At 64.8% G+C, this 55,856-nt stretch carries 54 protein-coding genes, 1 tRNA gene and 1 riboswitch (1 of these 56 only partly in view); of the genes, 38 read left to right on the forward strand and 17 right to left on the reverse strand.

Going from position 1 to position 55,856, the window contains the following annotated elements:
- The first annotated feature begins 94 nt into the window (after window positions 1–94).
- The 18 genes from BGI01S_RS02095 to BGI01S_RS02170 all read left to right on the forward strand — a co-directional run bounded on the left by BGI01S_RS02095 (window position 95) and on the right by BGI01S_RS02170 (window position 15,303).
- Window positions 95–1,432: a tyrosine-type recombinase/integrase gene (locus BGI01S_RS02095; protein ID WP_042322551.1), complete on the forward strand. Its 1,338-nt coding sequence runs from the start codon at window positions 95–97 to the stop codon at window positions 1,430–1,432.
- A 108-nt stretch (window positions 1,433–1,540) separates the two neighbouring features.
- Entirely contained in the window at window positions 1,541–1,831 is a 291-nt protein-coding gene (locus BGI01S_RS02100; protein WP_042321671.1) for a hypothetical protein, read from the forward strand.
- A gap of 64 nt (window positions 1,832–1,895) precedes the next feature.
- Window positions 1,896–2,513 (forward strand): hypothetical protein, encoded by a 618-nt coding sequence (locus BGI01S_RS02105; protein WP_042321674.1) that lies wholly within the window; start codon window positions 1,896–1,898, stop codon window positions 2,511–2,513.
- Between the two features lie 135 nt (window positions 2,514–2,648).
- Window positions 2,649–2,825, forward strand: a complete 177-nt coding sequence (locus tag BGI01S_RS29190) for a helix-turn-helix domain-containing protein (RefSeq protein ID WP_232624392.1) — start codon at window positions 2,649–2,651, stop codon at window positions 2,823–2,825.
- Window positions 2,825–3,319 carry a hypothetical protein gene (locus BGI01S_RS02110; protein ID WP_042321676.1) on the forward strand — a complete coding sequence of 165 codons (495 nt, stop codon included), beginning with the start codon at window positions 2,825–2,827 and terminating at the stop codon, window positions 3,317–3,319. Before BGI01S_RS29190 ends, BGI01S_RS02110 begins: the two co-directional genes overlap by 1 nt.
- Before the next feature lie 8 nt (window positions 3,320–3,327).
- On the forward strand, window positions 3,328–3,513 hold the full coding sequence (locus tag BGI01S_RS31340) for a helix-turn-helix domain-containing protein (RefSeq protein WP_408638618.1): 186 nt from the start codon (window positions 3,328–3,330) through the stop codon (window positions 3,511–3,513).
- Window positions 3,513–3,686, forward strand: coding sequence for a hypothetical protein (locus BGI01S_RS30030; protein ID WP_157004103.1), 174 nt, complete (start codon window positions 3,513–3,515; stop codon window positions 3,684–3,686). The genes BGI01S_RS31340 and BGI01S_RS30030 overlap by 1 nt, the downstream gene beginning before the upstream one ends.
- On the forward strand, window positions 3,683–4,489 hold the full coding sequence (locus BGI01S_RS30910) for a hypothetical protein (protein WP_232624335.1): 807 nt from the start codon (window positions 3,683–3,685) through the stop codon (window positions 4,487–4,489). Before BGI01S_RS30030 ends, BGI01S_RS30910 begins: the two co-directional genes overlap by 4 nt.
- A complete protein-coding gene (dnaB, locus tag BGI01S_RS02125) occupies window positions 4,486–5,853 on the forward strand; it encodes a replicative DNA helicase (protein WP_042321686.1) in 1,368 nt (455 codons plus the stop codon). Before BGI01S_RS30910 ends, dnaB begins: the two co-directional genes overlap by 4 nt.
- 156 nt (window positions 5,854–6,009) lie before the next feature.
- Window positions 6,010–6,225 (forward strand): hypothetical protein, encoded by a 216-nt coding sequence (locus BGI01S_RS02130; protein ID WP_042321689.1) that lies wholly within the window; start codon window positions 6,010–6,012, stop codon window positions 6,223–6,225.
- Window positions 6,218–6,637, forward strand: a complete 420-nt coding sequence (locus BGI01S_RS02135) for a phage antirepressor KilAC domain-containing protein (protein WP_042321692.1) — start codon at window positions 6,218–6,220, stop codon at window positions 6,635–6,637. Before BGI01S_RS02130 ends, BGI01S_RS02135 begins: the two co-directional genes overlap by 8 nt.
- A gap of 106 nt (window positions 6,638–6,743) precedes the next feature.
- On the forward strand, window positions 6,744–7,577 hold the full coding sequence (locus BGI01S_RS02140) for a hypothetical protein (RefSeq protein WP_042321694.1): 834 nt from the start codon (window positions 6,744–6,746) through the stop codon (window positions 7,575–7,577).
- A 544-nt stretch (window positions 7,578–8,121) separates the two neighbouring features.
- Window positions 8,122–8,754, forward strand: a complete 633-nt coding sequence (locus BGI01S_RS02145) for a hypothetical protein (RefSeq protein WP_042321695.1) — start codon at window positions 8,122–8,124, stop codon at window positions 8,752–8,754.
- Window positions 8,741–9,565 (forward strand): hypothetical protein, encoded by an 825-nt coding sequence (locus tag BGI01S_RS02150; RefSeq protein ID WP_042321697.1) that lies wholly within the window; start codon window positions 8,741–8,743, stop codon window positions 9,563–9,565. Before BGI01S_RS02145 ends, BGI01S_RS02150 begins: the two co-directional genes overlap by 14 nt.
- Window positions 9,566–9,839: 274 nt before the next feature.
- Complete coding sequence (locus BGI01S_RS02155; protein ID WP_042321700.1) at window positions 9,840–10,604, forward strand: helix-turn-helix domain-containing protein; 765 nt, start codon at window positions 9,840–9,842, stop codon at window positions 10,602–10,604.
- Window positions 10,601–13,126: a glycoside hydrolase family 19 protein gene (locus BGI01S_RS28870; RefSeq protein ID WP_052400402.1), complete on the forward strand. Its 2,526-nt coding sequence runs from the start codon at window positions 10,601–10,603 to the stop codon at window positions 13,124–13,126. Before BGI01S_RS02155 ends, BGI01S_RS28870 begins: the two co-directional genes overlap by 4 nt.
- A 633-nt stretch (window positions 13,127–13,759) precedes the next feature.
- Complete coding sequence (locus tag BGI01S_RS02165; RefSeq protein ID WP_042321703.1) at window positions 13,760–14,815, forward strand: helix-turn-helix domain-containing protein; 1,056 nt, start codon at window positions 13,760–13,762, stop codon at window positions 14,813–14,815.
- Window positions 14,815–15,303 carry a PIN domain-containing protein gene (locus BGI01S_RS02170; RefSeq protein ID WP_042321705.1) on the forward strand — a complete coding sequence of 163 codons (489 nt, stop codon included), beginning with the start codon at window positions 14,815–14,817 and terminating at the stop codon, window positions 15,301–15,303. The genes BGI01S_RS02165 and BGI01S_RS02170 overlap by 1 nt, the downstream gene beginning before the upstream one ends.
- Window positions 15,304–15,603: 300 nt before the next feature.
- On the opposite strand, the gene BGI01S_RS02175 is transcribed toward BGI01S_RS02170, so the two are convergent.
- The 5 genes from BGI01S_RS02175 to pepN form a co-directional block, all read right to left on the reverse strand.
- A tRNA-Thr gene (locus tag BGI01S_RS02175) sits at window positions 15,604–15,679 on the reverse strand.
- 54 nt (window positions 15,680–15,733) lie between these two features.
- On the reverse strand, window positions 15,734–16,750 hold the full coding sequence (locus tag BGI01S_RS02180) for a class 1 fructose-bisphosphatase (protein WP_042321707.1): 1,017 nt from the start codon (window positions 16,748–16,750) through the stop codon (window positions 15,734–15,736).
- Window positions 16,751–16,871: 121 nt separating this feature from the next.
- A complete protein-coding gene (locus BGI01S_RS02185) occupies window positions 16,872–17,327 on the reverse strand; it encodes a HigA family addiction module antitoxin (protein ID WP_042321709.1) in 456 nt (151 codons plus the stop codon).
- A gap of 16 nt (window positions 17,328–17,343) precedes the next feature.
- Entirely contained in the window at window positions 17,344–17,625 is a 282-nt protein-coding gene (locus tag BGI01S_RS02190) for a type II toxin-antitoxin system RelE/ParE family toxin (RefSeq protein WP_042321712.1), read from the reverse strand.
- A gap of 200 nt (window positions 17,626–17,825) precedes the next feature.
- A complete protein-coding gene (gene pepN / locus BGI01S_RS02195) occupies window positions 17,826–20,522 on the reverse strand; it encodes an aminopeptidase N (protein WP_042321714.1) in 2,697 nt (898 codons plus the stop codon).
- 229 nt (window positions 20,523–20,751) lie between these two features.
- On the opposite strand from pepN, the gene BGI01S_RS02200 reads away from it, so the two are divergent.
- Window positions 20,752–21,450, forward strand: coding sequence for a DUF4136 domain-containing protein (locus BGI01S_RS02200; RefSeq protein ID WP_042321717.1), 699 nt, complete (start codon window positions 20,752–20,754; stop codon window positions 21,448–21,450).
- Window positions 21,451–21,563: 113 nt separating this feature from the next.
- Here the strand turns inward: BGI01S_RS02200 and BGI01S_RS02205 are convergent, their stop codons facing one another.
- Entirely contained in the window at window positions 21,564–22,136 is a 573-nt protein-coding gene (locus tag BGI01S_RS02205; RefSeq protein WP_042321719.1) for a TMEM165/GDT1 family protein, read from the reverse strand.
- Window positions 22,137–22,148: 12 nt separating this feature from the next.
- Window positions 22,149–22,364, reverse strand: a riboswitch (yybP-ykoY riboswitch).
- A gap of 606 nt (window positions 22,365–22,970) precedes the next feature.
- On the opposite strand from BGI01S_RS02205, the gene BGI01S_RS02210 reads away from it, so the two are divergent.
- The 17 genes from BGI01S_RS02210 to BGI01S_RS02290 all read left to right on the forward strand — a co-directional run bounded on the left by BGI01S_RS02210 (window position 22,971) and on the right by BGI01S_RS02290 (window position 40,107).
- Window positions 22,971–23,786, forward strand: a complete 816-nt coding sequence (locus BGI01S_RS02210; RefSeq protein ID WP_042321722.1) for a beta-ketoacyl synthase chain length factor — start codon at window positions 22,971–22,973, stop codon at window positions 23,784–23,786.
- A complete protein-coding gene (locus BGI01S_RS02215; protein ID WP_042321725.1) occupies window positions 23,770–24,564 on the forward strand; it encodes a lysophospholipid acyltransferase family protein in 795 nt (264 codons plus the stop codon). The genes BGI01S_RS02210 and BGI01S_RS02215 overlap by 17 nt, the downstream gene beginning before the upstream one ends.
- Window positions 24,539–24,838: a phosphopantetheine-binding protein gene (locus BGI01S_RS02220; RefSeq protein WP_042321728.1), complete on the forward strand. Its 300-nt coding sequence runs from the start codon at window positions 24,539–24,541 to the stop codon at window positions 24,836–24,838. The genes BGI01S_RS02215 and BGI01S_RS02220 overlap by 26 nt, the downstream gene beginning before the upstream one ends.
- Window positions 24,839–24,841: 3 nt before the next feature.
- Window positions 24,842–25,093, forward strand: a complete 252-nt coding sequence (locus BGI01S_RS02225) for an acyl carrier protein (RefSeq protein WP_042321734.1) — start codon at window positions 24,842–24,844, stop codon at window positions 25,091–25,093.
- Window positions 25,093–25,755, forward strand: coding sequence for a COG4648 family protein (locus BGI01S_RS02230; RefSeq protein WP_042321737.1), 663 nt, complete (start codon window positions 25,093–25,095; stop codon window positions 25,753–25,755). The genes BGI01S_RS02225 and BGI01S_RS02230 overlap by 1 nt, the downstream gene beginning before the upstream one ends.
- Entirely contained in the window at window positions 25,752–27,506 is a 1,755-nt protein-coding gene (locus tag BGI01S_RS02235) for an AMP-binding protein (RefSeq protein WP_042321740.1), read from the forward strand. The genes BGI01S_RS02230 and BGI01S_RS02235 overlap by 4 nt, the downstream gene beginning before the upstream one ends.
- The gene (locus BGI01S_RS02240) at window positions 27,506–29,248 is read left to right on the forward strand and encodes a glycosyltransferase family 2 protein (protein WP_042321742.1); all 1,743 of its coding nucleotides are present in this window, start codon (window positions 27,506–27,508) and stop codon (window positions 29,246–29,248) included. The genes BGI01S_RS02235 and BGI01S_RS02240 overlap by 1 nt, the downstream gene beginning before the upstream one ends.
- Entirely contained in the window at window positions 29,235–30,860 is a 1,626-nt protein-coding gene (locus BGI01S_RS02245) for an HAL/PAL/TAL family ammonia-lyase (RefSeq protein ID WP_042321745.1), read from the forward strand. The genes BGI01S_RS02240 and BGI01S_RS02245 overlap by 14 nt, the downstream gene beginning before the upstream one ends.
- Window positions 30,857–31,288: an acyl-CoA thioesterase gene (locus BGI01S_RS02250; RefSeq protein ID WP_042321748.1), complete on the forward strand. Its 432-nt coding sequence runs from the start codon at window positions 30,857–30,859 to the stop codon at window positions 31,286–31,288. Before BGI01S_RS02245 ends, BGI01S_RS02250 begins: the two co-directional genes overlap by 4 nt.
- The gene (locus BGI01S_RS02255) at window positions 31,276–32,028 is read left to right on the forward strand and encodes an outer membrane lipoprotein carrier protein LolA (protein ID WP_042321750.1); all 753 of its coding nucleotides are present in this window, start codon (window positions 31,276–31,278) and stop codon (window positions 32,026–32,028) included. The genes BGI01S_RS02250 and BGI01S_RS02255 overlap by 13 nt, the downstream gene beginning before the upstream one ends.
- Window positions 32,028–34,760 carry an MMPL family transporter gene (locus BGI01S_RS02260; RefSeq protein ID WP_232624337.1) on the forward strand — a complete coding sequence of 911 codons (2,733 nt, stop codon included), beginning with the start codon at window positions 32,028–32,030 and terminating at the stop codon, window positions 34,758–34,760. Before BGI01S_RS02255 ends, BGI01S_RS02260 begins: the two co-directional genes overlap by 1 nt.
- The gene (locus BGI01S_RS02265) at window positions 34,757–35,941 is read left to right on the forward strand and encodes a beta-ketoacyl-[acyl-carrier-protein] synthase family protein (protein ID WP_042321752.1); all 1,185 of its coding nucleotides are present in this window, start codon (window positions 34,757–34,759) and stop codon (window positions 35,939–35,941) included. The genes BGI01S_RS02260 and BGI01S_RS02265 overlap by 4 nt, the downstream gene beginning before the upstream one ends.
- Before the next feature lie 5 nt (window positions 35,942–35,946).
- Window positions 35,947–36,435: a hotdog family protein gene (locus BGI01S_RS02270; protein WP_042322560.1), complete on the forward strand. Its 489-nt coding sequence runs from the start codon at window positions 35,947–35,949 to the stop codon at window positions 36,433–36,435.
- Window positions 36,432–37,157, forward strand: a complete 726-nt coding sequence (locus BGI01S_RS02275) for a 3-ketoacyl-ACP reductase FabG2 (RefSeq protein WP_042321755.1) — start codon at window positions 36,432–36,434, stop codon at window positions 37,155–37,157. Before BGI01S_RS02270 ends, BGI01S_RS02275 begins: the two co-directional genes overlap by 4 nt.
- A complete protein-coding gene (locus BGI01S_RS02280; RefSeq protein ID WP_042321758.1) occupies window positions 37,157–38,383 on the forward strand; it encodes a beta-ketoacyl-ACP synthase in 1,227 nt (408 codons plus the stop codon). Before BGI01S_RS02275 ends, BGI01S_RS02280 begins: the two co-directional genes overlap by 1 nt.
- Window positions 38,380–39,621 (forward strand): beta-ketoacyl-[acyl-carrier-protein] synthase family protein, encoded by a 1,242-nt coding sequence (locus BGI01S_RS02285; RefSeq protein WP_042321762.1) that lies wholly within the window; start codon window positions 38,380–38,382, stop codon window positions 39,619–39,621. Before BGI01S_RS02280 ends, BGI01S_RS02285 begins: the two co-directional genes overlap by 4 nt.
- Window positions 39,622–39,684: 63 nt before the next feature.
- Window positions 39,685–40,107, forward strand: coding sequence for a hypothetical protein (locus tag BGI01S_RS02290; RefSeq protein ID WP_042321765.1), 423 nt, complete (start codon window positions 39,685–39,687; stop codon window positions 40,105–40,107).
- A gap of 119 nt (window positions 40,108–40,226) precedes the next feature.
- Here the strand turns inward: BGI01S_RS02290 and BGI01S_RS02295 are convergent, their stop codons facing one another.
- The gene (locus tag BGI01S_RS02295; RefSeq protein WP_042321767.1) at window positions 40,227–40,955 is read right to left on the reverse strand and encodes a class I SAM-dependent methyltransferase; all 729 of its coding nucleotides are present in this window, start codon (window positions 40,953–40,955) and stop codon (window positions 40,227–40,229) included.
- Window positions 40,956–41,062: 107 nt separating this feature from the next.
- Between BGI01S_RS02295 and BGI01S_RS02300 the strand changes: the two genes are divergently transcribed.
- The gene (locus BGI01S_RS02300) at window positions 41,063–42,307 is read left to right on the forward strand and encodes an NAD(P)/FAD-dependent oxidoreductase (protein ID WP_042322563.1); all 1,245 of its coding nucleotides are present in this window, start codon (window positions 41,063–41,065) and stop codon (window positions 42,305–42,307) included.
- Between the two features lie 116 nt (window positions 42,308–42,423).
- On the opposite strand, the gene guaD is transcribed toward BGI01S_RS02300, so the two are convergent.
- From guaD to BGI01S_RS02350, 10 genes are all read right to left on the reverse strand, one after another.
- The gene (guaD, locus tag BGI01S_RS02305; RefSeq protein ID WP_042321770.1) at window positions 42,424–43,821 is read right to left on the reverse strand and encodes a guanine deaminase; all 1,398 of its coding nucleotides are present in this window, start codon (window positions 43,819–43,821) and stop codon (window positions 42,424–42,426) included.
- 88 nt (window positions 43,822–43,909) lie between these two features.
- Window positions 43,910–44,992, reverse strand: coding sequence for an adenosine deaminase (locus BGI01S_RS02310; protein WP_042321771.1), 1,083 nt, complete (start codon window positions 44,990–44,992; stop codon window positions 43,910–43,912).
- A gap of 45 nt (window positions 44,993–45,037) precedes the next feature.
- Complete coding sequence (gene xdhC, locus BGI01S_RS02315; RefSeq protein WP_042321773.1) at window positions 45,038–46,054, reverse strand: xanthine dehydrogenase accessory protein XdhC; 1,017 nt, start codon at window positions 46,052–46,054, stop codon at window positions 45,038–45,040.
- Window positions 46,055–46,176: 122 nt separating this feature from the next.
- On the reverse strand, window positions 46,177–48,597 hold the full coding sequence (gene xdhB / locus BGI01S_RS02320; RefSeq protein ID WP_042321776.1) for a xanthine dehydrogenase molybdopterin binding subunit: 2,421 nt from the start codon (window positions 48,595–48,597) through the stop codon (window positions 46,177–46,179).
- Window positions 48,597–50,153 carry a xanthine dehydrogenase small subunit gene (gene xdhA / locus BGI01S_RS02325; RefSeq protein ID WP_042321778.1) on the reverse strand — a complete coding sequence of 519 codons (1,557 nt, stop codon included), beginning with the start codon at window positions 50,151–50,153 and terminating at the stop codon, window positions 48,597–48,599. Before xdhA ends, xdhB begins: the two co-directional genes overlap by 1 nt.
- A gap of 320 nt (window positions 50,154–50,473) precedes the next feature.
- A complete protein-coding gene (locus BGI01S_RS02330) occupies window positions 50,474–50,983 on the reverse strand; it encodes a disulfide bond formation protein B (protein ID WP_042321782.1) in 510 nt (169 codons plus the stop codon).
- Between the two features lie 143 nt (window positions 50,984–51,126).
- On the reverse strand, window positions 51,127–52,506 hold the full coding sequence (locus BGI01S_RS02335; RefSeq protein WP_042321784.1) for an amidase: 1,380 nt from the start codon (window positions 52,504–52,506) through the stop codon (window positions 51,127–51,129).
- Window positions 52,507–52,648: 142 nt separating this feature from the next.
- Window positions 52,649–53,329, reverse strand: coding sequence for a GntR family transcriptional regulator (locus BGI01S_RS02340; RefSeq protein ID WP_042321785.1), 681 nt, complete (start codon window positions 53,327–53,329; stop codon window positions 52,649–52,651).
- Between the two features lie 106 nt (window positions 53,330–53,435).
- A complete protein-coding gene (locus BGI01S_RS02345; RefSeq protein WP_042321787.1) occupies window positions 53,436–54,788 on the reverse strand; it encodes an MFS transporter in 1,353 nt (450 codons plus the stop codon).
- Between the two features lie 7 nt (window positions 54,789–54,795).
- The gene (locus BGI01S_RS02350) at window positions 54,796–55,482 is read right to left on the reverse strand and encodes a DUF2848 domain-containing protein (RefSeq protein WP_042321790.1); all 687 of its coding nucleotides are present in this window, start codon (window positions 55,480–55,482) and stop codon (window positions 54,796–54,798) included.
- A gap of 212 nt (window positions 55,483–55,694) precedes the next feature.
- Between BGI01S_RS02350 and BGI01S_RS02355 the strand changes: the two genes are divergently transcribed.
- On the forward strand, window positions 55,695–55,856 hold the 5' portion of the coding sequence (locus BGI01S_RS02355; protein ID WP_042321792.1) for a cation:proton antiporter. Its footprint extends 1,596 nt past the window's final position; 162 of the gene's 1,758 nt are visible here — the first part of the coding sequence; it begins with the start codon at window positions 55,695–55,697; its stop codon lies off the right edge, out of view.

Raw genomic sequence — 55,856 nt, forward strand, 5'->3', positions numbered from 1 at the left:
TGAAAAACTTGACGGAAATTGATTGTTTGCCCTACGATGCGGTTACATGGCGGTTACATGTAACCGGCGTAACTTGGTCTTGAGGGCGAGGAAGGTGGCGAAAATCAATTTCACGGCGGGGCGCATCAACGGACATAGCTGCCCCAATGGCAAGGCTCAGGCGTTTCTATGGGACTCTGGCGCGTCCGGCTTGGGCCTGCGTGCGACGGCGGCGGGTGCGCGCACCTTCATCTGGCAAGGCAAGGTGGGCGGCGGCACCGTGCGCATGTCGATTGGCGACCCGCGAGATTGGGGTATCGATGACGCGCGCGACGAAGCGCGCCGCCTGAAGCGCCTCGTTGACGCTGGCAAGGACCCGCGTGAGGAAGCCGCCGAGCAGCGCGCCGCACACGAGGCCCGCAAGGTGGAAGCGCGCCGCCAGTCCGCACTCGTCAGCGATGCGTGGTCGGCGTACTTAGTCTATCTCGCCACGTCCATTAGTCCGAAGACCGGCAAACCGCGTTCGCCAAGATATATCGCCGACCACAAGGCGCTGGCCGCGCCGGGCGGCGAGGAATTGAAGCGAGGGAAGGGAACTACGGTGCGCGGGCCGCTAGCGCCTCTCATGGCCGTGAAGCTTCCCGACCTGAGCGCCAAGAAAATTGCCACATGGCTGAGCGAGGAAGCAAGCGCGCGTCCGGCGAACGCCGCGCACGCCTTTCGTCTTCTGCGAGCTTTCGTTCATTGGTGCGCCCATCGCGACGAATTCGAGGGGGCTGTTCAGGATGGCGTGTGCGACTCGAAAATCGTCAAGGACGTAGTCCCGAAGAGTCATGTGAAGCAAGGTGATTGCCTTCAGCGCGAACAGCTCGGCGCGTGGTTTTCGGCTGTGTGCCAGCTTGACAATCCAGTGGCGAGTGCGTATTTGCAGGCCACGCTGCTGACGGGCGCGCGCCGTGAAGAAATGGCTCAACTGAAATGGTCAGACTTGGATTTTCGTTGGGGTTCCATGCACGTGCGCGACAAAATTGAGACTGTGACCGGACGAGTCATTCCACTCGGCGCGTATCTAGCGAGCGTGCTAAATGCGCTCCCGAGAAGGAATGAGTTCGTGTTTTCAAGCCATACGGCTGAGAGTGGCCGTATCGAGGAGCCGCGATACCCCCACAGCCTTGCACTCAGTGCAGCCGGGCTGGGTCCACTGACGATTCACGGCCTTCGCCGGTCGTTCGCAAGTCTGACCGAATGGGTTGAGGTGCCCGCTGGTGTTAGCGCTCAAATTATGGGGCATGCCCCGTCTGCGGTCGCAGAGCGACATTACATTCGCCGCTCGATTGACCAACTTCGGCATTGGAACACCCGCATCGAAGCATGGTTCTTAGCGGAGGCCGGGATTCAGTTCGACCCGGAGCAGACCAATCCGGGCTTGCGTGTGGTCAACGGAGCAACGTAAGAAACGGTTTCTCCCGCCGCCCGACGGCATCGGGCAAAAGCGGCGGCGCGTCGTGTGTCAGCACCCGCGCCGCCTAACCAAACCAAGACCTAAATTGGAGGTCCCAGCATGGCTGTTTTCAATTTTAACGAACTCCCGACCGACCCGGCTGGTCGTCGCGCTGCGCTCTTTTCCGCCGTCATCTCGCGTCTCGAAACCATCGACGATGTCGCAAGCAAGGTCACAAGCATCGCGTTGGCTGGCGCGTTACACGCGAAAGGCGATGAGGCCCGCCACGACGACGGCGACTGCATTTCGCGCGACCTGTTCGAGGTGATCCGAGGCTACTCGGAGAATGCCGAGCCGCACGCAGAGGCTCTCGCTGCGGTCATCGCCTTGCGCGACGGGTTTGCCGCATAGTGTCCGCGCCGAGCGAGCGCGGGGCTTCATCGCGCCGCCCGGCGATACCTGAAATGGGATAGCTGTGAAAGAAATTCAAATCAAACTGGGTTTGTTCGACACGGACATTGGCGTGTACGACCTATGGAAACAATTGAATGCTGCGTACGCCGCAAAGTCGCCGGAAAGGTCCGCCCAAGAGACCTCGCATCAATGGATGATGCAGTATATCGCGCACGCAAACACGGAGCGCGTCCGCGAAGAACGTGCCCGCGCCAGTTTCCTGGGCGATTTATCTCAGATAATTGGGCGGCAGGCCGAGCTTTGTGCGCGTCTGTCGCTCGACCATTTGGCGGGCTACGCCCGGCTGCGTGGCATCAGGGTCCTTCAAGAACGGGCAATTGCGAATCGCCCGTCGTATTACGACCAAGCGCTGGGGGAATTGCTTGATGCGCAGTCGAGTGGCAAAAATAAGAAGCCGCCACCGCAACGGCAGCGTCATTGGCAACTCGAAGTGCTGCGCGCAATTCGAGAGCTTGATAAAGACCCGCGCAAGTTACCTCCTAATAAAGACAACCGCCCCTCTGGGATCAAGAAGGAAGTGCGGGGGCGGCTGGTTGGTGTCATTACGGGCATGACTGACAGCATATTCGAGAAGGCATGGGATGCCCTTCGCGGGAGTCGGGAAATTGGGTACGAGTGACCCTCCCCCAACTTGGGGGAGGGGGTATGGTTGCGAGGGGGTACGGTTCGCGTAATCAAATAGCGTCACCTTAAATCTAAAACGGTGACACTAATGAAAGCACTCCAACTTGTCGCAGTCGCAAGCGACCGCCCGATGCTTACGACTGCTGAGCTTGCTGAACTTCTGAGGCTGAGCCCGAAAACTCTGTACAAGCGCTTCTGCCAGAACGGGCATGTCTTCGGTGTGAAACCAATCAAGCTTTCGCCCGGACGCGGTGGCCGCTTGCTATGGCCTGCGGACTCCCTCGCTCAGATTGCGGGGAATCAATAATGGCCGCAAAGAAAACCCCGAACGCCGCCGCACGCCCGGCGTGGACCGCCGAATTGGTCGCGCAACGCGCAGCAGACCTGATCCACAAGAAAAACGCGCGCCGCCGTGCCCGCGATGAATACGGTATTTCTTGCGAGCGCTTCAAAACGCGCCGTGGTATCGATTACCTTGAGACGAGCGATCCGAATTTTCGCCGCTCGACGCGCAAGGCATACGACGCCCTTCAGGTGGCCCGCAACGCCGAGCGGAATGCTATGCGTCGCCTCGAAACCGCCGTGCGCAACTGCCCGGCGTCCGCATTCGCTGAGCCCGCAAAGGCTCCCGAAGCCACGCAGCCGAAGGGATCGCTAGCTGGCAATCTTGCCATCGCAGAGGCCTACGCCCGCATGCTCAACATCTCGCCGAACGAGCGCCTAGCACTCGTGCGCAAGGTCGCGGCGCACCACGGCATTGACGTTGCCGAGTTGCTTGGCGACATTCAGGGAGCCGCGTGATGGTGAGCATGAGCGTTGCGGCACAGCGCGTCCGCCATCCTGCGGCGCGGGTCAGGGAGTTGGCCGCATCCGGGTACACGATCCTTTCTTCGCGTGTGACGGCCATCGATTCTGATGGCTTTGCGCATAGCGGCGTCGCACTTTACTCGCTTGCCGAGCGCCGCCAGCCTAGCCTTTTTGACGGGGGGAGCTAATGGCCTCGAAGAAAAGCCCGGATATCACCGCACGCCCCGCGTTGACCGATGAACTGCGTGCGCGGCAGATGCGGATGGCGCTTCGCATTGCCACCCTCAATGGCAACGCGAAGCTGACTCAAGTGCACCTCCTCTGCGAGTCGCTCATGCGTTCTACCCGGAGCGCGTCGTGATTGTCGCCCCCGACTTCGCGGATCACTGGAAGACGCGCATGTTGGTAGACCTTCTCGGCGGCGACGAGGTAGCTCCGGTCTATCTCATTCGTCTTTGGGCACACTGCCAGCAGCGCCGCACTTCCGTTTTCGAGTCGCTTCCAACCGCAGCGCTGCGTGCCATCTGCCGCTACAGCGGCGACGCACAGGCGTTCGATCACGCGCTGTCGGAAGCTGGTTTCATCTCGCGTGCCGACGGCAAACTGGTCGTGGTCGGCTGGGACGAATACAACGCGGCGCTTTTGGCGAACTGGCAAAACGGCAAGAGAGGCGGTCGCCCGAAAAAAGCAAGAACGGAACCCACCGATAACCAACCGGAAACCCATGGGTTGCCCACGGGAAACCCGCCGAAAACCCATCACGAACCGATAAGAGAGGATGAGATAAGAGAAGAGCAGAATCCCCCCCATACCCCCGCAAGCGGGGGCGAAATCGGGCATTCAAAAAAACGCACGGCGATAGCATTTAAAACGTTTTTGGAGCAATGCCGCGAGGCAGGCGAAAGGCCGATCCCTGAAAACGATTCGGTCTTCGATTACGCCGACAAGACCGGCATACCGCTGGACCACCTGCGCCTCCACTGGCTGGAATTCAAAGACCGATACGGCGCGCCTGATGCCAAGCGATACAAGGACTGGCGCACCGTGTACCGCAAGTCGGTGCGTGGCAACTGGTTTCGGCTCTGGTTTCTGCGGGGCGATGGCGCTTGCGGGCTAACCACTCAGGGCGAGCAGGCGCGTAGGCAACATCAGGAGGCAGCATGACGGCAAGCGACATTCAGCGTGCGGTGCCGCATTCGCTCGAAGCCGAGCAGTCGGTGCTGGGCAGCTTGTTGATCGACAACGATTCAATCGACCGCGTTGGCGACTTGCGTGCCGAGCACTTCTATCGTGCCGACCATCGGATGATTTTTGAGCAGATCACGACGATGATTGCCGACGGCGGCGCGGACGTGTTGACCGCATTCGAACGCCTGCAATCCACGGGCAAAGCGCAGCAGGTTGGCGGGCTTGCATACCTGAACGCGCTGGCGCAGAACACGCCCGGTTCGGGGAACATCGCCCGCTATGCCGCTATCGTTCGCGACCGTGCGCAAAAGCGCGGCCTGCTGGCGGTTGCACACGAGATACAGGATTCAGTGGGCACCACGCCGGACAGCGCCGTAGACCTAATCGACAAGGCCGCCGCAAAGCTGGAAATCCTCGGAGAGGCGGTCGTCAAATCGGAGCCGGTCAAGGTCGGTCAACTGCTCGTTGAATACCTGGAACGCATGCAGGCGCAGGAGGCGGGGCTGGTCAAAGTGCATCCGACCGGGCTCACGGACCTCGACCTCAAGCTCGGCGGCGGACTCAATCCCGGCGACCTCGTTGTAGTCGCCGCGCGTCCGGCAATGGGCAAGACAGCATTCTCGCTCGCTCTGGCGGCCCATGGGGCATCACAAGGGGAGGTTCTCTTTCTGTCGCTGGAAATGCCGAACGTGCAGCTTCAGCAGCGTCTCGTTGCGGCTCAGGGGCGGCTATCGATGAACACGCTGCGCAACGTCAGCGGCATGTCCAACGAAGACTGGGCGCGCGTCACTTCGGCAACGGAGCGAATTAACGAGATGGGGCTTTTCATCGACTTTCAGGCCGACGCATCGCTCCTCGACATTCGAGGCAAGGCGCGTGCGCAAAAGCGCAAACATGGCCTGTCGCTGCTGGTCGTCGATTATCTCGGCCTGATGAGTCTCGGCGATGAGGAGCGCCACGACTTGAAGATTGGCACCATCACGCGTGGCCTGAAGATTCTCGCGAAGGAACTCGACTGTCCGGTCGTCCTGCTTTCGCAACTGAACCGGGGCGTCGAGCAGCGCCCGAACAAGCGCCCGATGATGAGCGACCTGAAAGATTCCGGGAGCATCGAAGCCGACGCGGACACGATTTTGTTTTTGTACCGCGACGAGGTCTATAACCCCGACTCGATGGACCGTGGCAAGTGCGAGGTCATCATTGCCAAGCAGCGCCAAGGCGAAACCGGAACGGTTGGCGTTGCATTCATCGGCGAGCAGCAACGCTTTGAGGACTTGGCGCACGGTGCGACATTCGGGGCAAAACCGGAGCCGAAGCGTCGAGCACGCGGATTCGACTGAGCGGCGGCGCGGCAATGCTCAAAATCGGGCCGCTGACGGCTTTGCGGCACACTGGCAATATCCGAGGGTAAACCGAGGCGCGCGAGGTCGCTAGAAGGCGTTTGAAAGCGCTTTGGTCAATTTTCGTATTAGCACTACTAATAGATTAGGAAAACAATGGAACGAAACAACCGCAAACCGCCGCCGGAAATGGCAGATAGCCTGCGTCGCCTGAAAGACGCGCGGGCCGTCCTGCGCGCCGTCGAGCTGCGCGCGAGGGTACGCCGCGAATCGGCGACTGACAGACCCGGCGACGTGCTCGACCGTCTCCGGGCAAATCAAGACGTGCGCACCGCCGCGATGGCGCTCATTCGCGGGGAGTCACATGGGTAATCGCGCCACAGGTCGGCTCGCGAAACGAATCGCCAAATGGACCCGCATCGCTGAGCGGCACGGCCTGAAAATGCCGGAGCCCGAGCTCGTGCAGCGCATCGTCGATGAGCACGCGACGCGGGAGGCGGAGATTCGCAGGACACGCGACCAAATCGCCGGTTGTCGGTCCGTTACCAACGTCGCACGGATGCTTGGAATGCGGCGCTCAGCCCTGTTCGAATGGCTTCAAGGCGCGGGCTGGCTGCGTCGCAGGCATGGCGGCGGATGGCATGCGACGAGTCACGCGCTGTCCGAGGGGTGGGCCGTTCAGCGCGGCACGGGGGCCGTGTCGTGGCCGCAAATCACGACGGCGGGCTTTCAGGAACTCGCCCGCCACCTCGGCGTGAACCCGGTGGCCAACCCTACAACGTGAGCTGCTAGTGGTTCAAAATTCGTGACGGGCAACAGACGGCAATCTCTTAAGCAGCCCATCTGTTGTACGATCTTGACGCATCAAACCAAGAACCTATGAGAACAATATGGCGAAAAACAAACAAGCAGATCGGCCCTTACTGCCAAAGGTATTGGCTGTGTTCGCGGCGCTGTTTGCGATACTGGGACTAGGCGGTGGTTTCTATTTGCTTTGGCACAATCAAACCGCCAATGCTTCCCTAGCTTTCACTGTCGGGCTTTTACTATTGCTGTTCAGCCAATTCGAACGGTTCGAACTAGTGAAAGGCTTTGGCATCGAGGCGAAGATCCACCAGTTAGACGACAAGATTGAGGAGGCTGACAAGATCAATGCCGCCTTGAAGAGCATCACTGGCACGCTGTCGCAATTGGCCTTTGAACTCATGTCTCGTATCGGGAGACTTAACGGGCCGATAGAGCGGAAAGAAAGCCTCGAAATCGAAGAGGCTCTGATCAAGCAGATGCGGAACGCCGAAATCTCCGACGACGAGATCGATCGCGTCGTGCGGCCGGTACGGGCGATAGTCAGTTTCGATATCCTGCGCCCCGCTGTAGATGAAGTGGCAGACCGACTCTCCGGGTGGGAAAAATCGATCGGGGAGCGTTCGAGCAGGATTGGTCAGCCAATCAACATGTCTGATCCGGAGTTTCAGGCGACAACGGCCGATCGTAGCAACCTCGGAAGAATGGAACAAACGTTGAAATCCGTTCGCGGGTTACCACACGGCCGCGAACGGAGCGAAGAACTTCGGCAACTGGTCGCCGATATGCAGCGGGTTCCCGCCATGTCAGATTTCGTGCCGACAACGAGTTTCTACGAGGCGCTCGAAGACTACAATTTCTATGCAAAAGAAGGTAGTCACCGGGACGTCAAGCGATGGCTCGCTGGCGAAACACTTTGAACGTGAGCGGCCGCGAAAGGATATTCGGCAACATTTCACCCATTGTCGCGGTGGGGCAACCACAATCCTTGGGCGGAGCCGCCGAAATTCGGAACCCCCATTTGTTCGCGCACAACGCACGTATCTAGCGTGCGTCAATTACGAAGGCGCTTCGTCCTGCCTCCCGCTTGCCGCGTCAATTAGCATCACGGTATCGCGAAGGCTTGCACGCCCGACGGCACGCGACCACGCGGCGGCGCTATCTCGGGGTTGCGCCGACTGCGTACACCCATTCGCAGAACGCCCAGCAGTACAGCGAGGCACGTGTGAATTTCTGCGGCCCGCCAAGGGTGTCCACAGTGCTGACACTCTTTCGCCATCCTCAAGCCCACCGAGTTCTTTTACGCCTATGCGCGCCTGGGCGTGCGCGGGCGCGCGCGAATAGCAAGTTGCGTTTCGGCGGACAACAATCGCGAACTGTCCAAAAACTGTCGCTTAGGAAAGCACGGCCAAGAGGCACGCCGGGCTGGGCTCACCATGTTGGCTCAACTAACGCGGAGTTCGCATGCAAGAATTGATCGATATTTTGAATGGTGGCGATAGCGCCGCTGACATGGCGTTCGCCAAGCTGTATTTCGCAGCGTGGGGCGACCGGTCTGTTCGCCTTGCGCTCAACCGGGTTGCGATCGCAGAGAAAGCACTGATCGACGAGGGCGCGCACTTCGAGGTCGCTGCGGCTGTGACTCAGTCACTCGCTGGCGGCGGCTCCGTCGCACAAATTCTGCGCGAGCGAGAGCTTCAGTTGACCCGCCAGCGCGAACTCGCACGCAGTGAGCGAGCGCTGTTCATCCGAGAATCCAACGCACGCCGCGCAGAGGCCGCGCCGATTCTGGCCGCGTGCGCACGGGAGCAACTCGAACTCTCGCAGACAATCCCCGCGCTCGCGCAGGAAGTGAGCGCCGGTCGCGTCCACAACCGGCGCGAAGCTTCGTTGGCCGCGATGCGAGACGCAGGACTGACCGATGAGCAGGTCGACGCCGTTGGCGGTCCCAAGCCGACCGAAAACGAGCTTGCCGCGCAGCAAGCCAGCCTCGCATCGATGCGGGCGCGCATGGCCAGCCTGAAAGCGTTTGCAGCGTCCGCGCCGTTTTATGACCTGAGCTTGCTCGACGACTCGACCGCCAATGGCCGCCAGTGATTCCCTGACAGGTATGCCCCGCATCCTGAGTTCGCTCTGGACGGGGCTCAACCCAGCCTTGCTCGCGAAGTTCTACCCGCTCAAGCGCAACGACGATGGCGGATGGTCGCAGAGCACGGACGTGCGTCAGATTTCCGAGGCGGATAGCTACTCGGTTGATGACGGTTTCGAAGTCCACGCGCCAATCACCGATGGCACCAGCGAGCTTTCGGCGAACTGGCACTCTCCGTTTGAAGGCGCGGGCGCAGAGTCCCAGGCTCCCACTATCTCGGCGATGCTTCAGTCCGGTTCGCTGACGCCCGAGGTGCTGGCCTTCTTTGGATTGAAAGGTGATGACGCAAAGGCAGGCTCATCGGGCGTGCAAAACCTGCTCAAGCAGGCGCAAGGCCGCACCGGCATTACCAAGCTGAACTCGACGCAGGTATTTAACGGGATGCCGCCTGTGAAGCTGTCGATGACGCTGCACTTTCGCGCGCTGATGGACCCGATTACAGAGGTGCGCGATCCGATTATGCAGCTTAAGCAATGGGCCTTGCCCGCGTACCTGTCCGACGATAGCGTGCTCGCGAACGCGCTTAAAAACGGCATGAAGCAAAGCCCGCTTCAGACCATTTTCCCGTCCGTCGCGCCGCAGATCATCGGCATGCGCTACGGCGACCTGAATTATCAGCCGCTCGTTATCGAATCGGTTTCCGACCCGCTCACCGTGCCGCGCGATTCGTCCGGCGCAATGATTGCCTGCACCGTGCAAATCACGCTTGGCACCCTCACGGCGCTCGACCGCCGCGACATTCAGACCATTTATCTTTGACGGGGGCAGTCGTGGCTATCAGACCAAGCAAGGAAACATGGGCGGCAGTTCGGCGCGCCTACATCTCCGGCCAAACCGCCAAAGAATTGGAGCGTCTTTACGGCGTTCCTGCCGACTCGATTCATCGGCGGTCATCGCGGTACCAGTGGGCCGCTAGCGCAGGGGGCGACGGAGAAGCGATGGCCTGCCGCGCGGTGGATCAACTGGACGCTGCGTGCGCGCGCCTAAATGCTGTCTGCGGTCAGCTAGAGGCCATTTTGAAGACGGGGGTCGCATGATCGAAGATATCGCAGCAAGTCACGGCACCGGGCAGCAGCCGGGCGCGAGTGCCACGGGCCGCACCCGTGCGATGACCGACTCGCAGCGCGAGATTCACGTCAAGCAGGCGCTCACGCGCTTTGTGCGCAACAAGACCCAGCCCGAAGAACTGGAAACGCTGCGCTACAACCTGATTCGCGCACGCGTTGCAAATGGCATGACTGCCGTCGAGGCTGCCGATAAGTTCGGCTACGCGAATTCGACGCAATTGAGCTTGATTGAATCAGGCCAGCGCAAGACGCCCGATGACTGGAAATTTCTCAAGCAGGCAGCGCGCGCCTACGCTGTGTCGATCGATTGGCTGCTCGGACTGTCTCCGCACATGGAACCCGACAGCAAGCTTGCTCGCGAGTTTGCGCTGTTGCGTGGAACTGAGAGTCTCGTGAATGCCTTCATCGGGCAGATGGCAACTGCCGTGATTCAGGTCGCACGCGAGTCGCAGCCGGTCGCCGAAGAACTTGAACGCGTCATTTCCGACTTGGACGCTTTGAAGGCTCGCTTCGATAAGCTGGCCGTGCAGGAAACCTTCCAAGACGTGCCGGGCGGCGCGCCGGTAGTCGCCGCCGTTGAGCGCCTGACCGCTGGAATCGCGCCCCTTCGCGCGAAGCTGAAGCGGTTCAAGGGCATCGAGGCATACCTGGCCGAAGTGCGCGCGGGAGCGCTCCCGATGGTTCGCGGGTTCGAAGATTACCTTGGGTCGCGTGCGGAGGTCGCGTCATGAAATCCGATGACAAGGGCTTTCTGATTGCCGACAAGCCGCTGAACGTCGCGGACCTTTCCGAGGGGATTGGCGGCATCCGCAGCGATACGAGTGCAATCCTGGCGATGCTGAAATCGAGCGTCAAGGATTCCGTTGCCCGTCGGCAGAAGGTGGCGCAGTCCGCCGCACCGCAGTCCATCCAGCGCGCCTCTCGTGCATCCACGACTACCTCGCGCAGCATCGCGAGCGTACCCGCGCCTGACCGGCAGCGCGACGCGCGCGGGCGCTTCATCGCGGGCACGACCGGCGTGAGCGCACTGACTCAGGCGGCGACCGCCGTCAAGACGCTTACCCGCCAACAGGGCGCGCAATACGCAGAAGCCCGGCGAGCCGAAGCATCACGCGACCGCGCGGGCGTGGCCAACGCAGGGCAATCGCGCGACGCCCGTGGTCGGTTCGGATCGGGCGGCGGGCACGGCGATGGCGGCGTGGACGGCCAAGGCATTCTCGCGCACCTCAAAGGTTTGGGCTCCAGTCTGCACTCCCCTGGCGTCGATGTTGCCGCTTATGAAAAGCTCGATCCGACCGTGGAGGCAGGCAAGGAACTCAGCAAAATCGTGTCCGGCCCGCTCGGTGCTGTCGGCAAGCTGGGGAAGGCAACCATTGGGCGCGGCTTCGGACTCGCGACCGGCAAGAATTCGCCTATCCCGTGGTATCGGAAGATTTTCAGCGAGCTACGCCTGACCCGCGAACAGGCGAGCGAGTTCAACATTGCGCAAGAGCGCACGCTAAAAGATATCGACAAAAAGACGGGCGGCGAGCACGGCAGCGGCAAGGGCATGCTCGGCTCGCTCGCGGGCATGCTTGGCGGCTTGCTAGGCAAAGGTGGCGGCCTGCTCGGCAAGGGCGGCGGTCTGATGAAGGCGCTTCTCGGTGGCGGTCTGCGCATGATGAAGGGCGGCGGTGGCCTGCTCGGCTCGCTCGGCAAGGGTGCGCTCGGGCTCGGAAAGATTGGCCTACGACGCCTGCCGCTGCTCGGCGCGCTGTTCGCGGGCGGCTCGGCACTCGCCAGCATTTTCGGCGGAGACGATCCGAACAAGACCGCAGAGGAAAACCACACTGACCGATTCAAGGGAGCAGGCTCCGGCATTGGCGCATTGATTGGCGGCGGCCTCGGCACTCTAGTCGGCGGACCGGTGGGCACAATGATTGGCGGCGTGATTGGCGATAGGGTCGGCGAGCTTGTTGGCGAATGGCTCTCGAAGGTCGATTGGTCCGCTGTTGGCAAGCAGATTACGGGCGCATGGGATGCAACGACCGGCTTCTTCAAGGACTCGTGGAAGACGGTAACCGACAAGCTCGGCGATATCACAAAGGCTGTCAGTGCCGCATGGAGTTCTATCGTTGATGGTGCGAAGGAGTTTCTGAAAGACAAATTCGGCATCGATATCGACGCGATTAAAGAGAAGGCCGCGAAGACGGTTGCGCCGGTCGTAGACGCAGCCAAGCAAGGCGTTCAGGTAGCCAAGGATGCCGGAAAGGCAGCGGTCGATTACGGCAAGGATCGCGTCGAGAAGATGGCCGAGCCTATCAAGACGGCGGCGGCTAATGCCGTGGATGTAGCCAAGGGCGTATTCGGCGGCGGCTCGAAGGGCAACAAGGCTGCGCTCGTTGCCGAGATGAACAGTTCAGGCATGACCAATGGAACTGAGCGCGCTATGTTCATGGCGCAGATGGACCATGAAAGCGGCGGTTTCCGCTCGCTTGAGGAGAGCACGAAGTACAAGCCCAGGCAGTTCCTCAAGCTTTTTGGCAAGCGCGCGGGCATCACGACTGAGGAGCAGGCGCAAGCCATCATCGACAAGGGGCCGGACGCAACTGCGGAGGCCATGTACGGCGGCGACTGGGGTAAAAAGAATCTTGGCAACACCGAGGCGGGCGACGGTGCGAAGTTCAAGGGGCGTGGATTCGTCCAGATAACCGGCAGGAACAACTACGCGGCGGCGGCAAAAGCAACTGGGCTCGACCTTATCGCTCACCCCGAACTGGCCGCCGATCCGGCGAACGCTGCGAAGATTGCCGTCTGGTTCCAGCGTAGCCGCAAGGGGCTTGTCGAGGCCAGCCAGAATGGCGACGTGCTCGCGGCGACAAAGAAGATCAATGGCGGGACCATTGGCCTCGATGACCGAAGCAGGCTGTTCAAGCAATACCTTGCGGAAATGAACAATCCCGGCTTTTCGGCGGCGATTATTGCGGCTGGGAAGGTCGCGCCTGGCGCGGCAGTAGCGGCGTCCGTTGCGCCGTCCGTTGCGCCGCCGACGGTGCAGGTAGCTGCCGCGACGCCCGTACCGATTGCCCCCGTGCCGACCGTGACGCCACCGCCGATGAACGTTCCGCCGCCCCCGGCTGTCGCTGCGATCCCGACGCAACTCAATACGCCTGGGCCGTTGGATGTGCGAATCACGAATAGCCAGCAGGCCGGGCAAGACCTGAGCGACCGACAACTCGCGCACATCGCGACGGGCGGCCTGTCCGCTGGTTAGGGCGGCGCGACCGCGCAGGAATAGCGCGAGGCGGGCGCGCCTGCGCCTCGCTTAAACTGCGTTCATAGAGGGTAGTGTTCCGTCTTTGCCGCGCCACCGAGCGCGGCTTTTTTTCGTCCGCCGAAAGCTGGGCCGCGCCCTACTTGTCCCGCGATAGCCGCATCATGGCGACGTGCTCGGCGCGCAATAGCCGCGTGGCCTCGTCACAAAGGCGCTGGCCGGTTTGAAGGTGCGCGAGAATCTCTCGCGTGGTCGCACCATGCAGGCGCTGGCCCTATTGGTGATGGTTGTCCACCTCTCGCATACTTGTCGTCCGAGCTTCTGAGAGCCGCCGCACTTCTCGCGCGGTGCGCAGGCGTTCCATCGTCGCTTCGATTGTTTGCGGCGGATTTCTAAAAATGAGTGGCATGGGGTCGCCCTGTGGTTCAGTGGGTGGCAGTTTGCGCCCGGCTGTGCGCTGCGATAGCGAGGTGCTTCCAGCGCCACCAATGCGGCAGGTCCGTTTGGCGTGGAGTCGGTGCGCTTTCGGCGGCGAGAGGGACAGAACAACGCCCCCCCAAACCGCTGAAAGCGCTAGCAAAAGGTTGACAAAACAGACAGAAAAACATACTTTGTCAACCAAGGAGAACGACCATGATAAGTGACCGCATCCAGCGCGCCAGGTTATTGCGCGGGCTGAGCCTCGAAGCATTGGCGCAACGTCTAGGTGATATCACCAAGCAAGCACTTAGCAAATTCGAGAAGGGCGAAGCCGTGCCCAACTCGACCCGCATTGTGCAACTCGCGCGAGCACTGGGAGTAAAGCCGGAATACTTTTTCCGGGCGGACGGGGTTGAGTTGGCTCAAGTCGAATTTCGCAAGCTCTCGAATATGTCCGGGCGCGACCAAACGTCGGTCATTGAGCAAGCTCGCGACCATCTGGAGCGCTACCTTGCGCTAGAGCAGTGCTTTGAGGCGGCAGGCGTTTCTCTGAAGCCTCCGCTTGCGGGTTTCCTGCCGGTGAAAAACCGCGAAGAAGCTGAGGTCGCAGCGGAAAAATTGCGCGAGGAATGGCGTCTAGGGAGCGATGCAATCGCCAACTTCACCGAGCTATTGGAAGAGCACGGCATCAAGGTGGCATTGCTCGATGGGATAGAGAAATTCGATGGGGCTTGTGTCGCCACTCAGGACAAACAGCACGTGTTGGTGGCGTTGAACCGCCAGCGGCCCGGCGAGCGGCAGCGTTTTACGGCTGCTCATGAGCTTGGTCATTGGGTGATGGCAATTCCCGAGGACATGCCAGAGAAAGAGAAGGAGGCTTGCTGTCACCGCTTCGCTGGAGCCTTGTTGTACCCGAAAGAGCGCGTCAAGGCTGATTTTGGTGGCCACCCGCGTCACCGAGTGCTATTCCAAGAGCTGATGCTGGCGAAGCGCGGTTATGGCGTTTCCATGCAAGTAGCCTTGCGTCGCCTCAAGGATTTGGGCTTGGTTGGCGAATCCCTATTCAAATCGCTGCATATCCAGATGGGGCAACGAGGATGGAGAACGGCCGAGCCAGAGCCGATGGCAGCCGAGAACCCGCTACGGTTCACGTCGCTGGTCTATTGGGGTTTAGCGGAAGGCCTGTTCACTCCCTCCCGTGCAGCAGAGTTCTTGCAGCAACCGGTGTCGGCGTTGGACACGGAAGCCTCGGTGACGCTGGAGGCTTGATGGCGAAGGTTTATGTTTCCGACACAAATATTTGGATCGATTTTCACCACGCCGAACTGCTGCAAGAATTGTTTCAACTGCCGTTTTCTTTGTGTTGCACGGATTTCGTCGCGCTTGAGATGGACAGCCCGGAGCTAGCCCCTTTAGTGGATTTAGGGTTGGTCATAGAGTCGCTGAGCAGCAATGAGGTTCAGCAGTTGCAGGGCCTAACGCAGCAGCACAAGAATCCGTCTTTGGCAGACATGTCGTGCTACTTCCTAGCGAGAGAGCGCCAGCTACCTTTGTTGACCGGCGACGGAGCATTGCGCGCGTTGGCGCAACGCGAAAAGGTTCAGGTTCACGGAGTGCTGTGGCTGCTGGATCGAATGGTCGAGCACAACGTCATAGCCGCCGCGCGCGCCGCCTTGGCTCTGCGAACTATGCTTGAGAAGAACGCGCGATTCCCCGAAAGGGAATGCCAGCTTCGGCTAGAACGCTGGGACGCGTAACCGCAAGCCTCGCAAATGCAAGCGAAACGTTCACAAATCTATGTCGACAAAACCGTCCGATAGGATGCTTCGGCCTATCACTTCAAGTGGGCCGTCCTACATCAAGCGCCGATTGCTCCGCAGTTTTCGGCTCAGCGACCGCTGTCACCGGCTCCATGGGAGTCCAAAGACGGCGGGACGCCTGTAAAAGAAGGGCGTCACCGTTATCCGCATTGACCAAATCCGGTTACATGGCGGTTACACGGGAAGCAGAAAGCAAAAAGCCCAGTCGCAATGACTGGGCTAAGTGCTTGAATCTTTTGGTGCCGGAAAGAGGAATCGAACCCCCGACCTTCGCATTACGAATGCGCTGCTCTACCGTCTGAGCTATTCCGGCATCAGGAGAAAAGAGATTATAGGGACTTCTTCAGCAGCTTGGCAAGCCCCTAACTCATTTTTTTATTTCGAGATGGTAGCGGGTGACGCGATCGACTTCATTCTTCGATCCGAGGAACACCGCCACACGCTCATGCAGGCTCTTTGGCTGAATGTCGAGAATGCGTTTTTCGCCGTTGGTCGCAGCGCCGCCGGCCTGTTCGACGATGAACGCCATCGGGTTCGCTTCGTACATCAGGCGCAGCTTGCCCGGCTTGTCCGGCGTACGCTTGTCGGCCGGGTACATGAAGATGCCGCCGCGATTCAGGATACGGTGCACGTCCGCCACCATCGACGCGATCCAGCGCATGTTGAAGTCGCTCTGACGCGAACCGTCCTTGCCGGCCTTCAATTCGCCGATGTATTGCTCGACCGGCGGATACCAGTGGCGCTCGTTCGACGCATTGATCGCATACTCGCGCGTTTCGACCGGAATGCGCATGTCGCTTTGCGTGAGCACCCATGAGCCGAGCTCGCGGTCGAGCGTGAAGCAGTTCACGCCGTTGCCGGTGGTCAGCACGAGCACGGTTTGCGGGCCGTACACCGCGTAACCCGCGGCGACCTGCTGCGTGCCCGGTTGCAGGAACGATTGCTCGGTGGGCTGCTGGCCGTCCGGGCAACGCAACACCGAGAAGATCGTGCCGATCGACACATTGACGTCGATGTTCGACGAGCCGTCGAGCGGATCGAACACTAGCAGGTACTCACCCTTCGGATAGTTGGCCGGGATCGGGAAAAACTGTTCCATCTCCTCGGACGCCATGCCGGCCAGGTTGCCGCCCCATTCATTCGCTTCGAGCAGGATTTCGTTCGACAGGATGTCGAGCTTCTTCTGCACTTCACCCTGCACGTTCTCGCTGCCCGCCGTGCCGAGCGCATCGCCGAGCGCGCCCTTGCTGACGTGGTAGCTGATCGCCTTGCACGCACGCGCGACGACTTCGATCAAAAGGCGCAGGTCCGCCGGCAGGTTATTGGTCTCGCGCTGCTGCTCGATCAGGTACTTCGTGAGAGTGGTACGACGTTGCAAAGCCATTGCTGTACTCCGGGAAGGCTAGAGGAATATTCCGATTTTAACCGCTCACTGTGTCCGCTCCGTGCTTTTGAACGCGAAGAGCGTGCGGTCACGCCGCCCGCGCCGGATCGCGGGGCGCGATTCAGGCTTTGCGGCGCGCCTTGCCGGCAGTGTGACTGCCGCTCACGCTGACCGCGAGCGCCGCGGCCCGGGTATGTTCGGCCGACACCTTCGGCATTTTCGGGCGGTCTGATTTGGGCATGGGTTCGATCTCGCGTTCGATCTGCTCGCCGGCCGCCGCGGTGGCGACGCGCAGGTCGTAGGCGATCTGCAGGTTGAGCCAGAATGGCGCGCTCGCGCCGAAGTAGCGCTCGAGCCGCAGCGCGGTATCCGCCGAGATGGCGCGCTTGCCGCGCACGACGTCGTTGATGCGCGGCGCCGGCACACGCAGCGCGAGCGCGAGCGCATTGACGGACATGCCGAGCGGTTCGAGGAACTCGCTGCGCAGAATTTCGCCCGGATGGATTTCCGGGATGTTGTCCCCGGTATCGATGTCCGAGAAATCGATGCTGCCGAGCGACGAGCGTTTGATGACCATGCCGGTCTCCCAATAATCAGTGATAGTCGACAATCTCGACATTCAGCGCCTCCTCGCCGACGAAGTGGAAACAGATGCGCCATTGCGCATTGATCCGGATGCTCCATTGCCCGCTGCGCTGTCCCTGCAAGGCTTCGAGCCGGTTGCCGGGCGGCGCGTGCAGATTGGCGATGGAATCGGCGGCGTCGATCATCAGCAGCTTGCGGCGCGCGAGCGCCTGGATGTGAAGCGGCAGTGAATGCACGAACTTGCCCTGGAAGATTCTCGCCGTAGCCTTGTCGCCGAATGTCGTGATCATAGGGATGATATAACGCATCGCGTTAAACGTAAACCGTTAACTGAGTGCGTTTACTTTCGCCTCGCCGACGCGCGTTGAACAGTCGTCCAGACGGCTAACGCCAAGCCCGCCGCGCCCACACGCGAAAGTCGGATTCAGGACGAAAAAAAGCCGGCAACGCGTGCCGGCTTGTCGAGGCGAGTGCCGCTGTCAGGTGGGTGTCACGCCAGCGCTTTCTCCACGATCTCGCGCACGTCGCGCGATTTCACCCGCGACGCCACTTTCTCCAGCGCCGCGCGCATGCCTTCGCGCAGCGTCGGCGTGAAGCGGCGCCACAGTTCGAGCGAGCGCGCGAGGCGGGCGGCCACTTGCGGATTGATCGCGTCGAGCGCGATCACCTGATCGGCCCAGAACGCGTAGCCCGCGCCGTCTTCAGCGTGGAACTGCGCGGGGTTCGCCGCGCAGAAACTGAAGATCAGCGAACGCGCGCGATTCGGATTTTTCAGATTGAAGGCCGGATGCGTCATCAGCTTGCGCACGATATCGATCACCGGACGTTGCGCGCTGCCACGCTGCGTCGCTTGCAACGCGAACCACTTGTCGATGACAAGCGGCTCCTTTTCGAAGCGCCGGTAAAAGTCGTCGAGCGCCTGCTGCGCCTCGGCGCTGCCGCCGTTGGCGGCCGCCGCGTTGAGCAGTGCGGAGAGCGCCGCCGCGCGGTCGGTCATGTTGTTGGCCGCATCGTATTGGGCGGACGCGAGCCGCACCGCTTCGGCCGGATCGTCGAGTTCCGCGAGATATGACAGCGCGAGATTTTTCAACGCGCGATGACCGCCCGCCTCGGGCGTCGCCTCGTAGGCGCCCGGCGTGCGATGCTGCTCGTACACGTTGAGCCATTCGTGCCTGAGCGCATTGGCGAGCCGCTTGCGCACGAATTGCCGTGCGGCATGCACGGCCGCCGGATTCGATTCGGCCATTTGCTCGGCCAGATACGCTTCGGACGGCAGCATCAACGCGAGTTCACGGAACGCCGGCGACAGCGTTTCGTCGGTGAGCACGCGCGCGAAGGCGGCGACCACCGAGTCGTCGAGTTGCAGCGCGACGCCCGTGGCCGCGCGTCCGGCGAGCGTCATCAACTCGCGCGTGGCGAGTCGTTGACCGGCTTCCCAGCGGTTGAACGGATCACTGTCGTGCGCGAGCAGGAACGCAAGCTGGTCCGCCGAGTAGTCGTATTCGACGATCACCGGCGCCGAGAAATTGCGCAGCAGCGACGGCAGCGGCTCCTCGGCGACATCGACGAACGTGAACGTCTGTTCGGTCTGCGTGAATTCGAGCACGCGCGTGGTGACGGCCGACGCCTTCGTTTCGCCTTCCAGCCTGAGCGGCAGATCGTTGCCGTCCTTGCCGATCAGGCCGATCGCGAACGGGATCAGCAGCGGTCCCTTCTGCGTTTCGCGCGCGGCCGGCGCGGCGTCGCCGTAACCCTGCCGAAGCGTCACGCTGTAGCGCTGCTGCGCGGCGTCGTAGCGGGTGCGCACGGACACGCGGGGCGTGCCTGCCTGGCTGTACCAGCGTTCGAACTGCGCGAGATCGCGGCCGTTCGCGTCCGCGAGCGCGTGACGGAAATCGTCGCAGGTCACGGCCTGGCCGTCGTGCCGCTTGAAGTACAGGTCCATGCCCTTGCGGAAACCGTCGCGGCCGAACAGCGTCTGATACATCCGCACGACTTCCGAGCCTTTCTCGTAGACCGTCATCGTGTAGAAGTTGTTGATCTCGACGTAGCTTTCCGGGCGCACCGGATGCGCCATCGGACCGGCGTCCTCGGCGAACTGCATCTGGCGCAGCACGCGCACGTCCTCGATGCGCTTGGTCGCGCGCGCGGCTTCATCGGTCGCGCCGCCGGCCATGTCGGCGGAGAACTCCTGGTCGCGGAACACCGTCAGCCCTTCCTTCAGACTCAACTGGAACCAGTCGCGGCAGGTCACGCGGTTGCCGGTCCAGTTGTGGAAGTACTCGTGGCCGACTACCGCCTCGATGTTCGCGAAGTCGGTGTCGGTTGCCGTTTCGGGGTTCGCCAGCACGTACTTCGTGTTGAAGATGTTGAGCCCCTTGTTCTCCATCGCGCCCATGTTGAAGTCGCTCACCGCGACGATCATGAAACGGTCCAGATCGAGTTCGAGTCCGAAGCGTTCCTCGTCCCAACGGATCGAATGGATCAGCGAATCCATCGCGTGACGGGTCTTGTCGAGATCGTGCGGCTCGACCCACACCTGCAGCAGCTTTTCCTTGCCCGAGCCGCTCTTCACGCGTTCTTCGAGCGCCACCAGCTTGCCCGCAACCAGTGCGAACAGATAGCTCGGCTTCCTGAACGGATCTTCCCAGCGGGCGAAATGGCGGCCGTCCGGCAGGTCGCCTTCTTCGAGCAGATTGCCGTTCGACAGCAGCACCGGATAGTCGGCTTTGCTCGCGCGCAGCGTGACCGTGAAGGTGGCCATCACGTCCGGGCGGTCGAGGAAATAGGTGATGCGGCGAAAGCCCTCGGCCTCGCACTGCGTGAAGAAGTTGCCGCCCGACACGTACAGTCCTGAGAGTGTGGTGTTCGCGGCCGGATTGCAGACGCTGGTGAGCGTCAGTTCGAAGTTGTCCGGCACGTTATCGAGCAGCAGGCCGTGCTCGTGCGCGTGCGCGTTGGCGAACGGCAGACCGTCGATCTGCGCGCCGACGAACTCCAGTTGCTCGCCCATCAGTTCGAGATGCGCGGCGCGGGACGCGTCCGGGTTGCGGCGCACGCGCATCGTATTCCTGACGACCGTGCGTTCGGGGACCAGATCGAACTCCAGCGCGACGGTGTCGATCAGGAAGGCGGGCGGCGCGTAATCGGCGCGGCGGATCACATTGGGCGTTGCGGTATCGGCCATGGCGTTCTGTAGTGGTGGTACTCGAGCGGTCTGGCGCGCGCAGGGCACGCAGGCCGGGCTGGTCGGGCCATTGTACAAAGCCTGGGGGAATCGTGCGGAGCGAACTTTCCGGCGGCTTGCGGGGTCCGCGTAGTAGCGGCCGCCCGCGCGCGAAAAAAGCCGTCCGCGAGTCGCCGGAGCCGGTCAGGACTGGCGATAATGGGCACTCAGAAGCCTCACGAGGTAGACCATGAACATCGATCGATGGACCCGCCGCGCCACGCTGCTGTTGGCGACGCTGGCGGTGCTCCTGTCTGGCTGCACGACCTATGTGACCACCCAGGTCACGGCGTTCTCAGACTGGAACGGCAACGACGCCACCCGCACCTTCGCATTCACGCGCGCGCCGGATCAGCAGAACAACCTCGAACTCGCGACGTACGAGCGTCTCGTCGCCAACGAACTCGCCGCGCATGCGTTCCGCGAAGTCGACAGCGCGAACGCGCGCTATCTGGTGGGACTGTCGTACGGGATTCGCTCGGACCTGGTGACGGTCGCGGAGCCCGTCTACTACAACCCGTGGCCTGGACCTTACTGGGGCCGGCCGTTCGATCCGTGGGGACCGTGGGGGCCGTTTCCGACCACCTACGTGAATCAGACCTACCCGGTTTTCACGCATCTGCTGGGCATACGGATCACCGAGCGGGCGAGCGGCAAGGAGGTCTATAACGTGACCGCGCGCAACTCGGGCGGCGAGTCGTCGCTGCTCAGGGCGATGCCGTACCTGGCGCGCAGCGCGCTGGCCGATTTCCCGCTCGGCAACGGCGTCGTGCATACGGTGAAGATTCCGCGCGGCAAGGACGGCGGCCCGGTGAACGAAATGGCCGCCACCGGCGGCGCGCCTGCTGCGATGCCGGTGCCGGCGTCCGGGGTGAAGGCCACGGAGTAAGCGGCGGCATCGAGCGGTGCGCCGTGTGGGACACGCATGCGGTGCGATGGAAAACGGCCCGGCAGGCTATTCCTCGCGGGCCGTTCTGTTTTCGGGGCGAGTGAGGAACGTGGCTAGAGGCCGACCCCGAACAGCGCCATCGCTCCCAGCACGACGAACAGCACCGCGGCGATGCCGTGCACGAGTTTCGTCGGCAGGCGATGGGCGAAGCGGTCGCCGAGCAGGATCGCCGGCACGTTGGCGATCATCATGCCGAGCGTCGTGCCCGCCACCACGCCGAAGAAATCGTGAAAGCGCGCGGCGAGCGCCACCGTCGCGATCTGCGTCTTGTCGCCCATCTCCGCGATGAAGAACGTCACCACCGTCGCGCCGAATACACCCAGATGCGTGCGGCTGGTGTTGGCTTCGTCGTCGTCGAGCTTGTCGGGCACGAGGATCCACAGGCCCATTGCGATGAACGACGCGGCCAGCGCCCAGCGCATCACGGTCGGCGTCAGCATGGAGCCGAGCCACGCGCCGAGCGCGCCCGCGCCCGCGTGATTGATAAGGGTGGCGGTCAGCACGCCGAGGATGATCGGCACCGGCTTGCGATAGCGGGCGGCGAGCACGAGCGAAAGCAGTTGCGTCTTGTCGCCGATCTCGGCGAGCGCGACCGCGCCGGTCGAAATGAGAAAAGCGTGATTCACGATTGGTGCGGGTTCCTCGGGCCAGATATGAACGAGCGACGACCCACGACACGCCGGGCCCTGTTGCGGCGCGTGTGGATCATCGGTCTCGCCAGGCCGGAGGCTGCGGCTGCCATGACCATGAAGGCCAAGTCTGTTGACAGGCGCCCCCGCGGATTGCACGTTCGACGCACCCAGGCACAGCGGTGCGGACATGCCGCGGGGCGGCTACTCCCCAATGAGCGACGGAGTATAGCAGGCGTGCCCGCGCTGCATGACGCCAGCGGGCCGTGCGGCGGCGGTCTGGGTTGCACGTCGGAATGAGCAATGAAAGGGGCGCTCGGGCACCCGGTCCATGCGTAGCGCATGCAAAGACCAAGGCAAGCCGTGCAAATGTTCCGATCTGAAACACTTGTCAAGAAAGTCGAATGAAAGTATTTGCGCGGATCACGCTCAGGTGGCCACCCGGCGCCCGGCGCGCAAACGCGCCGTGTCTGGCTTCGCGGCGGATCGCGGCGGGGGCGGCAAATGTCAATTCGCCAGCGCGCCGCGCCTTAAACATCCGTCGCACTGGCGATACGGATACAGATGGATACGTCTTTTGTGGCTGATTTAATCCAGAATATTCAGTATGATTCCGGCGACCAAGAGCCTGAGACGATTCATCCGATTGATTGTCGCAGGCCCCTGAACAATGGGGGCCACGTGCCGATAACTCGCTGAATTTCCTATAAGAAGACTGGATTGTCCCCCGGCTGGAGACCGCCGATTCCGCGCGGCGCGTGCATGCCGTGACGGTTGTATGTTCCGTCAGGCGCCTGAGCCTCTCCCCCGTTTCTACGCGCGAACACCGATATGCCCGATCTGCACTGGACCATTCCGGTCGGTCGCTGGTCTAGCTGGCCGGCCACCGCATCTGCCGCACCCGATATCGGCTTTATCGAGCCGATCGTGCGGCGGCGTCTCAGCACGCTGTCCAAAGTCGCGCTGAAGGTCGCGCACGACTGCGTCGCGCAGGACGCGGTGCGGGTCGTGTTCGCGTCGCGGCATGGCGAATTGCGCCGCACCACCGACATTTTGCGCAGCATCAGCGCGGGCGAGCCGGTGTCGCCGACCGCCTTCAGCCTGTCGGTGCTGAACGCGATGACCGGCGTGTTCGGCATCGCGCGCGGCGACCGCTCGGCGGCCAGCGCGATTTCGGCCGGCGCCGAGACGCTCGGCTACGCGCTGCTGGAAGCGCACGCGCAATACGCGACGCAGCCCGCTGCGCCGGTCTTGCTGGTGTACGCCGACGAACCGGCCGACGCGGCATACGGCACGATCGAAGACGAAGTGCAGGGCGGCGCGATCGCGATTCTGCTCGACAGTGACGCGGCGACCGGGCACATAGTGTGCTCGCTGAGCCGCACCGTTGATGAGCCGTCCGCGCAATCCGGGGCTCGGGACGAAGCGGGCAGAACAGGGGAAACCGGCAAAACCGACACGGTCGCTGAAGCGGGCGCCGCCGACGCCGACTCCGCCACTCGCGCGTGCTCGCCGTCCGCCACGCAGCCCCGCTGCTTCGCGACCCAAAGCCAGGCGTTGCTGCATTGTCTGGAAACCGGCGAGCCCGCTTGCTGGCAACGCGCCGGCAACCTCTGGCACTGGAGTTGGCATGACCGCGCGGCTTGATTACCTCTGGCGTTTCTGCGCCACCGGCATGGCCTTCGTGATGTTCGGCGTGTGTGGCGTGCTGTTTTCCGTGCTGGTGTTTCCGCTCGCGTGGCTGTGGCCGCATCGCGCGTCGCGGCAGCGGGCGGTGACAAGCGTGATCCACTGGTTTTTCCGCGCGCTGGTCGCGGTGCTGCGGCGCATCGGCGTGATGGAGCTCGACGTGTCGGGAACGGACGCGTTGCGCACGGGCGGCCCCGCGATCGTGGTCGCCAATCACCCGACCTACCTCGACGTGATGGTGCTGCTGTCGCTCACGCCACGTGCGTGCTGCGTCGTGAAGAATGCGCACTGGAGCAACCCGTGTTTCTGGGGGATCGTGCGCGCGGCGGAATACGTCAGCAACGCCGATCCCGCAGAGTTGATCGAGGCGGGCGCGCGGCAACTGGCGGCCGGCTACACGATGATTATTTTTCCCGAAGGCACGCGCAGTCCCGCGCCGAATCGGCTGCACGCTTTTTCGCGCGGCTTCGCGCACATGGCGTTGAAGGTCGGCGCGCCGATCGTGCCGGTGCTGATGGATTGCGACCCGCCCGCGTTCACGCGGCAGATGCGCTGGTACGACGTGCCGGCGCGCGCGTTCCGGATGCGCGTGAACGTGCTCGAGCCGCTCGACGTCGAGCAGCTTGCGGCCCATGACACGATACCGGCTCTCGCGGCGCGCAACGTGACGAGCGCCGTCGAAGCCCACATTACCCAGCACCTGTTCGATTATGGATTCTTTAAAACTGGAAATTAAACGGCTTCTGATCGAAGCCCTCGATCTCGAAGACCTGAGCCCGGCCGATATCGACGACGATGCCCCGCTGTTCGACACCGACGGCATCGGCCTCGACTCGATCGACGCGCTCGAAATCGGCATCGTGCTGCGCAAACAATACCAACTGACCATCGCGGCCAACGACGAACGCACGCGCGAACATTTCCGCTCGATCAGCACGCTCGCCGCGCTGGTCGAGAGTCAGCGCGAAGCGGCGCATGCTGCGAACGAAACCGCAAAGAAGGGGGATTAAACCGTGTCCGACGCAGAGATTCTTGAACGCATCCGCGCGATCTTCAAAGAGAACTTCGCCATCGAGCCCGAGCGCGTGACGCCCGACGCGCATCTGTTCGAAGACCTCGATCTCGACAGCATCGACGCTGTCGACCTCGCGATCAAACTGCAGGAAATGACCGGCCGCCGTATCAAGCCGGAAGAGTTCAAATCGGTGCGCACCGTCGGCGACGTGATCGGTGCGGTCGAATCCCTGCTGGCGGCCCAAGGCTGATGTCGGCCGCGCGCTCGCGCATGCCGACGACGGCGCCCGCGACCGCCGCGTCCGCGCCGGCCGCCGAGCGCCACTGGGGCAAGACCGTCATGCAGGTGCTGTTGAAGCTCGCGTATCCCGCGCTGATTCTGTGCGCGTGGCGCTGGGATGCGCCACGCCTCGTCGGCGGGATGCTGTTCGCGATTTTATGGCTGCAGCGCTGGGCCGGCGGCGGTACGGTCGCGGCCTCGCTGCGGCGTTTGTCGGGCGTCGAGTGGAGCGTGATCGGCTTGCTGAGCGTCGCGTCGGCGGCGATCGTCGTCACCGATAGCGAACTGCTGCTGCGCCTGTATCCATCGCTCGTCAATCTCGGCTTGCTGATCGCGTTCGGCGCGACGCTCGTGCGCGGGCCGTCGATGATCGAAAAATTCGCGCGCCTCGGCAAGCCCGAACTGTCGCCCGGCGCGGTGCGTCACACGCGGCGCGTGACCCAGGTGTGGTGCGCATTCTTCGTGCTCAACGGCGCGTTTTCCGCGTACACAGCGCTGTACTGGAGCCGCGCGAACTGGTCGCTGTATAACGGCGCGATCGCGTACGGGCTGATCGGCGTGCTGCTGGTGGGCGAGGTGATCTGGCGTTATCTGGTCGTGTTGCCGCGAGCCGCGCGTTCGGAGGCGGCATGATTGCGTTGCATGATTTGCTGTCGGTTTCCGATGAAGTCCTCACGCTTGCCGCGCCGGTCTGCCGCGACGGTGGCGACGTGCTCGATCGCGCGGCGTTTCGCGCGCGCGTCGCCGCGTGGATTGCACACATGCAAAGCGTGGGCGCGCAACGCTGCGCGCTGTGTATCGACGATCCGTTCGACTTCGCCTGCGCATTGTTCGCGCTCTTCGCGTGCGGCAAGGAGCCGGTGATTCCGGCAAACGCGACGCCGGGCTACCTCGCCGATCTCGCCGACGCATACGACGCGATGCTGAGCGACGCGGACCTGCCGCCGTTTGCGTGGCACGCGAGTACGAAGGCAAGCGCGGCCGCGAACGCCGCGATCACCCCAACGCACGAACAACACGCCGCTTATCCCATCGACCCCCAAGCTCCGCTCACGCTCTACACCTCCGGCAGCAGCGGCAGCCCCAAGCCGATTCGGAAAACGCTCGCGCAATTCAACGCCGAAGTGCACACGCTCGAACGGCAATGGGGCGCGCTGATCGGCGACGCGACGATGCTCGCGAGCGTGCCGCACCATCACATCTATGGTTTGCTGTTTCGCGTGCTGTGGCCGCTGGCCGCCGGCCGCGCGTTCGATCGTGCGCTCAGCATCGAGCCGCTGCAACTGCAAAGCCGTATCGCGCAATGCGGCGCGAGCGTGGTCGTTTCGACGCCCGCGCAGTTGTCGCGTTGGCCCGCGTTGCCCGGCTTCGCGTCATTGACCCCGGCGCCGCGCGCATTCTTTTCGTCGGGCGGCCCGCTCGCGCTCGACACCGCACAACAGTACGCCGCGGCTTACGGCGCGGCGCCGCTGGAAATCTACGGCAGCACGGAGACCGGCGGCATCGCGTGGCGGCGGCAGGATGAGACCGATGCGTGGGAGCCTGTGACTGGCATCGAGATTCGCCGCGACGAAGACGGCGCGTTGAGCGTGCGCTCGCCGCATCTCGATCATCCAGGCTGGCATCGCACCGACGATCAGATCGCTTGCGACGAACAGGGCCGCTTCCGTCTGCAAGGCCGGCTCGATCGCGTGCTGAAGCTCGATGGCAAGCGCGTGTCGCTGCCCGAACTGGAAGCGCGTCTCGCGCTGCATCCGTACGTCGCGCAAGCGGCGCTGGTGCCGCTCGCAGGCGCGTCGCGCGAACGCGTCGGCGCGCTGGTCGCTTTGACCGACGCGGGCAGCGCGGCCTTGCGCGACGAGGGCCGCGTGCTGCTCGCGCGAACCCTGCGCCGGCATCTCGCCGGCTATGTCGACGTAGTGGTGCTGCCGCGTCGTTGGCGTTTCCGGCTGAGCTTGCCGTTCGACGCGCGCGGCAAGCTGCCGGCAAGCGCGGTAGCGGCCGCGTTCACGGCGCGCGCCGAAGGCATGGAAGTGCTGGCCGAAGCGCGGACCGGAGCAGAAGCATCCGGCGGCGACAAGCTGCATTACGAGTTGCGCGTGCCGCCCACGCTCGTGCATTTCGCCGGCCATTTTCCGGGTCTGCCGATTCTGCCGGGCGTGGTCCAGGTCGACTGGGCCGTGCGCCTCGCCGCCGATCACGTGCCGGCCGTGCGCGCGGTGGCGTCGATCGATCGCCTGAAGTTCATGGCGCCGGTCTCACCGGGCGCGGTGCTCAGGCTCACGCTCGCGCACGACGCCGCGCGCCGGCGCGTGCAGTTCGCGTACCGGCTCGATGGCCGCGAATGCGCGTCGGGCGTGATCGTCTACCGGGAGCCCACGTGATGAAATTCGCTCCCTGCATCGTCATTCCGATTTACAACCACAAGGACGCGATCGGCGCGACGGTCGCGCATCTGGCGGTGCATCGTCTGCCGATCTTCGTCGTCGACGATGGCAGCGACGACGCGACCCGACAGGTGCTCGCAGAACTCGCGCAACAATACGCGGAACAACTCACGCTGCTGCGCCTGCCGGTCAACGGCGGCAAAGGCGCGGCGGTGATGGCGGGGCTGCGCGTCGCGCGCAACGCGGGCTACACGCACGCGTTGCAGATCGACGCCGACGGCCAGCACGACGCGACCGACGTGCCGCGTTTCATCGACGCCGCGCGCGCCGAGCCGGGCGCGGTGATTCTCGGCCGCCCGGTCTACGACGAGAGTGTGCCGAAAGCGCGTCTCTACGGCCGCTATCTGACGCACGTGTGGGTGTGGATCGAAACGCTGTCGCTGACGATCCGCGATTCGATGTGCGGCTTCCGGCTCTATCCGTTGGCGCTCGCGTGCGAGTTGATCGATAGCGTCGCGTTGCCGACGCGGATGGACTTCGACATCGAAATCCTCGTGCGCCTGCACTGGCGGCGCGCGGCGTTCCGCTCGATTCCGACGCGCGTCACCTATGCCGCCGACGGCGTGTCGCATTTCGACGTGCTGTGGGACAACGTGCGGATCAGCCGCAGTCACACGCGGCTGGTGTTCGGCATGCTGGGCCGTCTGCCGATGCTGCTCGCGCATAAGGTGATGCCACGCCGTACCGCACCGGCCTCTGAGGCGCGCGAACCGCACGAACCCACGGAACCGCACGCCGCCGACTGGTGGCGTATCGCCGAGCGCGGCAGCCATGTCGGTATGGCCTTGCTCGCGCTCAGTTGCACACTGTTCGGCCGCCGCTTCACCGCGCTCTGGCTGCATCCGATCGTCGCGTATTTTCTGCTGACCGGCCGCGCCGCCCGCGAGGCGTCGGGCAACTACTTCAGGCATCTCGGCGCGAGCGCGCCGCACGGCGCCACGCCGCGTCCGGGCTGGCTGTCCGCGTATCGTCACATGCTGGCGTTCGCACAGTCGGGCTTCGACAAGCTCGCCGCGTGGTCCGGGCGCGTCGACGATGCCGACGTCAGGTTCGAAGATCGTTCGGCGTTCGAAGCATTGGTCGCGAGCGGCAAGGGCGCGCTCGTGATCGGCGCACATCTCGGCAATCTGGAGATGACGCGCGCGCTCGCCGCGCACGGCGCGCATGCGAAAGTCACTGCCGTGGTCTATACGGAACACGCGCGCCGCTTCAATAGCGTGCTGGCGTCGGCGAATAGCGAGTTCTCGCGGCATCTGCTCGAAGTCCGCGACTTCGGACCCGAGACCGCGATGCTGATGCAGCAGCGCGTCGATGCCGGCGAACTGCTGGTGATCGTCGGCGATCGGGTCCCCGCGCACGAAGCGGGCCGCACCACCGACGCGCAATTTCTCGGCGCGAGCGCGCCGTTCGCGCAAGGTCCGTATGTGCTCGCGCATGCGCTTGGCTGCCCGGTCTATCTGTTCTTCTGCCTGAAAGTGCGCGACGGTTATCGCCTGTATTTCGAGCCGTTCGCCGAGCGCATCGAGTTGCCGCGCCGCGAACGCGCGCAGCATCTCGCGACGTGGGCGCAACGCTACGCGGCACGTCTCGAACACTATTGCCGCAAGGCTCCTTATCAATGGTTCAACTTCTTCGATTTCTGGGCCAGCCCCAAGCGAGGCGCGAATGGCCGAACATGATCTGAGCGACACGCGTGCCGTCGGCGCGCGCGTGACGGCGGACACAAAAGCAAACGCAGCGGCGGTCGTGATCGGCGCGCGCAAACTGACGATCGAAGAGGTCGTCGCGATTGCGCGGCGCCGCGCGCCGGTCGCGTTGAGCGCGGACCCCGCATGGCGCGCGCGCATCCAGCGCGGGGCGGATTTTCTGCGCCGCCATCTGGCCGAGGGAGCGACCGTGTATGGCGTCAACACCGGTTACGGCGACGCCTGCGTGGTCGACGTGCCGATGGAACTGGTCGAAGCATTGCCGCTGCAACTGACGCGTTATCACGGCTGCGGTATGGGCCAATATCTCGACGACGGGCAAACGCTCGCGGTGATCGCGGCGCGTCTGAACTCGCTGGCCTATGGTTTTTCCGGCGTGCGTCCGGTGCTGCTCGAACGCCTGGCGATCCTGATCAATCATCGCGTGTTGCCGCGCATTCCGGCTGAAGGCTCGGTCGGCGCGAGCGGCGATCTGACGCCGCTGTCGTACGTGGCGGCGGCGCTCGCCGGCGAGCGCGACGTGTGGTTCGAAGGCGCGCTGCGCAACGTGCGTGACGTGTGGACCGAACTCGGCCTCGCGCCGCTCGCGCTCGCGCCGAAAGAGGGGCTCGCACTGATGAACGGCACGGCGGTGATGACGGGCCTCGCCTGTCTCGCGTTTGCCCGCGTCGATCATCTGACGCGGCTCACCGCGCGTTTGACCGCGCTCGCAACGGTCGCGCTCGACGGCCGCGCCGCGCATTTCGACGCGACGTTGTTCGACGTGAAGCCGCATGCGGGCCAGGCCGAAGCGGCCGCATGGATTCGCGACGATCTCGCCGGCCGCGACGATACGCCGGGTCATCGTTTGCAGGACCGTTATTCGATTCGCTGCGCGCCGCACGTGATCGGCGTCGCGCGCGATGCGCTGACATGGGTGCGCCGCGACGTCGAGAACGAGCTGAACAGCGCGAACGACAATCCGCTGATCGACCCGGACAACGAGCGCGTGCTGCACGGCGGCAACTTCTACGGCGGCCATATCGCGTTCGCGATGGATGCGCTGAAGGTCGCGGTCGCCAATCTCGCCGATCTGATGGACCGGCAGCTTGCGCTGCTGGTCGACGTGAACTTCAACAACGGCTTGCCGCGCAATCTGTCGGGCGCGGTGCCCGCGCGCGCGGCAATCAATCATGGCTTCAAGGCCGTGCAGATTTCGTCGTCGGCATGGACGGCGGAAGCGCTGAAGAACACGATGCCCGCGAGCGTCTTTTCGCGCTCGACCGAGTCGCACAATCAGGACAAGGTGAGCATGGGCACGATCGCCGCGCGCGACTGTTTGCGCGTGCTGGAGTTGACCGAGCAGGTGGCCGCCGCGCATACGCTCGCGACGGTGCAGGCCGCGCGTCTGCGGTTGCAGATCGATAGTGCGACGCCGGTGCCGGCGCCGCTGCAAAACTTTATCGATGGCGTGGGCGCGCTGTCGCCGTTCGTCGACGAGGACCGCGCACTGGAGGGCGAACTGCGCGCGTTGACCGCGCGCATTGCCGCGTGCGATCTGCTTGACGACTATCGCACGGACCATCGCACAGGAGCGAACGCATGAGCGCCGCGCCGAAAGTGCTGAGCGCGAGCGCGACGGTCGAAGTGGCGTTTCACGACGTCGACGCGATGAACGTGTGCTGGCATGGCAACTATCTGAAGTACTTCGAGATCGGCCGCGCGGCGCTGCTGCGCGCGTTCGATTACGACTATCGCGAGATGCAGGCGTCGGGTTATGTGTGGCCGATCGTCGAGGCGCATCTGAAGTATGTGCGACCGGCCGTGTACGGTCAGCAGCTCGAAGTGTGTACACAACTGCTCGAACACGAAAACCGCCTGAAAATAGGCTATGAAATTGTCGATTGCGCATCGGGCATGCGACTGACGAAAGGCTACACGATCCAGGTCGCGGTCGATGCCGCCACCCAGGAGTTGCAGTTCGTCTCGCCGCCGGTTGTGTTCGAAAAGCTGGAGCGAGTATGGGGACGATGAGATTGCGTGCGCTAGAGACGAGTGCATCGGGCACATTGGCTGCATGGCGCAGGCTGGGCGCGATCGCCGTGGTCGCTGTGGTCGGTATAGGCGGCGCGATGGCATGGCCGGCGTCGGCGGCAAGTGCGGCGACGACAAACGCTGCAACCACCGCAACCAACGCAGCATCGACACCCGCCGGCAACCCCGCGCTCGTTTCGCAGATCGCCGCACATCTCGCCCAGGCCAGCGGCGTGCGCGCCCAATTCACGCAGACGCAGACGCTGGCCGCGATGAAACAGCCGCTTGTCAGCAGCGGCACGTTGTTGTTCTATCGCGAGCGCGGCGTGATCTGGCAGATCGACACGCCGTACAAAGCCACCTATGTGATCACCGACGCGGGCGTCGTGCAGATCGACGCCACCGGCCGGCGCGTGAACGCGCACAGCGCGCAAGGCACGCGCGGCGTCGCGCAAGTCTCGAAGATGATGCGCGCGATGCTCGGCGGCGACCTGTCGGCGTTGTATTCGCAATTCGACGTGCAGGCCGAAGGCAGCGCCACGCAATGGCGCATGCGGTTGACGCCGAACCAGCCGCAGATCGCGCAGTCGATCAAGCGTCTGGAGATGGATGGCGGCGACTATCTGCAAAGCCTGCGCATTACGCTGGCGAATGGCGACGTCACGAAGCTCGAATTCACGAAGAGCGCGGCTGTGAGCGAGCCGACCGCGGCCGAAAGCAGCCTGCTCGGAGCGCCGTAATGAACCCGCGGGACATGCGCGAACACGACGTGCACAACACACCGCCACCGCGCGCCACGAAGCGGACATGGGGCGTGCGCGCCGCGTGGCTGCTGCTGGCGCTGGTCGCGACGCTGTATTGCGCGTGGCGCTTCGCGGGGCCGTCCCCGTTGCAGACCAATCTGCTCGCGCTGCTGCCTGCCACCGAAGCAGATCCGGTCGCCGAACAGGCGGTCGATACACTGGCGAGCGCGCTCGGCGACCGCACGGTGTTCCTCGTCACTAGCCATGACGACGCGCACGCGAAAGCGGCGGCGCGGCAGCTCGGTGCATCGTTGGAGAAGAGCGGGGCGTTCGGCTCGGTGACGGCCGAGTTGCCGCCGTTCGATCTCGCGCAGATCGCGGCGTTGTACATGCCGTACCGGTTTGGTCTGCTGGCGCCGGGTGATCGCGCGGCGCTCGCGAGTGGCGACGCGGGAACGACGAGCGCGAACGCAGCGAGTGCAACGAACGCACCGGGCGCCGCAAGTCCCACGCTGCACGACACCCTCACCCAACGCCTCTACAGCCCGTTGCGCGGCGGCCTCACCACGCCGCTCGCCGACGATCCGTTCGGCTGGCTCGAACGCTGGCTCGGCGGCCTGCCGCTTGCGACGTCGAATCTCGAAGTCGAAGACAACCTGCTGATCGCGCATCGCGGCGGGGCGACCAGCGTGCTGATCGTCGCGACCTTGCCCGGCTCCGCGTACGAAACGAAAACGCAGCGCGCGGTCCACGCGGCGCTCGCGCAAAGCGAAAGCACGTTGCGCAAGACGTTCCCCGATGTGTCGGTGGCGCGCACCGGCGCCGTCTTCTACGCGGAGTCGGCACGCAGCGCGGCCGAACGCGAGGTGCATCTGATCGGCGTCGCGTCGTTGTGCGGAATCGCGCTGCTGATGATGTGGGTGTTCCGCTCGCCGCGTCTTTTGCTGCTCGGCTTCGTATCGACGGCGCTCGGTATAGTCTGTGCGCTCGCGGTGACGCTGCTGGTGTTCGGCAAGCTGCATCTGCTGACGCTGGTGTTCGGCGCGAGCCTGATCGGCGAAGCGGTCGATTATTCGATTCAGTACTTCGTCGTGTATCTCGGCGCGGGGCGCGAGTGGGATGCGCGGCGCGGCGCGCGCACGGTGCGGCCCGCGCTGACGGTCGCGCTGCTGACGAGCCTGCTCGGCTACGCGATCCTGATGTGGGTGCCGTTTCCCGCGCTCAAACAGATTGCGTGCTTCGCGATGGCCGGCATCGTGACCGCGTTCGCGTCCGTGCTGGGTTTGTTGCCCGCGTTGCTGACGCATGCGCCGAAGCGCAGCCCGCAACGCGTGTTCGCGGCGGCGGCACGGCTGCTGACGCGCTGGCATCGCACGATCGGCGGACGGCGCGCGTGGATCGTCGCGGCGCTGTTGCTGATCGTCGCGATGCCAGGCTGGCTGCGCTTGACCAGCGACGACGATATTCACCTGCTGATCCAGCGCGACCAGTCGCTCGTCGCGCAGGAAGACAAGGTGCGTGATGCGGTGGGCGTCGATAACAGCGCGCAGTTTTTCGTCGTACGCGGCAATACGCCGGAGGCCGTGCTGCAACGTGCCGAAGCGCTCGGCGCGAAACTGGACGCGTTGAACGGCACGCCGAACCAGGTGGGCGGTTATCAGTCGGTGGCGCAGTTCGTGCCGTCGGCGCAGCGGCAGAGCGAAGACCGCGCGTTGCTCGCGCAGCTTGTGTTCAACGACCCCGCCGCGTTGCGCGCGACGCTGCTGCAAGCGGGCTTCAAGGACGAAGTCGCCGATACGTGGCTCGCCGCGTTTGCCCAATCGCAATCGCAAACACCGCTCACCGTCGAACGATGGCTCGCCGCGCCGTGGTCGCAACCGTACCGGCATTTGTGGCTCGGCGAGATGAGGGCGGCGCAGAAGACGTACGCGGCCGTCGTGATTCCGCAAGGGGTGACGCCGCGCAACGCGCCCGCGCTGGGCGCGCTGGCGCAAAGCGTGCCGGGCGTCGCATTCGTCGACAAGGCCGCGAGCGTCTCCAGGCTGTTCGGCGCATATCGCGTCGACAGCGGCTGGTGGCTCGGCGGCGCACTCGCACTCGTGCTCGTGCTGCTGACGCTGCGATACGCGCCGAAGAGCGCTTCGCAGGCCAGCGTGCCGAACGAGATCGGCTCGGGGCGCGCGCCGCAGGAAACCTTGTCGGAAAGCGTCGCGGAATATGACCTCTCGCAGCAGGACGCCTTCAGACCCGCACAACGAAGCGCTCGCCTGGATGCCGTGCAGCAGCACCCGGCCTCTTTGACAGACACCCTGACCACATCCGCGCCGTTCGACGCTCTGCCGAAAATCTCCCTGGCAAAGCGCCTGAGTGGCGGCATCGCCACCACCTTGCCTGTGGCGCTCGCTGTCGGCGTCACGCTCGCGGTGTTCGGCTACGCCGGCGTGCCGCTCAACCTGTTCAACTGGCTCGCGTTGATGCTGGTGCTCGGCGTCGGCGCAAACTATGCGGTGTTCCTGCGCGAAGGCTGTCTGCGCGCGGACGCGGATCTCGGCGCGGTGTGGACAGGCGTGCTGCTGTCGGCGGCGACCACGCTGTTGTCGTTCGGCATGCTCGGCATGAGCGCGATGCCCGCGCTGAAGAGTTTCGGCGCGACGCTCGCGCTCGGCATCGCGGTCTCGGTGCTGCTCGCGCCGATCGGCATGCCATCGGAATCGAGGAGGGTGGCATGAAGACGCCATCAGTTTATTTGCACGCGCTCGGCATGATCAACGCGCTCGGCGCCGACGTCGGCGAGATCGTGCCGGCGCTCGCCGCGACGCGCGCCCCCGGCATGGCGACCGTGCACACCGGCATCGGCGACGCGTTCGCCGGCAGCGTGCTCGCGCCGCTGAACCTGGCGCCGCCCGCCGCGCTCACGCGCTACGACTGCCGCAACAACCGCTTGCTGCTGGCCGCGCTCGCGCAGATCGCGCCCGCCATCGAGGCCGCGCGCGAGCGCTACGGCTCGCACCGGATCGGCGTGGTGCTCGGCACCAGCACGTCCGGCATCGAGGCGGCCGAAGCCGCGTTCGTCTATCACGCGCAAGCGGGCCAGTTGCCCGAGAACTTCAACTACCGGCAGATGGAGATCGGGACCGCCGCGCCGTTCGCCGCCGCCGCGCTCGGCGTGCAGGGCCCGGCGTTCACGATTTCGACCGCGTGCACGTCGAGCGCGAAAGCCTTCGCGTCGGCGCGCCGGTTGCTGCAATTGCAACTGTGCGACGCGGTTGTCGTAGGCGGCGTCGATTCGCTGTGCGAATTGACCGTGCAAGGTTTCGCGTCGCTCGAATCGACCAGCGGCGTGCGTACCAATCCGATGAGCGTCAACCGCTGCGGGATCAACGTCGGCGAAGGCGCGGCCGTATTCCTGATGAGCCGCGACGAAGCGGCGGTGCGGCTCGCGGGCCTCGGCGAATCGAGCGACGCGCATCACATTTCGTCGCCGGACCCGCAAGGCGCGGGCGGCGAACTCGCGCTGCGCGAGGCGCTCGCCGATGCGGGCATCGCATCGTCCGCGCTCGGCTATGTGAATCTGCACGCCACGGCCACGCGCAAGAACGACGAAATGGAAGCGAAGCTGATGACCCGCGTGTTCCCGCAAGGCGTCGCGACGAGCGGCACCAAGCCGCTGACCGGGCATCAGCTCGGCGCGGCGGGCGCGACCGAACTCGGATTCGCGTGGCTCACGCTCGCGCGCGATGACGTGCCGCTGCCGCGTCACGTTTGGGACGGCGAGCTTGACCCGGCATTGCCGCCGCTGGACCTGGTGGAGAACGAACGCTTCCTCGCGCGCGGTGCGAACGCGCAATACGTGATGAGCAATTCGTTCGCTTTCGGCGGCAGCAACGTCAGCCTGATCCTCGGCCGGTGACGCGCATGACGACTGCCATGCCCACCATCGAGCAACTCGCGCAGCAACCGATCGAAGCGATCATCCCGCATCGCGGCAGCATGCTGCTGATCGACGCGGTCGACAGGTTCGACGAGGAAGCGCTGAGCGCGCACGCCACCGTCGATGCACACGCGTGGTATGCCGACGCAGACGGCGCGATGCCCGCGTGGATCGGCATCGAACTGATGGCGCAGGCGATCGCCGCGCACGTCGCGTTGCTGGCGATGCGCGGTGGCGGCCGCGCGCGTCCCGGCGTGCTGCTCGGCTCGCGCAGCTACAAGGCGTTGCAGCCGACGTTCGCGGGCGGCGCGTGTCTCGCGATCCGCGTCGTCGAACTGTTGCGCAGCGAAGAAGGCCACGGCGCGTACGAATGCACGATCCATCATGGCGACGTGTGCTGCGCCGAGGCCGTCGTCAAGGTTTTTCAACCGCCCGATTTTCAGTCTTTCATCGAAGGGAGTTTCAGTTCATGAGCCGGCGTGTTCTCGTTACCGGCGCAAGCCGCGGCATCGGCCGCGCGATTGCGTACAAGTTGGCCGCCGACGGCTTCGCGGTCTCTGTGCATTGCCGCACGGGCCGCAGCGAAGCCGACGCGGTTGCGACGGGCATCGCCGCGCAAGGCGGCACGGCGCGCGTGCTGCAATTCGACGTGCGCGAGCGCGCCGCGTGCCGCGAGGTGCTCGAAGCGGACGTCGCCGCGCACGGCCCGTACTACGGCATCGTGTGCAGCGCGGGCGTCACGCGCGACGCCGCGTTTCCCGCGCTCACCGAAGAAGACTGGGACATCGTGATCGAGACCGGTCTCGACGCGTTCTACAACGTCGTCCATCCGCTCACCATGCCGATGGTGCGCGCGCGCAAGGGCGGGCGCATCGTCACGATCGCGTCGGTGTCGGGCGTGATGGGCAATCGCGGTCAGGTCAACTACAGCGCGGCGAAGGCCGGGCTGATCGGCGCGACCAAGGCGCTCGCGGTCGAACTGGCGACGCGCCACATCACCGTCAATTGCGTCGCGCCGGGGTTGATCGAAACGGGCATGCTCGACCAGATGCCGCTCGAACAGGCGTTGAAGACGGTGCCGATGAACCGCGTCGGCCAGCCTGCCGAAGTCGCGTCGGTGGTGAGCTTCCTGATGTCGGATGCGGCTTCGTATGTGACGCGCCAGGTGATCGGCGTGAACGGCGGGATGGTGTGATGAAGCGCGTCGTCATTACCGGCATGGGCGGCGTCACCGCATTCGGCGATAGCTGGGACGTGATCGAAGCGCGCTTGCGAACCGGCGAGAACGCGGTGCGGCGCATGCCCGAGTGGGATTACTTCGAGTCGCTGCATACGCGGCTCGCGTGTCCGCTGCCCGGCTTCACGCTGCCGGCGCATTATCCGCGCAAGAAGACGCGCTCGATGGGACCCGTGTCGATGTACTCGGTGCGCGCGAGCGAACTGGCGCTCGCCGATGCCGGCCTCGCGGAAGACACGAGCATCGCGGACGGCCGCATGGGCGTCGCGTACGGGTCGTCGTCGGGCTCGGTGCAGCCGATCCGCGCGTTCGGCACGATGCTCGAAAGCGGCTCGATGGGCGGCGTCACGTCGAACAGCTACGTGCAGATGATGCCGCACACCACGGCGGTCAACGTGAGCCTCTTCTGGGACCTGAAAGGGCGCATCATTCCGACCTCGTGTGCGTGCGCGTCGGGCAGCCAGGCGATCGGCTACGCGTATGAGGCGATCCAGACCGGCAAGCAGACGCTGATGCTGGCGGGCGGCGCGGAAGAACTGTCGGGCCCGGCGGTCGCGGTGTTCGACACGCTGTACGCAACCAGCACGCGCAACGACGAGCCGCACCTCACGCCGCGTCCGTTCGATGCCGCGCGCGACGGTCTCGTGGTCGGTGAAGGCGCGGCCACGCTGGTGCTCGAAGAATACGAACACGCGGTGGCGCGCGGCGCGCGGATTCATGCGGAGATCGTCGGCTTCGGCTGCAACTCGGACGGCGCGCACATGACCCAGCCGACCGCCGACACGATTGCACTCGCGATGCAACTCGCGCTGCGCGACGCGCAACTGCCGCCGGAAGCGATCGCCTATGTGAACGCGCACGGCACGTCGACGGATCGCGGCGACATCGCCGAGAGTCATGCGACCGCGCAGACCTTCGGCGAGCGCATGCCGATCAGTTCGCTGAAAAGCTACGTGGGTCACACGCTCGGCGCGTGCGGCGCGCTCGAAGCGTGGTGGACCATCGAGATGATGAAGCGCAACTGGTACGCGCCGACGCTGAATCTGGAGAACGTCGATCCGGCTTGTGCGCCGCTCGACTACATAGCCGGCACCGCGCGCGAGATCGACGCCGAACATGTGATGAGCAACAACTTCGCGTTCGGCGGTATCAACACGTCGCTGATTTTCAGGCGCGTTCGATGAGCGTCGCGCTGCAACGCGTGGTCGTCACCGGCATGGGGATCGTGTCGTGCCTGGGCAATACGCTCGGCGACGTGTCGGCCGCATTGCGCGCGGGCCGCTCGCGTATCGAGCGAATCGACGCGTGGCGCGAGCGCGGTTTCGCATCGCAGGTGGCGGGCGTCGCGTCGGTCGCGCACGAGCCGCCGTTCGAACGCAAGCTCGAACGCTTCATGGGCGACACCGCGCGCTTCGCATGCCACGCGGCGCGCAGCGCAATCGACGACGCGGGGCTCGCGCCCGCCGCATTGCGTTCGCCGCGAGCGGGTGTCGTGATCGGCTCGGGCGTCGGCACGATGGCGAGCTACGATACCGCGCTCGCGATCGCACATGCACGCGGCGTCGAAAAAGTGCCGCCGTACGTCGTGCCGCATGTGATGAGCAGCACCGCGTCGGCGAACGTCGCGCAAGTGTTCGGGCTCGAAGGAGTGAGCTATTCGCCGTCGTCGGCGTGTACGACTTCGGCGCTCGCGATCGGCCAGGCGATGCAGTTGATCCAGACCGGCCGTCAGCAGATCGTGCTGGCCGGCGGCAGCGAAGCGCTGCACGACAACACGACGCTGCTGTTCGATTCGATGGGCGCATTGTCGCGGCGCTTCAATCACACGCCGCAGCACGCGTCGCGCCCGTACGACACGCAGCGCGACGGTTTCGTGATCGCATCGGGCGGCGGCGTGCTGGTGCTCGAAGCGCTCGATCACGCGTTGGCACGCGGCGCGCGCATCTATGCGGAGTTGACCGGCTTCGGCGATTGCACGGACAGCGCGGCGATGGTCGCGCCGCGCGCGGCGGGCATCGCACGGGCCATGCGCGGCGCGCTGGAACAGGCGGGCAGATTCCCCGATTACATCAACACGCACGCGCCATCGACGCCGCTCGGCGATAGCGAGGAACTGCGGGCGTTGCACGACGTATTCGGCGCGACGGCTGGGCAGCGCGTGCCAGCGTTTTCGTCGACCAAGGGCATGACCGGGCATTCGCTCGGCGCGTGCGGCGCGCACGAGGCGATCTACACGCTGCTGATGATGCGCGACGGCATCATCGCGGGCACGGCGGATAACGGTTCGCCGGAGCCCGACGTGCGCGACATGCCGCTCGTTCGTACCACGCGCGAAGCGCGTATCGATGCGGCGATGTCGGTGTCGTTCGGGTTTGGCGGCAGTTGCGCGAGCCTCATGTTCGAAGGATGGCAGGGCGGTTGAATGGACCGGAAAACGAGGGCCGAACAATCGGCCGCAACTTTAAAAACAACGAAGGTGACGATAATGAAAAGACTGGGTGTGTTCGGTGCGCTGGCAGTGGTGGCGTTGACGCAGACGGGTTGCGCGACGCAGGTGAAGTCGGTGCCGTTCACGGCGGCGGGTGGCGAGTCGCGCGGTGAAGTGCCGGTGTTTTTCGGCCAGCAGGATCATCCGGCGGTGAAGAACAAGGTGGGCGAGGTCGCGTATTCGGTTCGGATCGCGCGCAAGCAATCGAATCCGGACGACGCGTGTCACGAGGCGCTCGGCGAAGCGGTGCGCAAGCTGCGCGACGCGGCGCGCGAGCGTCACGCAAATGCGGTGATCGATGTGACGACGCGTTTTCACAGCACCGAAACCAGTTCGTCGGCAGACTTCACGTGCGGTGTGAGTCCGAGCGCCGCCGCGCTTGCGGTGCGTGGGCAACTGGTCGTGCTGGAAGCGCGTTGAGTCGAAGCGATTGAGTTGAAGCGAGGCGGCAAGGCGGCATGCCGACTTTGCTGTCTGCTTGTGAGAGAAGCGCGCGCCTTGACGGGTTTTAGCGGGCTTAAATGGCTTTAAATGGGCCTTCAGGCGGCCTTAACCGCCGCGACATTGACTAGCGTCTCGCGACGCTTGCCCGGTTGCGGACGATACAGCCCGAGCCGTTCGAGCAGACCGAAGTCTTTCGCGCGGCTCCACCACAGATAAGGCAGCGACACGTTGCGCTGAGCAAAGCTGAAGCCGCCGCGACGGATCATGTCGAGGTAGCCGTCGGCGCTCTTTTGCACCTGCATCGGATGACGAAACAGCAGCCGGATCACCCATGACTTGATGTACGCATCGGTCGATTCGGCGAACAGCAGAATGCCGCCCGGTTTCAGTACCCGGCGGAACTCGGCGAGCGCGCGGTCCTGCTCGACGAGATGATGGAAGGTTTGATGGCAGAACACGATGTCGGCACTCGCGTCGGGCAACGGCAGGTTCGCGCAGTCACCATGCAGCAGTTCGATATCGGTGAGCGTGTTGCGGCACGCGTGGGCCGCGTTCGCGGCGAGCGTCAGCGACGGCGCATGGAAGTCGATGCCGACGAGGCGGCGCGGCTTGAACGCTTCGGCGAGCAGGCGAAACGAAATGCCTTGCCCGCAGCCGACGTCGACGATCACCGGCGCATCGGGCAACGGCGCATCGATCAGGCGCTTGAGGTCGTTGATCGCGACCCGCAGCACATGATGCTCCCACGTATGCGTGCGCAGGAACCAGATGCCGAACGCCGTCTCCGGCACGAAGGGCACACTGGATGTTTCGGATGACGACACGATGCACTCCCGGCGAAATGTTGTTCCTGCTATCAGAGGCACGATTGTAACGAGAAGTATGGGCGCGGCGTACTGCGGCGCCGCGCATGCAAACAATTGAGGCAAATTTGAACAAACAATCATCAACGCGGACCGTCGTCGACGTCGCGATCATCGGCGCCGGCCCGTCGGGCGCGGTGGCCGCCGCGCTGTTGCGCAAAGCGGGCCGCTCGGTGCTGGTGCTGGAGCGTCAGCACTTCCCGCGCTTCTCGATCGGCGAGAGCCTGCTGCCGCAGAGCATGGCTTACCTCGAAGAGGCGGGCATGCTGCAGGCCGTGGTCGAAGCCGGCTTCCAGCATAAGAACGGCGCGTATTTCGTCTGGCGCGATCGATCGTCGTCGTTCGATTTCCGCGACAAGCACTCGGCCGGCTGGGGCACCACTTACCAGGTCGAGCGCGCGGTGTTCGACGACATCCTGATTCGTTGCGCCGCCGGGCAGGGCGCCGACGTGCGTTTCGGCCACACGGTGCGCGCGGTTCATACGGGCGACACGCCGCTCGTCGACGTGATCGACGAGGCGGACCACGCGTACCAGGTCGAGGCGCGCTTCGTGCTCGATGCGAGCGGGTTCGGGCGCGTGCTGCCGCGTTTGTTGAATCTCGAATCGCCGACGCGCATGCCGACGCGCGCCGCGCTCTTCACGCACGTACGCGACGGCGTTCCGGTCGACGCCAGCGACCGCAACAAGATCTGCATCGCGACGCATCCTGAGCGCCGCGACGTGTGGTTCTGGATGATTCCGCTCGCGGGCGGACGCTCGTCGGTGGGGTGTGTCGCCGAGGCGAGCTTTCTCGACGTGCCCGAAGCGAAGCGCGACGCGACGCTGCGCGCGCTGATCCAGCAGGAGCCGACGCTGAACCGGCTGATCGGCAACGCGCCGTTCCTGATGCCGGTGCGCCATATCGGCGGCTACGCGGCGAACGTCGAGCGTTTGCATGGGCCCGGTTACGCGCTGCTCGGCAATGCCGGCGAGTTTCTCGATCCGGTGTTTTCGTCCGGCGTGACGATCGCACTGCGCTCCGCGCATCTCGCGGCGCACACGTTGAACCGGCAACTGGACGGCGTGAAGGTCGACTGGCCGGCGGATTACGACGTGCCGTTGCGCAAGGGGATCGACACGTTCCGCGCGTTCGTCGAGCGCTGGTACACGGGCGAGTTGCAGGACATCATCTACTACCCGGACCAGGTGCCATCGATCCGCCGGATGATCAGCGCGGTGCTGGCCGGCTATGCGTGGGATGAAACGAATCCGTACGTCGCCGATCCTGTGCGGCGGCTCAATGCGCTGCATGAGGTGTGCACGCAGCGGTGAAAACGGCGGCGTCGTGTGAGCCGCGCGTTGCAGAGGTCAATGAAAAACGGCGCTTCGGGAAGCGCCGTTTTTTCGTTCAGCCGGCCGATGAGCGAGGCCACATCGTCAAGCCACGCTCACGCGGCAATTTTCGCCGTTCGCGGCGCGTGCTGTCGTACATCGTCGCGACGATGCACGCGCTTGCCCGCCGCATACGTTTCGTACACCGCACGATCGTCGCCGAGCAGCGCGAACGCAAACAGCAATTCCTCCAGCGATTCGGTGCGCGCGGTACGCCGCGCGAGCAGCGGCGTCGCCTGCGGATCGAGCACGACGAAGTCCGCCTCCGAGTTCGGCTTCAACGTGCCGACCTTGTCCGCGAGGTCGAGCACTTCGGCCGCGCCGGCGGTCGCCAGGTAGAACATCCGCGTGGCCGTCAGATGATGGCCGCCCAGACGCGCGACCTTGTGCGCTTCGTTCATCGTTTGCAGCATCGAGAACGACGTGCCGCCGCCGACGTCGGTCGCTAGCGCGATCGGCATGCCCGCCGCGTCGGCCTTGTCGAAATCGAACAGACCGCTGCCGAGAAACAGGTTCGAGGTCGGGCAGTGCGAGGCGACCGCGCCGGTTTGCGCCATGCGTTTGCGGTCTTCCTCGTCGAAGTGGATGCAATGGCCGTACACCGCGCGGCGGCGCAGCAGGCCGTAGTGATCGTAGATGTCCAGATAGCTGCGGTGGCCGGGGAACAGACCCGCGACCCATTTCACTTCGTCGAGATTTTCCGCAACGTGGCTCTGGATGAACACGTCCGGATGTTGACGCGCGAGCATGCCGCACGCTTCGAGTTGCGCTTCGGTCGAGGTCGGCGCGAAACGCGGCGTGAGCGCGTACATCTGGCGGCCACGATTGTGCCAGCGGCCGATCAGCTCGGCGCTGTCGTCGTAACCCGATTGCGCGGTGTCGCGCAGGAACTCGGGGCAGTTGCGGTCCATCAGCACCTTGCCCGCCACCATCCGCAGATTGCGCGCTTCGCTTTCGGTGAAGAGCGCATCGGCGGATTCCTTGTGGACCGTGCAGTACACGAGCGCCGTGGTCGTGCCGCACGCGAGCAGTTCGTCGATGAAGAAGCTCGCGGTGTCGCGCGCATACGCCATATCGGTGAAGCGGCGCTCGGTCGGAAACGTGTAGGTGTCGAGCCACGGCAACAAGCCCGGTGCCGGCGACGCGATCATGTCCGTTTGAGGAAAGTGAATGTGCGTGTCGATGAAGCCCGGCACGATCAGCTTGTCGCGCATCTCGTGCACCTGGGTGCCCGGCGCGAGCCGCGACGCGAGCGCCGCATACGCGCCCGCCGCGGCCACGTGACCGTCTTCGACGATCAGCAGGCCGTCCTCGTGGAACACGGCAGCATCGGGCGAATGTGCCGGGTCACCGTTGAAGGTCAGCAGTTGCGCGCGAAAGGCCGACTGCGCTGCTTTGGCCGGCGTGTTGGTCGGCGCTTTGGCCGGGTTAGCCGGGTTGGTCGCTTGAGTCATGGAAAAACCGTCTCCGAATGTGAATAACCGTGCGGCGCGAACGGTGGTTTCCGCGTGGCGCTGAAACCACCGCGTGCCGCCGGCCGCGTTATGCCGGCCCGTCTGTGCGGGCCGCGTTGGTATCGGTGCGATGCCAGTGCGCGTCGAGCTTCGCGATCAGCGCGCCGCGCTCCTCGGGCGTCACGAACGACGCCTCGAAACTGTTGCGGACGATCGTGTAGACCTCGGCGTCGTTGAGCTTCAACGCGTCGATGGTGGCGAGGTAATTCGCGTTCACGTAGCCGCCGAAGTAGGCCGGGTCGTCGGAATTCACCGTGACCGCGACGCCGCGATCGAGCAGGTCCTTTAGCGTGTGTTTGGTGAGGTCGTCGAACACGCACAGCTTCAGGTTCGACAGCGGGCACACGGTCAACGCGACGCGCGAATCGGCGAGGCGCGTGACGAGCGCCGGGTCTTCGATGCTGCGCACGCCGTGATCGACGCGATCCACCTTCAGCAGATCGAGCGCTTCGTAGATATACGACGGCGGACCTTCCTCGCCCGCATGCGCGACGAGCTTCAGACCAAGCGCGCGCGCCTTCGCGAACACGCGCTCGAACTTCGACGGCGGATGACCGCGCTCCGACGAATCCAGGCCCACGCCGATCAGCCGATGCTTGTACTGCTCGAACAGCGGCAACGCTTCGTCGAACGTGGCGAGCGCGTCCTCTTCGGACAGATGGCGCAGGAAACACAGAATCAGCTTGCTCGACATGCCGCGCTGCTCCGCGTCGGCGAGCGCGCGTTCGATGCCGGCCACGACCGTCGCGATCGGCACGCCGCGTTCGGTATGCGTCTGCGGGTCGAAGAAGATTTCGCTGTGGATAACGTTGTCCGCGAGGCAGCGTTCGACGTACGCCATCGTCATGTCGTAGAAGTCCTGCTCGTGCAGCAGTACGCTTGCGCCCGCGTAGTAGATGTCGAGGAACGATTGCAGATCGGTGAACGCGTACGCGGCGCGCAGCGCGTCGATCGAGTCGTACGCAAGCTTCACGCCGTTGCGTTCGGCGAGCGCGAAAATCAGTTCGGGTTCGAGCGAGCCTTCGATGTGGATGTGCAGCTCGGCCTTCGGCGCCCGTGCGGTTTTATCGGCGAGCGATGTCGATGCGGGGGTAGCGGTCGTTGTCGTCATGGTGGTTGGAGTTTGTTGGAGTCGGTTCGCGCCGGGCGTCATACTTCAGACCGTTTGCGTCGCGCGGTGCGTGCCCGCGTTCGCCTCGACGGCCTGCAACACCTGCGCGGCCGCCGAGATCGCGATGACCTCGGGCGATTTGTCGACGATTCCGTCGACGCCGAGCGGGCACTTCATCCGCGCGATCCGCGACGGATCGATGCCGCGCGCCGCGAGCCGGTGTTCGAACTGCTTGCGCTTGCTATGCGAGCCGATCATGCCGAAGAACGCGAAATCGCCGCGCCGCAGAATGCGCTCGGCCAGTTCGAGATCGAGCGCATGATTGTGCGTCATCACGATGAAATACGTGTTCGGCGCGGCCTGGTCGATCGCTTCGTCGGGCGCGTCGTTCGGATCGAGCTTGACGTTCGGCGCGTGCAGCGTGTCGTTCGGCGGAAACTGCGCGTCGCGTTCGTCGACCCAGCGCACGGTGCAGGGCAGCGTGGCGAGCACGCGCACCAGCGCGGCGCCCACGTGGCCTGCGCCGAACAGCACGACCGGGAAGTCGCCTGGCGCGATGGTTTCGGTGAGCAGCGCGCCGCTGTCGTCGAAACCGGCGCCGTCCCACAGCAGGCAGTCGGCGGCATCGACGCCGGGCTCGGGCTCGGACAGCATCACCGCGTCCGGCGCGGGGCCGAATGATACGCTACGCACCGTCGATTGACCCGCAGCCACGCGCTTCGCGAGCGACGTGATCCAGCCGAGGTCGCCGATGTCGAGCCGCTCGAACGCGAGAATCACCGCGCCGCCGCAGCATTGGCCGAGGCTCGGGCCGAGTGCGAAACGCTCCAGCCGGCGCATGTGCGGCGAGCGCATGCCGTCGCGCAGCACCTGGCGCGCAGTCTCGATCGCCTTCCATTCGAGGTGGCCGCCGCCGATCGTGTGCTTGGCCGAATCGCGCGTGACGATCATCCTGGTGCCGGCTTCGCGCGGCGCCGAACCTTCGACGCGTGCGACCGTCACCAGCACGGCGGCGTCGCCGTGCGCGAGCAGTTGTTGCAGGTCAGGTAGCCAGGCTTGCATCCGGCGGTTCTCCATACATGGCCGCGCGGGGTGTCCGTGCGGCCGGTTGCGTGTGGCGTGACGCGTTCGTGTCGCGTCGGGCCGTGAGGTGATTCGTTGCGAACATTCTATGGCGGTCGTTGTCAGGCCGTCGTGTCGGTGATGGGCTCCGTGGCGGGTTCCGTTGCGTGCGCGGCCTGCAACGCGTCGAGCGCATCGAGGATCGCTTCGGGCGTGGCCGGCGCACGCAACAGCGGAGCAGTTTGCGCGCCCGGCACCGCCGCCGCGATCGCGTCGCGAATCGCCAGGAACACCGAGAACGGCAGCAGCAGTGGCGGCTCGCCGACGGCCTTGGAACGGAACACGGTCGGCTCCGCGTTCTCGTTCTGATAGAGCCGCACATAAAACGCGGCGGGGGTGTCGCTCACAGACGGAATCTTGTACGTGGACGGCGCGTGCGTCATCAGACGGCCATCGCGGTTCCACCACAGTTCCTCGGTGGTGAGCCAGCCCATGCCCTGAATGAAGCCGCCTTCCACCTGGCCGATGTCGATGGCCGGATTGATCGACTGGCCGGCGTCGTGCAGCACGTCCGCGCGCAGCAGTTTCCATTCGCCGGTCAGCGTGTCGATCACGACCTCGGACACCGCTGCGCCGTACGCGAAGTAATAGAACGGATGACCGGTCAGCGTCTTGGCGTCCCAATGCACTTTCGGCGTCGTATAGAAGCCGTCCGACCATAACTGCACGCGCGCCAGATACGCCGCGCCGACCAGTTGTTCGAACGGCATCGCGCCACCGTTCACCGATACCGTGCCATGCGCGAATTGCACGTCGTCCGCCTGGCCGCCGAGCTGTCTGGCCGCGAGTTCGGCAAGCCGCGCGCGGATCGTTTGCGCGGCCGCTTCGGCGGCCTTGCCGTTCAGATCGCTGCCGGTCGACGCTGCCGTTGCGGACGTATTCGCGACCTTGGAGGTGTCGGTGGCCGTGACCCGCACGCGCGACAGCGGCAGGCCGAACTGATTCGCGACCACTTGCGCGACCTTCGTGTTGAGCCCCTGGCCCATCTCGGTGCCACCGTGATTGACGAGCACCGAGCCGTCCTTGTACACATGCACCAGCGCGCCGGCCTGGTTCAGAAACGGCACGTTGAACGAGATGCCGAACTTCACCGGCGAAAACGCGAGGCCGCGTTTGAGCACGGGACTGCCCGCGTTGAACGCGGCGATAGCCGCGCGACGCGCGCGATAGTCGCTGCTGTCGAGCAGCGCATCGGTCAGCGGCGCGATGATGTTGTCCTCGACGCGCTGGCCATAAGGCGTCGTATCGCGTTCGCCGACGCCGTAGTAGTTGGCGACGCGCACATCGAGCGGATCGCAATGCAACTGACGCGCGATGCTGTCGAGCATCACTTCCATCACGAGCGCGCCTTGCGGTCCGCCGAAGCCGCGAAACGCGGTGTTCGATTGCGTGTTGGTCTTGCAGCACAGCGCAACGATATCGACATCGGACAGGTAGTACGCGTTGTCGAAGTGGCAAAGGGCGCGCGTCGCGACGGCGCCCGACAGGTCCGCTGAATAGCCCGCGCGCAATGCGATTTCGACGCGCGCGCCGAGAATGCGGCCGCTGTCGTCGAAGCCGGCTTCGTACTCGTAGACCGCGTCGTGGCGCTTGCCGGTGATCATGAAATCGTCGTCGCGGTCGGCGCGCAGTTTGACCGGGCGGCGCAGCAGTTTCGCCGCGAGCGCCGCCACGCATGCGAAGAGGGCCGACTGCGATTCCTTGCCGCCGAAGCCGCCGCCCATGCGCCGGCATTCGCACACCACGTTATGCGCGGGCCAGTCGAGCATATGCGCGACCACCTGCTGCATTTCGCTCGGATGCTGCGTCGAACTGTAGACGAGCATGCCATCCATTTCCTTCGGCACCGCGTACGCGATCTGGCCTTCCAGATAAAACTGCTCCTGGCCGCCGACTTCAAATGTGCCGCTGATCCGGTGCGGCGCGCCGGCGATCTTCGCGTCGGGCTCGCCGCGTTTGAGGTGCAATGGCGGCAGCACGAATTGCCTCGCGGCCTTCGCGTCGGCCGGGGTGAGGATCGCTTCGAGCGGATCGTAGCGGATCACGTCGTCGCTTTTCGCGAGCGCTGCGGCGCGCCGCGCGAGATCGTGCGTTTCGGCGATCACCGCGAACACCGGCTGGCCGAGATACAGCACTTCGTCGACGGCGAGAATCGGATCGTCGTGCAGCACCGGGCCGCAATTGTTTTCGCCGGGGATGTCCTCGGCGCTCAGTACCGCGATCACGCCGGGCGCTTTTCTCACCGCGTCCAGATCCATCGACACGATCCGCGCGTGCGCATGGCGCGACAGGCCGAGCGCCGCGTGCAGCGTGCCGTGCAACTCGGCGATGTCGTCGGTGTAAGTGGCTTCGCCGCTTACGTGCAGCGCGGCCGATTCATGCGGCAGCGAGACACCGATTGCCGCGTCGGTCTCGCGCGAAATTGCGTCCTTGCCGGCAGGCGTCGCGCCGGTTTGGGCGATGAAAGAATCGGTCCGGTTCATCACGACGCCTCCTTGCCAACAACCGCATCCGTCATCGCCGGCATAGCCGCCTCGAAGCCGAACGCATTCACGTCGAGCAGCGCGAGCGGCGCGTCAACGCGCGTTTCGAGGTGGAAGCGCCACAGCAGGTTGCGCGCCACCTTCAGCCGATACGCGCTCGACGCGCGCATGTCGGTGAGCGGCTGGTAATCGGCGACGAGCGCGTTCATCGCCTGGCGCGCGGTGCTCTCGTTCCAGCTCGCGCCGGTCAGCACGGCCTCGGTTTGCGCCGCGCGCTTCGGCGTGGCCGCCATGCCGCCGAATGCGATGCGCGCGTGCTCAATCGTGCCGTCGTCGTCGAGACGCAGCGCGAGCGCCGCGCATACCGCAGAGATGTCCTGATCGTAACGCTTGGCCACCTTGTACGTGCGAAAGCGCAGCGTGCCCGCCGGGCGCGGCACGCGCAGCGCCGCGACGAATTCGCCGGACGCGAGCGCGGTTTTCTGATAGCCGAGGTAGAACGCGTCGAGCGGCAGCGTGCGAGTCGCCGCGCCGTGACGCAGCACGACTTCGGCGCCAAGCGCGAGCAGCGCCGGCATCGAATCGCCGATCGGCGAGCCGTTCGCGACGTTGCCGCCGAGCGTGCCGGCGTTGCGGATCGGCAGCGACGCGAAGCGCGTCCACAGTTCGGCGAGTTCGGGGTTGTCGGCGGCGAGCGCCGCGTACGCATCTTCGAGCGTGACGGCCGCGCCGATCGTCAGCGTCTGCGCATCGCGCTCAATGGTCTTCAGTTCGGCGACGTTGCCGATGTACAGGATGTCGCCGAGATCGCGGAACTGCTTGGTGACCCACAGGCCGACGTCGGTGCTACCGGCCAGCAGCCGCGCGTCGGGATGCGCGGCGCGCAGCGTGGCGAACGCGTCGAGCGTGAGCGGGGCGTGGAAGGTGGGCGAGCCGAACGCGGCGCCGCGCGTGTCGGGCGCGACGTATTCGAAGGTGTCGGCGCGTCGCAGGTTGAGCAATTGCTTCGCGATGGCCTCGCGGTCCAGCGTCATGCGCGGGTAGTGCGGATAGTCGAACATCTTTTGCGACGCGTCGACGATCGGCCGGTAGCCGGTGCAGCGGCACAGATTGCCGGACAACGCGGCGTTGATTTCGTCGCGGGTGGGCAGACCGGCGTCGGCGGGCTGGTTTTCGTACAGCGCCCACATCGACATCACGAAGCCGGGCGTGCAGAAGCCGCATTGCGAGGCGTGGCAATCGACCATGGCCTGCTGCACGGGGTGCAGCGTGCCGTCGGCGGCGCGCAGGTCTTCGACGGTGAAGAGCGCCTTGCCATCCAACGTGGGCAGAAACTGGATGCACGCGTTGACCGCTTTCAGCGCGAGCGCGCCGCGCGCGTCCAGTTCGCCGACCACCACCGTGCACGCGCCGCAGTCGCCTTCCGCGCAGCCTTCCTTGGTGCCGGTGCAATGCAAATCCTCGCGCAGGTGCTGAAGCACGGTGCGCGTCGCCGGGATGCCCGCGACCTCGCGGACGGCCCCCTGGTGATAGAAGCGGATGGTTTGCGTTGTCATGGCGAATCCGAGAGACAGTGCGGACCGGGCGCGCGTTACGCATGGGGTCGCCAAAGCCGGCCTCGCGCACGTAGATCGCCATCCAGGTCCGAAGATAGCATTACCGCGGCCCGAAAATATTTCCCGTGTCGCATGAAGCCTATGCGGCAACGGTCATGACCGCTCGTGACCTCAGTACGATTCGCGCGCGGGCGGGAAGTTGCGTGGGGCGGCGGGATTGCGTAAGGCAAACGCAAAAACGCCGGCCTTCGGCCGCCGCGAACGGCGACGCGAAGTCCGGCGTGGTATCGGTGCGGAAAGCGGCGAAGCGCGCCGCGCGCTTAGGCGACCCGGCGGCGATTGCGGATCAGGCTCAGCACCAGCGGAATGAACGCGAGCACGAATGCGACCAGCGCCCACATCGGCAAAGTCAGGCCGAGAATCGGCGGATAGGCCGTTTCACACAGGCCGGCGACCTTGAACACGCCCGGCAGCCAGCGCGCGGGCGGCAAGCTGTCGACCACCGGTTGCAGCGCATCGAAGCCGCAGCTGAAGCCGGGATGGGCCTGCACGTACACGTGCCGCGCGGCGGTCACGATACCCGCGAGCGCCGACAACGCCGCGAGCAATTCCAGCAGACGCACGCCGCGCCAGTGATTGAAGCGCGCGCCGAGGAACGCGAAGATCGCGATCAGCAGGAAGAAATAACGCTGGATGATGCACAACGGGCACGGGTCTTCGTGCAGGAAGTACTGCAGATACAGTGCGCCGCCCACCAGGGCGACGCAGATCAGGCCAAGCAGAACCAGCAGGGAGCGCTCGCGGCGCAGCATCGCAGTGTCGTTGTTCATGGATCGTAGGGCGGTCTCAACCAGAAAGGGCGGGTGCCCGCGATTCTAGCGCGAACCCCCGCCCGGACGCACAGCGCGCGATGCCGCGGCAATGCGGACGGCGCCTCGCCCACGCGCCTGCTCGCCTGCTCGCCTGCTCCCGCTCAGCGGATCGCGTTGAGCACCGCCTCGGCGCCGCGGCCGATCGCCAGCAGCGCGTCGTCGGCGTGCGGCGCGCCCGCCAGCATCAGGCCGACCGGCGCGTCGCCGCGCAGATGGCAGGGCACCGACAGCGCGCAGGTGTCGAGGAAGTTGAACGCGCTCGGGTTGCGCAGGATCAGCGCGTTGGTACGGCCGAAGGCGTCGTCGTCGTGGATCAGATCGGCCACGCGCGGCGGCACGACCGGCACGGTCGGCGCGACCACCGCGTCGAAGCGCTGCCACAGCGTGCGCGCGGCTTCGTCGAGCATCCCCTCGCGCTCGGCGAGCAGGTCCAGATAGTCGGCCGCGCTGGCCGGCTGGCCTTTGAGAATGCGAGTGAGCACGCGTGGGTCGTACTGCTCGCGATGTTTTTCAAGCAGCGGCCGGTGCCACGCATACGCTTCGATCGGCGAGAAGCCGAAGCGGTTGATCTCCGGCAGGCGGTCGAGCGGTGCGAACCGCACTTCGCTGACGATCGCACCCGCCGCTTCGAGGTGCTTGAGCGCGGTGTCGAGCGCGGCGGCGACCGCGGGCTCGACGCCGTCGGTGACGAAGTGGGTCAGCACGCCGAGGCGCACGCCTTCGAGCGGCCGCGCAGCCGGAATGCGCGGCTCGAGGCCCGCGAGCATCCGGTCGACCAGCGCGCAGCACGCGACCGACACGCCGATCGGCCCGAACGAATCGAGCGTCGACGAAAGCGGCACGCCGCCCTGTTTGGGGATGCGGTCGGCGGTCGGCTTGAAGCCGGTCAGTCCGCACAACGCCGCCGGAATGCGGATCGAGCCGCCGGTGTCGGTACCGAGCGCAACGGCTGCCATGCCGTCGGCGACCGACGCCGCCGCGCCCGACGACGAGCCGCCCGAAATGCGCTCGTCGCCCTTCACGTTGCGTCGATACGGTGACAACGGATTGCCGTAGTGCGGATTCAGCCCGAGTCCGGAAAAAGCGAACTCGCTCATGTTGGTGCGCCCGACGATCACCGCGCCGGCCCGCTTCAAACGCGCAACGGCGACCGCATCGGCCTTCGCGGCGGGCGCGTCGGCGAGCACGATGGAACCGGCGCGGGTCGGCTGGCCTTCGATGTCGAACAGGTCTTTCACCGAGACCGGAATGCCGGCGAGCGGCGACAGCACCGTGCCGGCCGCGCGCAGACGGTCATGCGCGTCGGCGGCGGCGCGGGCGCTGGCGGCGTCGACGTGCATGAAGGCGACGTCGCCCTGGCCGGCCGGATCTTCGATCCGTTCGAGCGCGGTTTCGACGAGCGCGCGGCTCGTGGTGCGGCCGGCGGCGAGGTCGGCGGCAAGCTGGGCAAGCGGCGGAAAGGGCGTGAATTCAGGGGCCATGATGTCGAGGAGAATCCGGTTGAACCGGGCGAAGCCGGTCGATCAAAGGGATGCGGCAATTAAAGCGGGCGCTGCCAATGCGATGCAAGTTCGATGCGAATGCGATAGAAAGCGGCCGCGTGTGCTGCGCGCGCCCGATGCTTCAGATACGGTTGAACAGCGTCGCGCGGAACGCCTCGATGTGCTTCTGCACCGATTGACGCGCGCCTGCGGCATCGCGTTCGCGCAGCAGGCGAAACAGTTCGAGATGTTCTTCGTGGACGTCTTCGAGATGATGCGGCTCCGACAGCGAGATGAACCAGAAACGCAGCGAGCGCTCGTGCAGTCCGCGCAGGATGTCGGCGAGCACCGCGTTGCGCGAGGCGGCCGAGATCGCCAGATGAAACTCGCGGTCGATGTCCATCATCCCTTCCACGTCGTGCGCGGCCACGCAGGCCGACGAGCGGTCCAGCAGCGCCTGCATCGCGTCGTAGTCGTGCTGCTGCGCGTGGCGCGCGGCGAGTTCGACGCAGTAGCTTTCGTTGACGAGGCGCACGTCGATGATCGCCAGCACGTCGTCGAGCGACACCGGCCGGACCATGATGCCCTTTCTCGGCATGATGGTCAGCATGCCTTCGTGAACCAGCCGATGCAGCGCCTGGTGAACCGGCGTTCTGCCGATCCCGGTCAGGGCCATCAATTCCGCTTCGTTGAGCACCTCGCTCGGCCGCAGCCGCATCGTGATGATCTCGCGCTTGACGAACGCGTACGCCTGCTCGGCGAGGCTCGCGGTGGCGGTCGCGCGGGTGGGCGGGGAAGGGCGGGCAGTCTGCTGGAGCGTCATGAGTGGAGCTGGCGGGCGATGTCGTCCGCATTGTAGAGCAAGGTTTTGCGCGCACGGAGCGGCGGGTGCGCGCAAGAGGCGGGCGGCGTCGCCCTCTTGCCGCGCTTCATGCATGCCCCGCCGCGACCTTCGCCGCGTGCTGCACCTTCACGCGCGGCATCAGCAGCGTAACCAGCCCGCCGACGATCAACGCCCCCGCGATCAGCACCAGCCCGAACGTCACGCTATGCGTCGCGTCCTTGACGATGCCGAGCACGTACGGGCTCACATAGCCCGCGAGGTTCGCGATCGAGTTGATCACCGCGATCCCGGCGACGGCCGCCGTGCCTTGCAGGAAGGTCGTCGACATCGACCAGAAAATGCCGAAGCCCGCGAGGATGCCGATATACGCGATCGACAGACCGGTGACGGCGAGCGGAATCGAGTTCGTCACCGACGCGCTGCCGAGCAGGCCGCCCGCGCCGATAAAGCAGCACACCGCGTAGTGCCAGCGCCGTTCGCCGGTGATGTCCGACGAGCGGCCGATCAGGATCATGCCGATGCCCGCCGCCAGATACGGAATCGCGGTGACGAAACCGTTGGTGACGAGGTTCGTCACGCCGAGATCCTTGACGATCTGCGGCAGCCAGAACGAGAAGCCCGCGTTGCCGGTGACGAGGCAGAAGTAGATCAGCGTCAGCAGCCAGAAGCGGCCCGAGCGCAGCGCGACCGCGAGGCTGTGTTCGGCTCCGGCCGCCTGCGCCGCGCTGTTTTCGCGCGCGATGCGGTTGATGATCACGCGCTTTTCGTCGGCGCTGAGCCACGCGGCTTCGGCCGGCGTGTTGCGCAACACAGCGAGGGCCCAGAAACCCGCGAGAATCGACGGGATGCCTTCAATCAGGAACATCCACTGCCAGCCGCGCAGCCCGTGCGCGTCATGCAGCGCGGACATCAGAAAGCCCGACAGCGGCGCGCCGACGATGCCCGCCACCGGAATCGCCGCCATGAACACGGCGACCATCCGTGCGCGCCGGTCGGACGGAAACCAGAAGGTCAGGTACAGCACCACGCCCGGCACCAGCCCGGCTTCGGCGACGCCGAGGAAAAAGCGCAGCACGTAGAACATCGTTTCGCTGCGCACGAACATCATCAGGCACGACAGCAGGCCCCACAGCATCGTGATGCGCGCGATCGTGGCGCGCGCGCCGAACTTCTTCAGCAGCAGATTGCTCGGCACCTCGAACACGAAGTAGCCGAAAAAGAAGATCCCCGCGCCGAGTCCGTACGCCGCGTTCGACAGGCCGAGATCGCCGGTGAACTGCAGCTTCGCGTAACCGATGTTGACGCGATCCAGATACGACAGCACGTAGACGAGAAACAGGAACGGCATGATGCGCCAGGTGATCTTGTGCAACGCGGCGGCTTCGAGCCGCGCGTCGGAGGACGCGTCGGCATTGACGGATAGCGAGGGGGAATTCATGCGAGCCTCATTCGACGACAGGTAGCGCGCGCACGCGATAGGCATGGCGCAGCGTGCGGTTCAGGACGGGGTCATGCAGTTCGAGTTCGAGCGCGTCGTCGTCGGCCATCCCGACGATGCCGCCTTGCACCGCCAGCGTGCCGCAGAACATCGCCGCGCCGGGCTGAAGCGGGGCGCGCGCGAGCAGGTCGGCGGCCGGCAGCAGCGACGCGACGCTGCCTTGCTGATAGACGCGCCGCTCGCCGTTCACGATCGCATACGCGCGCAACTCCAGCTGATCCCAGTGGCCGGCGACGTCGTCGAAACGCCACGCGTCGCGCGCGAGCGGCTTCGGGCAGACCTGCTTGGAGACGGTCACGCCGTACGCCTCGACCTCGCGGTCGGTGTGGTCCGAGCCGATCGTGACGAGCAGACCCGCCGGCGTTTGCAGCAGCACGCACTCGGCTTCGCCGCTCGACTTCACGCCGACCACGTCGATCTGCTCGGCCTGCGTCAGCAGTTCCGCGCCGACGCGGTAGAAGCACGGCGTGGTGGACGGCCGCTTGACGCCGAGTTCGGCCAGCTCGGCAATGTGATGCTCGATGGCGGCCTGATCGCGGCCGGCCCACCCGGCGATCGTCAGACGGCTTACTTCGACACGCTCCGCACGGCCTTGGCCGGCACGGTCGACGACATGAAAAGACAACGGCTGCATCACTCGACTCCCAAGAAAATATGCAGCAAATATTATTGTGATATTTCACAGGCGTCCAGCGTTTCAAAAATATTCCGGACGGCTACGTGCGTCGGCGAGGGCGGTGTGTAACGGGCAAATCCCAAGCGCTTCGGACCTTTCCGCGATCCGGCGGGCCGGATTCGGCTGTTACACTGGCCCCTTCGAGATTACTTTTTGTAAGGGCCGCATCCATGCACCAAGGCATTGGCTTCATTCAGGATCTGGCGGTCGTGATGGCGCTCGCCGGCGTCGTCACCGTGCTGTTCCATCGCCTGAAACAGCCGGTGGTGCTCGGGTACATCGCCGCCGGCGTGATCATCGGACCGTACACGCCGCCGTTCCAGTTGATCCAC

Origin of the sequence: Paraburkholderia ginsengisoli NBRC 100965, assembly GCF_000739735.1 — a bacterium.
GTDB lineage: Bacteria > Pseudomonadota > Gammaproteobacteria > Burkholderiales > Burkholderiaceae > Paraburkholderia > Paraburkholderia ginsengisoli.

What these genes read in the sequence shown, in the direction of transcription:
- BGI01S_RS02100 (WP_042321671.1), top strand. Translation starts at nt 1,541, where the DNA reads ATGGCTGTTTTCAATTTTAACGAACTCCCGACCGACCCGGCTGGTCGT.
- BGI01S_RS29190 (WP_232624392.1), top strand. Translation starts at nt 2,649, where the DNA reads ATGCTTACGACTGCTGAGCTTGCTGAACTTCTGAGGCTGAGCCCGAAA.
- BGI01S_RS02110 (WP_042321676.1), top strand. Translation starts at nt 2,825, where the DNA reads ATGGCCGCAAAGAAAACCCCGAACGCCGCCGCACGCCCGGCGTGGACC.
- BGI01S_RS31340 (WP_408638618.1), top strand. Translation starts at nt 3,328, where the DNA reads ATGAGCGTTGCGGCACAGCGCGTCCGCCATCCTGCGGCGCGGGTCAGG.
- BGI01S_RS30030 (WP_157004103.1), top strand. Translation starts at nt 3,513, where the DNA reads ATGGCCTCGAAGAAAAGCCCGGATATCACCGCACGCCCCGCGTTGACC.
- dnaB (WP_042321686.1), top strand. Translation starts at nt 4,486, where the DNA reads ATGACGGCAAGCGACATTCAGCGTGCGGTGCCGCATTCGCTCGAAGCC.
- BGI01S_RS02130 (WP_042321689.1), top strand. Translation starts at nt 6,010, where the DNA reads ATGGAACGAAACAACCGCAAACCGCCGCCGGAAATGGCAGATAGCCTG.
- BGI01S_RS02135 (WP_042321692.1), top strand. Translation starts at nt 6,218, where the DNA reads ATGGGTAATCGCGCCACAGGTCGGCTCGCGAAACGAATCGCCAAATGG.
- BGI01S_RS02140 (WP_042321694.1), top strand. Translation starts at nt 6,744, where the DNA reads ATGGCGAAAAACAAACAAGCAGATCGGCCCTTACTGCCAAAGGTATTG.
- BGI01S_RS02145 (WP_042321695.1), top strand. Translation starts at nt 8,122, where the DNA reads ATGCAAGAATTGATCGATATTTTGAATGGTGGCGATAGCGCCGCTGAC.
- BGI01S_RS02150 (WP_042321697.1), top strand. Translation starts at nt 8,741, where the DNA reads ATGGCCGCCAGTGATTCCCTGACAGGTATGCCCCGCATCCTGAGTTCG.
- BGI01S_RS02155 (WP_042321700.1), top strand. Translation starts at nt 9,840, where the DNA reads ATGATCGAAGATATCGCAGCAAGTCACGGCACCGGGCAGCAGCCGGGC.
- BGI01S_RS28870 (WP_052400402.1), top strand. Translation starts at nt 10,601, where the DNA reads ATGAAATCCGATGACAAGGGCTTTCTGATTGCCGACAAGCCGCTGAAC.
- BGI01S_RS02165 (WP_042321703.1), top strand. Translation starts at nt 13,760, where the DNA reads ATGATAAGTGACCGCATCCAGCGCGCCAGGTTATTGCGCGGGCTGAGC.
- BGI01S_RS02170 (WP_042321705.1), top strand. Translation starts at nt 14,815, where the DNA reads ATGGCGAAGGTTTATGTTTCCGACACAAATATTTGGATCGATTTTCAC.
- BGI01S_RS02180 (WP_042321707.1), bottom strand. Translation starts at nt 16,750, where the DNA reads ATGGCTTTGCAACGTCGTACCACTCTCACGAAGTACCTGATCGAGCAG.
- BGI01S_RS02185 (WP_042321709.1), bottom strand. Translation starts at nt 17,327, where the DNA reads ATGGTCATCAAACGCTCGTCGCTCGGCAGCATCGATTTCTCGGACATC.
- BGI01S_RS02190 (WP_042321712.1), bottom strand. Translation starts at nt 17,625, where the DNA reads ATGATCACGACATTCGGCGACAAGGCTACGGCGAGAATCTTCCAGGGC.
- pepN (WP_042321714.1), bottom strand. Translation starts at nt 20,522, where the DNA reads ATGGCCGATACCGCAACGCCCAATGTGATCCGCCGCGCCGATTACGCG.
- BGI01S_RS02200 (WP_042321717.1), top strand. Translation starts at nt 20,752, where the DNA reads ATGAACATCGATCGATGGACCCGCCGCGCCACGCTGCTGTTGGCGACG.
- BGI01S_RS02210 (WP_042321722.1), top strand. Translation starts at nt 22,971, where the DNA reads ATGCCCGATCTGCACTGGACCATTCCGGTCGGTCGCTGGTCTAGCTGG.
- BGI01S_RS02215 (WP_042321725.1), top strand. Translation starts at nt 23,770, where the DNA reads ATGACCGCGCGGCTTGATTACCTCTGGCGTTTCTGCGCCACCGGCATG.
- BGI01S_RS02220 (WP_042321728.1), top strand. Translation starts at nt 24,539, where the DNA reads ATGGATTCTTTAAAACTGGAAATTAAACGGCTTCTGATCGAAGCCCTC.
- BGI01S_RS02230 (WP_042321737.1), top strand. Translation starts at nt 25,093, where the DNA reads ATGTCGGCCGCGCGCTCGCGCATGCCGACGACGGCGCCCGCGACCGCC.
- BGI01S_RS02235 (WP_042321740.1), top strand. Translation starts at nt 25,752, where the DNA reads ATGATTGCGTTGCATGATTTGCTGTCGGTTTCCGATGAAGTCCTCACG.
- BGI01S_RS02240 (WP_042321742.1), top strand. Translation starts at nt 27,506, where the DNA reads ATGAAATTCGCTCCCTGCATCGTCATTCCGATTTACAACCACAAGGAC.
- BGI01S_RS02245 (WP_042321745.1), top strand. Translation starts at nt 29,235, where the DNA reads ATGGCCGAACATGATCTGAGCGACACGCGTGCCGTCGGCGCGCGCGTG.
- BGI01S_RS02250 (WP_042321748.1), top strand. Translation starts at nt 30,857, where the DNA reads ATGAGCGCCGCGCCGAAAGTGCTGAGCGCGAGCGCGACGGTCGAAGTG.
- BGI01S_RS02255 (WP_042321750.1), top strand. Translation starts at nt 31,276, where the DNA reads ATGGGGACGATGAGATTGCGTGCGCTAGAGACGAGTGCATCGGGCACA.
- BGI01S_RS02260 (WP_232624337.1), top strand. Translation starts at nt 32,028, where the DNA reads ATGAACCCGCGGGACATGCGCGAACACGACGTGCACAACACACCGCCA.
- BGI01S_RS02265 (WP_042321752.1), top strand. Translation starts at nt 34,757, where the DNA reads ATGAAGACGCCATCAGTTTATTTGCACGCGCTCGGCATGATCAACGCG.
- BGI01S_RS02270 (WP_042322560.1), top strand. Translation starts at nt 35,947, where the DNA reads ATGACGACTGCCATGCCCACCATCGAGCAACTCGCGCAGCAACCGATC.
- BGI01S_RS02275 (WP_042321755.1), top strand. Translation starts at nt 36,432, where the DNA reads ATGAGCCGGCGTGTTCTCGTTACCGGCGCAAGCCGCGGCATCGGCCGC.
- BGI01S_RS02280 (WP_042321758.1), top strand. Translation starts at nt 37,157, where the DNA reads ATGAAGCGCGTCGTCATTACCGGCATGGGCGGCGTCACCGCATTCGGC.
- BGI01S_RS02285 (WP_042321762.1), top strand. Translation starts at nt 38,380, where the DNA reads ATGAGCGTCGCGCTGCAACGCGTGGTCGTCACCGGCATGGGGATCGTG.
- BGI01S_RS02290 (WP_042321765.1), top strand. Translation starts at nt 39,685, where the DNA reads ATGAAAAGACTGGGTGTGTTCGGTGCGCTGGCAGTGGTGGCGTTGACG.
- guaD (WP_042321770.1), bottom strand. Translation starts at nt 43,821, where the DNA reads ATGACTCAAGCGACCAACCCGGCTAACCCGGCCAAAGCGCCGACCAAC.
- BGI01S_RS02310 (WP_042321771.1), bottom strand. Translation starts at nt 44,992, where the DNA reads ATGACGACAACGACCGCTACCCCCGCATCGACATCGCTCGCCGATAAA.
- xdhC (WP_042321773.1), bottom strand. Translation starts at nt 46,054, where the DNA reads ATGCAAGCCTGGCTACCTGACCTGCAACAACTGCTCGCGCACGGCGAC.
- xdhB (WP_042321776.1), bottom strand. Translation starts at nt 48,597, where the DNA reads ATGAACCGGACCGATTCTTTCATCGCCCAAACCGGCGCGACGCCTGCC.
- xdhA (WP_042321778.1), bottom strand. Translation starts at nt 50,153, where the DNA reads ATGACAACGCAAACCATCCGCTTCTATCACCAGGGGGCCGTCCGCGAG.
- BGI01S_RS02330 (WP_042321782.1), bottom strand. Translation starts at nt 50,983, where the DNA reads ATGAACAACGACACTGCGATGCTGCGCCGCGAGCGCTCCCTGCTGGTT.
- BGI01S_RS02335 (WP_042321784.1), bottom strand. Translation starts at nt 52,506, where the DNA reads ATGGCCCCTGAATTCACGCCCTTTCCGCCGCTTGCCCAGCTTGCCGCC.
- BGI01S_RS02340 (WP_042321785.1), bottom strand. Translation starts at nt 53,329, where the DNA reads ATGACGCTCCAGCAGACTGCCCGCCCTTCCCCGCCCACCCGCGCGACC.
- BGI01S_RS02345 (WP_042321787.1), bottom strand. Translation starts at nt 54,788, where the DNA reads ATGAATTCCCCCTCGCTATCCGTCAATGCCGACGCGTCCTCCGACGCG.
- BGI01S_RS02350 (WP_042321790.1), bottom strand. Translation starts at nt 55,482, where the DNA reads ATGCAGCCGTTGTCTTTTCATGTCGTCGACCGTGCCGGCCAAGGCCGT.